Source organism: Secundilactobacillus hailunensis (assembly GCF_005405185.1).
In the GTDB taxonomy this organism is placed as follows: domain Bacteria; phylum Bacillota; class Bacilli; order Lactobacillales; family Lactobacillaceae; genus Secundilactobacillus; species Secundilactobacillus hailunensis.
This window is the reverse complement of record NZ_BJDO01000016.1, coordinates 1-50,843: the sequence shown is the minus strand read 5'-3', so window position 1 is coordinate 50,843 and position 50,843 is coordinate 1. Positions and strand designations below refer to the sequence as shown.

44 protein-coding genes and 1 tRNA gene are annotated in these 50,843 nt (G+C 44.8%); 13 read left to right on the top strand and 32 right to left on the bottom strand.

The window, feature by feature from the left end:
- Positions 1–194 precede the first annotated feature (194 nt).
- From FFM73_RS06020 to recX, 7 genes are all read right to left on the bottom strand, one after another.
- Positions 195–1,763 carry a peptide chain release factor 3 gene (locus tag FFM73_RS06020; RefSeq protein WP_137630880.1) on the bottom strand — a complete coding sequence of 523 codons (1,569 nt, stop codon included), beginning with the start codon at positions 1,761–1,763 and terminating at the stop codon, positions 195–197.
- Between the two features lie 26 nt (positions 1,764–1,789).
- Positions 1,790–3,814, bottom strand: coding sequence for a CDP-glycerol glycerophosphotransferase family protein (locus FFM73_RS06015; protein WP_137630879.1), 2,025 nt, complete (start codon positions 3,812–3,814; stop codon positions 1,790–1,792).
- Positions 3,815–3,829: 15 nt separating this feature from the next.
- Entirely contained in the window at positions 3,830–4,666 is an 837-nt protein-coding gene (locus FFM73_RS06010) for a hypothetical protein (protein ID WP_137630878.1), read from the bottom strand.
- Positions 4,667–4,745: 79 nt separating this feature from the next.
- Positions 4,746–5,156, bottom strand: a complete 411-nt coding sequence (gene tagD / locus FFM73_RS06005; RefSeq protein ID WP_089137219.1) for a glycerol-3-phosphate cytidylyltransferase — start codon at positions 5,154–5,156, stop codon at positions 4,746–4,748.
- 118 nt (positions 5,157–5,274) lie between these two features.
- Entirely contained in the window at positions 5,275–6,426 is a 1,152-nt protein-coding gene (locus tag FFM73_RS06000) for an AI-2E family transporter (RefSeq protein WP_137630877.1), read from the bottom strand.
- A 104-nt stretch (positions 6,427–6,530) separates the two neighbouring features.
- Positions 6,531–7,079, bottom strand: coding sequence for a nucleoside tri-diphosphate phosphatase (gene ntdP / locus FFM73_RS05995; protein ID WP_137630876.1), 549 nt, complete (start codon positions 7,077–7,079; stop codon positions 6,531–6,533).
- A gap of 93 nt (positions 7,080–7,172) precedes the next feature.
- Positions 7,173–7,997 (bottom strand): recombination regulator RecX, encoded by an 825-nt coding sequence (recX, locus tag FFM73_RS05990; protein WP_235874465.1) that lies wholly within the window; start codon positions 7,995–7,997, stop codon positions 7,173–7,175.
- A gap of 70 nt (positions 7,998–8,067) precedes the next feature.
- Between recX and FFM73_RS05985 the strand changes: the two genes are divergently transcribed.
- The gene (locus FFM73_RS05985) at positions 8,068–8,514 is read left to right on the top strand and encodes a flavodoxin (protein ID WP_137630875.1); all 447 of its coding nucleotides are present in this window, start codon (positions 8,068–8,070) and stop codon (positions 8,512–8,514) included.
- Here the strand turns inward: FFM73_RS05985 and FFM73_RS05980 are convergent, their stop codons facing one another.
- Together FFM73_RS05980 and wecB are read right to left on the bottom strand one after the other, a co-directional pair.
- Positions 8,515–9,465, bottom strand: a complete 951-nt coding sequence (locus FFM73_RS05980; RefSeq protein WP_137630874.1) for a YihY/virulence factor BrkB family protein — start codon at positions 9,463–9,465, stop codon at positions 8,515–8,517.
- Between the two features lie 9 nt (positions 9,466–9,474).
- Positions 9,475–10,596, bottom strand: a complete 1,122-nt coding sequence (wecB, locus tag FFM73_RS05975; RefSeq protein WP_137630873.1) for a non-hydrolyzing UDP-N-acetylglucosamine 2-epimerase — start codon at positions 10,594–10,596, stop codon at positions 9,475–9,477.
- A 224-nt stretch (positions 10,597–10,820) separates the two neighbouring features.
- Here wecB and FFM73_RS05970 point away from each other — a divergent pair, with 224 nt between their 5' ends.
- Both FFM73_RS05970 and FFM73_RS05965 read left to right on the top strand, forming a co-directional pair.
- Positions 10,821–11,762 carry a glycosyltransferase family 2 protein gene (locus tag FFM73_RS05970; protein WP_137630872.1) on the top strand — a complete coding sequence of 314 codons (942 nt, stop codon included), beginning with the start codon at positions 10,821–10,823 and terminating at the stop codon, positions 11,760–11,762.
- 15 nt (positions 11,763–11,777) lie between these two features.
- The gene (locus FFM73_RS05965; RefSeq protein ID WP_137630871.1) at positions 11,778–12,182 is read left to right on the top strand and encodes a GtrA family protein; all 405 of its coding nucleotides are present in this window, start codon (positions 11,778–11,780) and stop codon (positions 12,180–12,182) included.
- Between the two features lie 80 nt (positions 12,183–12,262).
- Here the strand turns inward: FFM73_RS05965 and FFM73_RS05960 are convergent, their stop codons facing one another.
- A complete protein-coding gene (locus FFM73_RS05960) occupies positions 12,263–12,736 on the bottom strand; it encodes a hypothetical protein (protein WP_137630870.1) in 474 nt (157 codons plus the stop codon).
- Between the two features lie 238 nt (positions 12,737–12,974).
- On the opposite strand from FFM73_RS05960, the gene FFM73_RS05955 reads away from it, so the two are divergent.
- Together FFM73_RS05955 and FFM73_RS05950 are read left to right on the top strand one after the other, a co-directional pair.
- Positions 12,975–13,427, top strand: a complete 453-nt coding sequence (locus FFM73_RS05955; protein ID WP_137630869.1) for a universal stress protein — start codon at positions 12,975–12,977, stop codon at positions 13,425–13,427.
- A 59-nt stretch (positions 13,428–13,486) separates the two neighbouring features.
- Positions 13,487–13,559 (top strand) — tRNA-Arg (locus FFM73_RS05950).
- Positions 13,560–13,720: 161 nt separating this feature from the next.
- Here the strand turns inward: FFM73_RS05950 and FFM73_RS05945 are convergent.
- The gene (locus tag FFM73_RS05945; RefSeq protein ID WP_137630868.1) at positions 13,721–15,055 is read right to left on the bottom strand and encodes a DEAD/DEAH box helicase; all 1,335 of its coding nucleotides are present in this window, start codon (positions 15,053–15,055) and stop codon (positions 13,721–13,723) included.
- A gap of 22 nt (positions 15,056–15,077) precedes the next feature.
- Positions 15,078–16,082: a Gfo/Idh/MocA family protein gene (locus FFM73_RS05940; protein ID WP_137630881.1), complete on the bottom strand. Its 1,005-nt coding sequence runs from the start codon at positions 16,080–16,082 to the stop codon at positions 15,078–15,080.
- 170 nt (positions 16,083–16,252) lie between these two features.
- On the opposite strand from FFM73_RS05940, the gene FFM73_RS05935 reads away from it, so the two are divergent.
- Positions 16,253–16,627 (top strand): DUF4828 domain-containing protein, encoded by a 375-nt coding sequence (locus tag FFM73_RS05935; protein WP_171001220.1) that lies wholly within the window; start codon positions 16,253–16,255, stop codon positions 16,625–16,627.
- A 90-nt stretch (positions 16,628–16,717) separates the two neighbouring features.
- Here FFM73_RS05935 and FFM73_RS05930 read toward each other — a convergent pair whose 3' ends face one another.
- Both FFM73_RS05930 and FFM73_RS05925 read right to left on the bottom strand, forming a co-directional pair.
- Positions 16,718–17,485 carry a GH25 family lysozyme gene (locus FFM73_RS05930; RefSeq protein ID WP_137630866.1) on the bottom strand — a complete coding sequence of 256 codons (768 nt, stop codon included), beginning with the start codon at positions 17,483–17,485 and terminating at the stop codon, positions 16,718–16,720.
- 75 nt (positions 17,486–17,560) lie between these two features.
- Positions 17,561–18,409: a MurR/RpiR family transcriptional regulator gene (locus FFM73_RS05925; protein WP_235874464.1), complete on the bottom strand. Its 849-nt coding sequence runs from the start codon at positions 18,407–18,409 to the stop codon at positions 17,561–17,563.
- Positions 18,410–18,763: 354 nt separating this feature from the next.
- Between FFM73_RS05925 and gntK the strand changes: the two genes are divergently transcribed.
- The 4 genes from gntK (at position 18,764) to FFM73_RS05905 (ending at position 23,954) form a co-directional block, all read left to right on the top strand.
- Complete coding sequence (gene gntK / locus FFM73_RS05920; RefSeq protein WP_137630865.1) at positions 18,764–20,326, top strand: gluconokinase; 1,563 nt, start codon at positions 18,764–18,766, stop codon at positions 20,324–20,326.
- 110 nt (positions 20,327–20,436) lie between these two features.
- Positions 20,437–21,795 (top strand): gluconate:H+ symporter, encoded by a 1,359-nt coding sequence (locus FFM73_RS05915; RefSeq protein ID WP_137630864.1) that lies wholly within the window; start codon positions 20,437–20,439, stop codon positions 21,793–21,795.
- Between the two features lie 106 nt (positions 21,796–21,901).
- Positions 21,902–23,224, top strand: a complete 1,323-nt coding sequence (locus FFM73_RS05910; protein WP_137630863.1) for an APC family permease — start codon at positions 21,902–21,904, stop codon at positions 23,222–23,224.
- 136 nt (positions 23,225–23,360) lie between these two features.
- Positions 23,361–23,954 carry a sugar O-acetyltransferase gene (locus FFM73_RS05905; RefSeq protein WP_137630862.1) on the top strand — a complete coding sequence of 198 codons (594 nt, stop codon included), beginning with the start codon at positions 23,361–23,363 and terminating at the stop codon, positions 23,952–23,954.
- Positions 23,955–24,023: 69 nt separating this feature from the next.
- Here the strand turns inward: FFM73_RS05905 and FFM73_RS05900 are convergent, their stop codons facing one another.
- From FFM73_RS05900 to FFM73_RS05835, 14 genes are all read right to left on the bottom strand, one after another.
- Positions 24,024–24,875, bottom strand: a complete 852-nt coding sequence (locus FFM73_RS05900) for an SDR family oxidoreductase (RefSeq protein ID WP_137630861.1) — start codon at positions 24,873–24,875, stop codon at positions 24,024–24,026.
- Positions 24,876–25,036: 161 nt separating this feature from the next.
- Positions 25,037–26,575: a gamma-glutamylcysteine synthetase gene (locus FFM73_RS05895; RefSeq protein WP_137630860.1), complete on the bottom strand. Its 1,539-nt coding sequence runs from the start codon at positions 26,573–26,575 to the stop codon at positions 25,037–25,039.
- A 130-nt stretch (positions 26,576–26,705) separates the two neighbouring features.
- The gene (gene rlmD, locus FFM73_RS05890) at positions 26,706–28,079 is read right to left on the bottom strand and encodes a 23S rRNA (uracil(1939)-C(5))-methyltransferase RlmD (protein WP_137630859.1); all 1,374 of its coding nucleotides are present in this window, start codon (positions 28,077–28,079) and stop codon (positions 26,706–26,708) included.
- An 85-nt stretch (positions 28,080–28,164) separates the two neighbouring features.
- Complete coding sequence (locus FFM73_RS05885) at positions 28,165–29,178, bottom strand: diacylglycerol kinase (protein WP_137630858.1); 1,014 nt, start codon at positions 29,176–29,178, stop codon at positions 28,165–28,167.
- Between the two features lie 35 nt (positions 29,179–29,213).
- Entirely contained in the window at positions 29,214–30,635 is a 1,422-nt protein-coding gene (gene gatB / locus FFM73_RS05880) for an Asp-tRNA(Asn)/Glu-tRNA(Gln) amidotransferase subunit GatB (RefSeq protein WP_137630857.1), read from the bottom strand.
- A complete protein-coding gene (gatA, locus tag FFM73_RS05875; protein ID WP_137630856.1) occupies positions 30,635–32,104 on the bottom strand; it encodes an Asp-tRNA(Asn)/Glu-tRNA(Gln) amidotransferase subunit GatA in 1,470 nt (489 codons plus the stop codon). The genes gatB and gatA overlap by 1 nt, the downstream gene beginning before the upstream one ends.
- Positions 32,105–32,113: 9 nt before the next feature.
- On the bottom strand, positions 32,114–32,419 hold the full coding sequence (gatC, locus tag FFM73_RS05870) for an Asp-tRNA(Asn)/Glu-tRNA(Gln) amidotransferase subunit GatC (protein WP_137630855.1): 306 nt from the start codon (positions 32,417–32,419) through the stop codon (positions 32,114–32,116).
- Between the two features lie 130 nt (positions 32,420–32,549).
- The gene (locus FFM73_RS05865) at positions 32,550–33,710 is read right to left on the bottom strand and encodes a CamS family sex pheromone protein (protein ID WP_137630854.1); all 1,161 of its coding nucleotides are present in this window, start codon (positions 33,708–33,710) and stop codon (positions 32,550–32,552) included.
- On the bottom strand, positions 33,710–35,755 hold the full coding sequence (gene ligA, locus FFM73_RS05860; RefSeq protein ID WP_137630853.1) for an NAD-dependent DNA ligase LigA: 2,046 nt from the start codon (positions 35,753–35,755) through the stop codon (positions 33,710–33,712). Before ligA ends, FFM73_RS05865 begins: the two co-directional genes overlap by 1 nt.
- Before the next feature lie 13 nt (positions 35,756–35,768).
- On the bottom strand, positions 35,769–38,021 hold the full coding sequence (gene pcrA, locus FFM73_RS05855; RefSeq protein WP_137630852.1) for a DNA helicase PcrA: 2,253 nt from the start codon (positions 38,019–38,021) through the stop codon (positions 35,769–35,771).
- 183 nt (positions 38,022–38,204) lie between these two features.
- Positions 38,205–39,362, bottom strand: a complete 1,158-nt coding sequence (locus FFM73_RS05850) for an ATP-grasp domain-containing protein (RefSeq protein ID WP_137630851.1) — start codon at positions 39,360–39,362, stop codon at positions 38,205–38,207.
- A 113-nt stretch (positions 39,363–39,475) separates the two neighbouring features.
- The gene (locus FFM73_RS05845; protein WP_137630850.1) at positions 39,476–40,003 is read right to left on the bottom strand and encodes a DUF2179 domain-containing protein; all 528 of its coding nucleotides are present in this window, start codon (positions 40,001–40,003) and stop codon (positions 39,476–39,478) included.
- Between the two features lie 61 nt (positions 40,004–40,064).
- Positions 40,065–40,649, bottom strand: a complete 585-nt coding sequence (locus FFM73_RS05840; RefSeq protein ID WP_137630849.1) for a xanthine phosphoribosyltransferase — start codon at positions 40,647–40,649, stop codon at positions 40,065–40,067.
- A 93-nt stretch (positions 40,650–40,742) separates the two neighbouring features.
- Positions 40,743–41,654, bottom strand: coding sequence for a 1,4-dihydroxy-2-naphthoate polyprenyltransferase (locus FFM73_RS05835; protein ID WP_137630848.1), 912 nt, complete (start codon positions 41,652–41,654; stop codon positions 40,743–40,745).
- 88 nt (positions 41,655–41,742) lie between these two features.
- Between FFM73_RS05835 and FFM73_RS05830 the strand changes: the two genes are divergently transcribed.
- A complete protein-coding gene (locus FFM73_RS05830; protein ID WP_137630847.1) occupies positions 41,743–42,675 on the top strand; it encodes a polyprenyl synthetase family protein in 933 nt (310 codons plus the stop codon).
- 64 nt (positions 42,676–42,739) lie between these two features.
- Here FFM73_RS05830 and cydC read toward each other — a convergent pair whose 3' ends face one another.
- The 4 genes from cydC to FFM73_RS05810 form a co-directional block, all read right to left on the bottom strand.
- Positions 42,740–44,485: a thiol reductant ABC exporter subunit CydC gene (gene cydC, locus FFM73_RS05825; protein ID WP_137630846.1), complete on the bottom strand. Its 1,746-nt coding sequence runs from the start codon at positions 44,483–44,485 to the stop codon at positions 42,740–42,742.
- On the bottom strand, positions 44,472–46,208 hold the full coding sequence (gene cydD, locus FFM73_RS05820; protein ID WP_137630845.1) for a thiol reductant ABC exporter subunit CydD: 1,737 nt from the start codon (positions 46,206–46,208) through the stop codon (positions 44,472–44,474). Before cydD ends, cydC begins: the two co-directional genes overlap by 14 nt.
- Before the next feature lie 95 nt (positions 46,209–46,303).
- Positions 46,304–47,311 (bottom strand): cytochrome d ubiquinol oxidase subunit II, encoded by a 1,008-nt coding sequence (gene cydB, locus FFM73_RS05815; RefSeq protein ID WP_137630844.1) that lies wholly within the window; start codon positions 47,309–47,311, stop codon positions 46,304–46,306.
- A complete protein-coding gene (locus FFM73_RS05810) occupies positions 47,304–48,764 on the bottom strand; it encodes a cytochrome ubiquinol oxidase subunit I (RefSeq protein ID WP_137630843.1) in 1,461 nt (486 codons plus the stop codon). Before FFM73_RS05810 ends, cydB begins: the two co-directional genes overlap by 8 nt.
- A 246-nt stretch (positions 48,765–49,010) precedes the next feature.
- On the opposite strand from FFM73_RS05810, the gene FFM73_RS05805 reads away from it, so the two are divergent.
- On the top strand, positions 49,011–49,232 hold the full coding sequence (locus FFM73_RS05805; RefSeq protein WP_137630842.1) for a DUF2187 family protein: 222 nt from the start codon (positions 49,011–49,013) through the stop codon (positions 49,230–49,232).
- 174 nt (positions 49,233–49,406) lie between these two features.
- On the top strand, positions 49,407–50,570 hold the full coding sequence (locus tag FFM73_RS05800; RefSeq protein WP_137630841.1) for a GGDEF domain-containing protein: 1,164 nt from the start codon (positions 49,407–49,409) through the stop codon (positions 50,568–50,570).
- The last annotated feature ends 273 nt before the right edge of the window (positions 50,571–50,843 follow it).

The window sequence follows — 50,843 nt, the reverse complement described above, 5'->3', positions numbered from 1 at the left end:
TTGAAGCTTAGTCATAAAAAATCACCTCATCATAATTGATAAGGTGATCATACTGCGCCGTTAGACGCATTCATAGACGTTCGGTTATAGTGTGCTTACGCTAAAGCTTAGGCAGTTATTAAAAATAAATAGTAATCTGCATCAAAAAGCCTAATGAACAGTCGTAATTGACGTGTTCATTAGGCTTTTTAGTTTTACAGTTTGGAAGCCAGCTTAACGTCAGGATACTTCTCAGTAAACCAGCGTTCAGCAAATTGATTTTCAAACAGGAACAATGGGTCGCCGGCTAAATCTTTAACCAGTAAGTTTCGGCTGGAAGACATCCGTTCATCCAGCTGATCTGAATCGATCCACCGGGCGATTTTATGTCCCATGGGTTCCATAATGACATCGGAATTATATTCGTTCTTCATTCGGAATTGGAAGACTTCAAATTGCAGTTGACCAACCGCACCCAAGATGTAATCCCCAGTCGTATACGAAGTGTACAGCTGAATGGCACCTTCTTGAACTAGTTGCTGGATACCCTTATGAAACGACTTTTGCTTCATAACGTTCTTCGCCGTTACCCGTACAAACAATTCTGGCGTAAACTGCGGCAACTTTTCGAACTGTAGTTTCTTCTTACCGGTATAAATGGTATCCCCGATTTGATAGTTCCCAGTATCGTAAAGGCCAATGATATCGCCAGCCACCGCCGTTTCCACATTTTCACGAGTATCGGCCATGAACTGCGTGACGTTTGATAACCGCATCGTGCGTCCCGTTCGGCCTAAAGTAACGTCCATACCACGCTGGAATAGGCCGGAACAGATCCGCACAAAGGCGATCCGGTCACGGTGCTTCGGATCCATGTTCGCCTGGATCTTAAACACAAAGCCAGAGAATTCGTTGTCCGTTGGCTCGATGTCATCATTTTCCTCAGTCCGGTGAGCAGCCGGCTGCGGTGCAAATTTCAAATAAGTTTCCAAAAAGGTTTTAACCCCAAAGTTTGCTAAGGCTGAGCCAAAGAAAACGGGAGTCTGATCCCCACTGGCAATCTTTGCTTCGCTAAATTGATTACCAGCGTCTTCGATCAATTCCATATTATCTCGGGCATCTTCATACCAGGAATCGGTCTTTAACGGCTGCGAGTCGTCAATGTCACCATTGTCGTCCAATGGTAAATAGGTGGTCCCGTCACTTTCTGGGCGAAATAAAGCTACTCGGTTATGGTAACGGTCATACAGACCCTTTAATTCTTTCCCCATACCAATCGGCCAGTTCATTGGATAACCTTCGATTCCCAGAACTTCTTCCAGTTCAGCAATCAAATCCATTGGGTCGCGACCATCCCGATCCAGCTTGTTCATGAAGGTAAAAATCGGGATTCCCCGCATTTTACAGATCTTAAACAGTTTTTTAGTTTGCGGTTCGATCCCCTTTGCAGAGTCGATCACCATGACCGCGGAATCCACCGCCATCAGGGTCCGATACGTATCTTCAGAAAAATCCTCATGGCCAGGGGTATCCAAAATATTGATTCGCTTACCTTCATAGTCAAACTGCATCACGGAACTAGTAACGGAGATTCCACGCTTTTGTTCAATTTCCATCCAGTCTGATTTAGCAAAATTACCGCTTTTTCTAGCCTTAACGGTTCCGGCTTGACGGACAACGCCACCAAACAGCAATAGTTGTTCGGTGATGGTCGTCTTACCGGCATCAGGGTGAGAAATGATAGCAAACGTGCGCCGGTTGGCCACGTCTTGTGATAATGTCATAGCACTATTCCTTTCCAGTATTGATATTAACCGTTCTTTTCGATCTGATGCACAACGTAGTTAACGACTTTAAGTGAACTCAAGCCGTCATCAATCGAGCAGAACCGGTTATAGAATTTCATAAATTTAGGGTCTCCGCTCATATCAGGCTGTTTGAGACAAGCCGTAATACCCGCGAGTAATTCCTTTTCGTTATTGGCAATTTGCCCCGGCAGATCCTTTTCGTAATCAAGATAGAAGCCACGCAGCTCATCTTTATACAAATGATAATCGTATGGGTAAAAGAGAATTGGCCGTTTCAAATAAGCGTAATCAAAGAAAACGGATGAGTAATCGGTGATCAGCATATCCGAAACTAGGTACAGGTCCGAAATATTAGGATAACTGGAGAAATCATACACAAAGTCAGTGTAGTCACTAATATCCATGGCATTAGCAATCAGATAGTGCATCCGTAAGATCAGCACGGTGTCATCACCGAACTGTTTTCTGAAATCATCTAAACTAAATGGCAATTCAAAAGTATACTTACCCTTTTCAGCGAATTGATTATCCCGATAAGTTGGGGCATACAAAACCACCTTTTTATCCAGTGGAATACCCATTTGTTCCTTCAATACCTTAATGTCATCGGAATGACTATTGATCAATTCATCATTTCGTGGATACCCGACTTTCAGAATCTGGTTGTTAAACCCAAAGGCCGACCGGAAAATCTGGGTTGAATAATCGTTGGGGGAGACCAAAGCATCCCAACGGTTCGCTTCCTTCACAAAATTTTCATGGTACTTAGTCGTAGTCGTCCCAGGCATTGACACGTTTTCAATATCTAGTCCTAATTTTTTCAGTGGCGTCCCATGCCATGTTTGAATATAGGTCACGTACCGGGGCTTTTTGACCCAGGCTGGGAAACGCGCATTACTGATCCAATATGAACTTTTCTCTAACGTCCGGACCCACTTAGAAGTTCGCCGCACCACATAGGGAATCTGATTTTGCTTACAGAACTTCTTGAGCGAGCGATCAATTGACCAGACAAAGGTAAAGCCGGGATAAAGTTCAGCAAATAAACGATAGATTGCGTATGGACTATCACTAACTTGCCGGCCACCAAAGCTTTCAAAAACGATGGTGGGCTGATCATACGGTCGATGACCAGATTTAAATAGCCAGCGCATCCGCTGCAGGTTGACTTTATCTTGCAGCGTTCGGCCAAGGTTGACCACTGCCTGCAATTTTTGTGGTAATGCAGCAACTTTTTCCCCAATGGAAGGCGCTGGAAATTCTTTGATCACGATACCATTATTGATATTTTTTTCAATCAAAATCATTCGCCCACCAGGCAGGACTGATTGCGTCATCTGCCCTTCAAGGGAACGCGCTAAAATAACGCGCTGTTCAACTTGTTGTGAGCCCACCGTATACTCAACAAATAGATCTTCAATCGAGTTAGACGGTAGGTCTGTCAACGGAATATCCGTCTTGAATAGCGTTTTAAGTGACCCATTTGAAGTTGGGTAAGCCAATTTAGCGCCAGATTCACGTGTTTTTAAAATGATTTTTTGATCTTTAATAGGCTGACCATTAATTCGGTTATACCCAGTGATGCTAAGTGCATCGTCCGTTAAGTTCACTGAATTGATCGTAAACTCATCTTGAGGCTGCTGCGTATGAATGTTAAAAGTCGCCATTCCTTCAGCATCCGAATTAACTTGATAATAGCTAGTTAATGATAATTGGTGACGATCACTTAGATATTCAGATTCAACTTGTAAAATAACCTGCTCATCCGTCGTATTAAAGGCTAAAAACAACTGCCAGCTAAATTCACTTTGACCAAAAGCTTGAAATTGTAACAAATCAGGACTGATTTGAATCCGAATCAAGTTATTATCAATAATTTTTCGAACCGGCACCGTCACAGAAGCTAGACTGCTTTTCTCTAAAAACATGACTCTTAAATTATCAAAAGAGCCAGGGACGTCGATCAATTCAAACTCTAATTCTTGTTTGTTCTTTTTTTGATGTAAACCTGATAATATTGCACGCACGAGTAACGACTCTCCTTAGTAATTAAAGATCAACTGTTGTGGTAAATATGGGGTCAATTGCGGGCCATCATTGAGATCAATAAATAAACCAGTATCAGCCACTACGACCTGTTGCAGTAAGTTAGCATAGAAAGCGTAAACGGTGTTAAACCGGTCATAGTTTTGATAGCCAACCACTTCGTAATAGGACTGCTCAGCTGACTCCTGGTAAACAACATGATGTTCTTCATCTTCAGTTGCAATCAGTTCTGTGAACGCCAATTTTGAAGAACGACCCATGGTGTAGGCAAAATTGACTTGGTGCGTGTGGCGAATGAAGCGATAAACTAATTGACCCTGCTGATTCAGCAATAAAGCCTGCGCCAATTCACCATCCTGATAGTTCAAAATACCAAACTGTTTGCCTGCTTCGTAAACCGCTGATTGGACGGGTTGATGATTGTCAAACCGGGTCTCTAAAAGAGGCACTTCATTACTATCCGTTTTCACTTCAGCGACAATTTCATCATTTTTAATGTACCGAATGGTCGTTCTTTCAAGTGCGTTAGTTGCTTCAAACCGGTGTGCGGGTAACGCTTTAAAATCATTTTTAAACTGCTCGGCAACGGCAATATCGATTCCGGGCTCATCTGCCATTAAAGTGGCCAGCGAGACCACATTAAGCTGTTTTAATTGATTAGCCTGAAAAAGTGATTGAATTAAGTGCCGAGCAACTTCATAATCGTCAAAACTAATCATTGCCAAAATAATGGTAACTTTAACTTGATCATTCATTAATGACGCCACTTTTTGTTTAAACGTCAGCTTCTTCACACCAGTTAAGGAAGTGACCAAAAAAATTGCTTTTTTCATGCTGATATTAACCTCACTTTAAATTACAATAAAATATCCCTAGTCGCAACTGGGGATATTTGTCGTTACATTCAACTGATTATTTTTTCCAGTCAACTCCGGCTTTAAGGCCGAGATCTTCCTTGATCTTGGTCGTTGAAATACCTTCCGTTCGAGGTAAGTAGATGACTTGGCAATAGTCCTTCAGAAAATCAAACTTGCCCTTCCAATCATCACCCATAACAAAGATATCGATGTCATTGTCTTGTACATCTTTGATCTTTTGATCCCAGTTCTTTTCAGGAATCACTTCATCGACGTACCGGATAGCTTCTAGAATATATTTACGGTCTTCATATGATGTATATGCCTTTTTACCTTTGACTGCGTTGAACTCATCTGATGACAGACAAACGGTCAGATGATCACCAAGAGCGGCAGCACGCTTCAAAAGCCGTACGTGTCCCTTGTGCAATAAATCAAAAGTGCCATACGTAATTACTTTTTTCATTGAAATCTCCTGCTTAATTATTAATTTAATACGCTTCTTACTATCCCGACTATAATATCATAAATTTTAACACAACCCAACAGTCCATCACTGAATTATCACTGGTTTTAACTAAAGGTTACGTTTCTGAGGGTGGCTTGGCTTGGGTTTCCTCTCGCCGTTCGCTTTGCAGCAGCCAAATGTGGTAAATATTTTCGACAATCACCTTGACCACGGCATACAGCGGTACTCCGAGAATCATCCCCATTAAGCCGGCGATATTTCCTGCCACCATTAAGATTACGATAATGGTCAGCGGATGAATCTTTAACGTTCTGCCGATTACGTTGGGATAGACAAAATTACCGTCGATCTGCTGAACGATAATGGTAACGATCAGCACCGAAATCACCTGAACCAAGCCTGAACCAATGGCAACGATGATAGCGGGTAGGACCCCAATGTAGGGCCCAACGTAGGGAATAATGTTGCACATCCCAGCAAAGATACCCAATAGCAGGCCATACTTTAAGCCCACCAGGGTAAAGCCAATTGAAGTAAATGTCATGACAAACAGACATTCGATCACTTGACCGCCAATGTAATGGGACAGCGTCTGACTCATTTGGGAAAGAATATTCATGGTCTGATCAGCGTGCTTGGTAGGCATCAGCCGCCGTAGTGCTGGCATTAATTTTTGACCATCCTTTAACATGTAAAACAGCATGACTGGCACGGTCACGGCCACGATGGTCACGCTTGTCGCCAGACCGATCACAGTCCCCACGCTGGTCGTTAACCCGGTCATAAAGGACTGTGCGTAATTTGAAAGGCCATGCTCTAATTGCGAAGCATAGGACTGAAAATCAACGTTTTTCAACCATTTATACTGACTTAAGTGCTGATTGAGGTCATTCAAAGTCCCCTGAATGATGTGCACGATATGGGGCACATTGTTGACCAACGTAGCCACTTGCTGAATGAGCCTGGGTACTAACCAGAACAGTCCACCGGCTAAGATACCAAAAAGTGCTAAGAACAAGATGGCGACTGACCAAGTCCGGTTCAACCGGAAGCGACCAATTTTGATTTTTTGTAATACTTTCACAATTGGATTCAGCATGTAAAAGAGAATCCCTGCTAGCAGGATCGGCATAAAAACCGTTCTAAAGAAAGTCCCAATGGGAGCAAACAGGAAGCCTAATTTTGTGCAGACCCAAATCAACGTTGCCACGATTAAGATTTCCAACGACCAAAAAAGCAGTTTAGACCGCCGTGCTTGATTAAACATTCAGATGCCCCCTTACGTTCCCATTAATTACCATTCTTTCACACACAAAAAGCGAGGTCAGTATGTTCCAGCCGGCCTCGCTTTTAATAACTAAAGCAACCCCATTACTTATGACGGGAGAGCTCGAGATAGCGTGAATACCATAAATCAACGTATTCCTTTGAAAACGGACCCTTCCGATTATTGATCCAGTCGACCAAAATCAAAACATTCGCTTTTAAAATCTTGTCGATCTCAGGTGGATACTGCCAACGGCGACTGAACACTTCATACTCGTCAACATCGAGCAATCGTTTTTCACCATCAGGAAAAACCTTAACGTCAAGATCATAATCTATATACTTTAATGCTTCCTTATCTAAAACATAAGGAGTTGCAAGGTTGCAGTAATAAGAAACCCCATTGTCCCGAATCATCGCGACAACATTAAACCAATAGTGTTTATGAAAATAAACAATTGCCGGTTCCCGAGTGACCCATCGCCGCCCATCGTCTTCAATCACCAGTGTATGGTCATTGCAGCCAATCAGGGCATTTTCGCTTGTTTTTAGTACCATTGTATCGCGCCAAGTTCGATGCAAACTGCCGTCGTGCTTATAGCTTTTGATCGTAATGAAGTCGCCTTCCTTAGGTCCTCTAGCTTCGCGCGCCATATTAAACCCTACTTTCCAAAGCATCGGGTATGATTAATTAAATTCGCCCTCCATTATAGCAAACCCAATTCAGCAACACAATGGTTAAACCCGTTAACTCTCCTCTTCAGCCTTGCGGTCCAGCCACTTAGAAATCAGATCGCCATTGAAGCCCTTCCGGTATAACGCCTGACGAATTTTTAACTGACGTTCCCGTTGCGGTTTAGCATGGTAACGGCGCCACAGTTTTTCCGCCAGCGCTGAAAGTAAGTCTAGTTCAGTCTCTTCATCCATCTCAAAGCTGGTTTCAGAAAGGGCCTGACCCACTGAATCAAAGGAAAAGCCCTTTGCTACCAATCGCTGTTGCACCTTTTGACGCTGAATCTTCGGTGTTAGTTTCTGGTATTGCCGTTGCAATTTTTTAACGAGTTCATTCAGGCGTGCTAACTGTTCATCTAATTGATAGTCTTCAGCCAGTGCATTATCGATCAGCTCATCTTTCACACCGCGCTGCTTCAGCTGACGGCGAATTACACTGGGACCCTTATCGCTGGTGCGTTTCATTGTCCGCACGTAACTATGGGCATAATGCTCATCATCCAGTAAGTTGTCATCGATCAAGCGGGCCATCACCGGTGCAATCGTTGTTTCAGGAATTTCTTTCTTAATCAGATAATCACTGATTTCCTTTTCGGTCCGCTGCTGATAAGACAAGTAATTTAAAGCCAGCTCATAAGCCTTAGATTGATCATCAGCTGAGGCCAATGTGGTAATCAGCTCCTGGGTCAGTTCCGTTCCCTTAAGTAGCCGGTAACGGATCAAAACGTCTTCACTGACCGGAAACGCATAGTGACCGTTCACGTAAACGTTGTACCGGCCAGCCCGTTTTTGCGCTTCAATTTTAGTAATTTGCAATTTAGTTGACGAATCTTCTGCCAAGTCATTTCACACTCCCTTGCTAGTTTGATATACTAAAGATGATTAATACTTAAGAATAGGGGCGACTTTAATGGCAACTGCACACGTTGTGTTTGCAACCATCACCGGGAATAACGAAGATATTGCCGATATTATTACTGAAAAATTAGAACAATTAGGTGTTGACGTCACGGAGTCAGAGATTTCTCAAACGGATGCCGATTCGCTTGAAAAAACTGATATTGCTGTGATCTGTCCATATACCTACGACGAAGGCCAACTGCCTGAAGAAGGCATGGACTTTTACGATGACCTTCAAGACGTGGATCTATCCGGTAAAGTTTATGGCGTGGCCGGTTCTGGTGACACCTTCTACGGAGATGATTTCTGCGTTGCCGTAGACGCCTTTGGTAAAGCACTGAAAGACGCTGGCGCAGCTCAGGGTGCTGATAACGTCAAGATCAATCTGGAACCTGAAGATGACGACATCAAGACGCTGGACGCTTTTGCTGAAAAACTCGTTAACAAAGCAAAATAATTACTTCTTCTGCCTTTTATTAGAAGGCCGCTTCCCTTTTTTTCGGGAAGCCGACCTTCTTTTTGTTTGCCGTTTATGGTGGCTGACCCTAGCCTGATCCACAATATTTTGCATGATATCCAGCTCTTCAATTTCACCCTGACGCCATTCTTGAACCGTAGCGTTGACTACTCCACCTGTCAGCAAAATGACACTTGAAATGTTCATCCAGATCAGCACAATAATTAACGTCCCAATTGTTTGATAACCAGTGATGTTATGGGCAAAATAACGAATATAAAGTGAAAACCCCTGCGCTAATAACAACCAGCCGACCGTGGTCACCAGTGCGCCGATCCAGACGTAACGTACCTTCACCTTAGCAGACGGGACCACACCGTATAAAAGCGCACTGAGCAGTAAAATAACTAGAAATGAAATTGGCCATCGCAAGCTGCCAATGAAATTCGTCAGCTGGTTGGAAAGGTTAAACCAAGGTTTAAGATACCGTCCCAGCCACTCACTTAAACTAAAGAACACCGCGATAAGCACAATTGAAACAATGATCAGCAGAATTAAGATAAACGAAAAGAAGCGACTAAAAATTGCGTTAGGCTGTTCAATGCCATAAGCTAAGTTAATACTGCGCTGGAAAGCCGCGATAGCGCGTCCTGCAGACCAGATTGTAACGATAATTCCTAATGACAAAGTTCCCGTACTGCCCTGCTCTAAAAACGAGCGAATAATTGGCGCCAACGTTTGAAAGACTGGTTCTGGCAGTACTGGTTCAACATAACTCAGCACATTATTAGTATTAAGATGCAAAAAAGCAATCAAGTTCCCAGCAATCAGCATAATTGGAAAAATCGACAGCAGCGTATAATACGACAATACCGCTGCCGAATCATTGACATTGGCATTGGCAAAGCGGTGTACAAGCTGCTTGACAAACCCTTTAAATCCCGTTTCCATAGTTTAACCTCATAATTGCTGCTGGTGGTCTTCGATAATCTTTAAAATTCGCTCTGATGCATGCCCATCGCCGTACGGATTTTTGGCATCCGCCATTTGCCGATAAGCGGTTTGATCTGTCAGCAACGTTTCCATTGCTTGCGTGACCACCTTTGAATCAGTCCCCACTAATTTTAACGTTCCGGCTTTGACCCCTTCTGGCCGTTCCGTATCATCACGTAACACTAAAACCGGTTTTCCAAGTGAAGGCGCTTCTTCCTGTACCCCACCGGAGTCCGTCATAATCAGATAGCTGCGCGCTGCTAGATTGTGAAAATCAACTACGTCCAGCGGCTCAATTAAATGAACCCGCTCAGCGCCGCCCAGTTCAGCCTTAGCTATTTTTTGAACGGTTGGACTCAGATGTACCGGGTAAACCAGTTCAACATCTGGGTGGTCAGCAACTACCTGACGAATTGCCCGAAAGACTCGTTTCATGGGTTCACCTTGGTTTTCCCGCCGGTGCATGGTCAGTAAAATGATGCGCTGCTGGTCATCAATTTGGTCCAATACGGCGTGATGATAATTTTCATCGACAGTCTGTGCCAGCGCATCAATTGCCGTATTGCCGGTGATAAAGATGCGACTGTCTGGATGATTTTGCTTCAGCAGATTTTCGCGGCTTAAAGACGTTGGCGCGAAGTAATAATCACTTAAAATATCCGTCAGCTGACGGTTCATTTCTTCTGGATAAGGTGAATACTTATCCCAGGTTCTCAGCCCTGCTTCAACGTGCCCCAGCGGTACTTGGTGATAAAAAGCACTAACACTAGCGGCAAAGGTCGTAGTCGTGTCACCATGAACCAGGATGATATCGGGGTTAACTTCATCGATCACGTTATCTAAATGAATCAAGACCCGGCTGGTGATCTGCGCTAACGTCTGATTAGGTTTCATAATATTCAGATCATAATCCGGTTTAATTTTAAAAATATCTAAAACTTGGTCTAACATTTCGCGGTGCTGGGCCGTGACCACGGTAATTGGTGTAAAATGATTAAGGTCCTGCTGCATCCGTAATACAATTGGTGCCATTTTAATGGCTTCTGGCCGGGTACCGAAAACGGTCATTACTTTAATTGGTTTCGTCATTTTAAAAACTCCCAGGTTATAAATTTACGTTTCAATCGCATTTATTTTGGATTGAATCAACGCTTATAATTGTACCAGAACCCTTGTTTTAGAGATACAATTCTAGCTGTTTTTTCACCTTTAACATTAGGCATTAATAAAACTTAATCAATTTTAACTTTTTTATCAATAATATTTGTCTTAATATAGAACTCAAGAGTATAAGAAAGGAAGGTTGGATATCTATGCGTACCCTCAGCCTGATCGTACCATGCTACAACGAGGAACAATCGATCACAATTTTTTATGACGCTGTAGCTAAAGTGTTTGATTCAATTAATAAAACATCCGACCGCTATCAGCCAGAATACTTGTTTGTTAACGATGGCTCTAGTGATAAAACATTGTCAATTCTAAAAGACTTACAAAAACAACATCCTGAAACCGTCCATTATCTATCATTTTCCCGTAATTTTGGAAAGGAATCGGCCCTTGCCTGCGGACTAGACGCCTCAACCGGCGACCTAGTTGCTGTAATGGATGTTGATTTACAAGATCCGCCAGAATTACTGCCTAAAATGATTGATTTAATTGAAAATGACGGCTACGACTGTGTTGGTACCATTCAAAAGGAACGCCGGGGTCAGGGACGCATTCGGGCTTTTCTATCGACCAAGTTTTACAACGTCATTGATGCTGTTTCACAGGTTCGTATCGAACCCAATGCCCGCGATTACCGGTTAATGACACGTGAAATGGTGAATACCATCACTTCATTACCTGAATATAACCGCTTTTCAAAGGGCATTTTTGCCTGGGTCGGCTATAAAACGACTTACCTAAAATACGAAAGTCAGCCCCGAGCTGCCGGAACTTCTCACTGGTCCTTCATGCAGTTGGTCAACTACGCTATTGATGGCATCATTGACTTTTCGGACGCACCGTTAAAGATTGCAACTTGGGTCGGTGGGATCTCCTGCGTACTGGCCGTCATTGCCTTTATTTTCGTGATCGTACGTGCCCTCACAATTGGTGGTGCCGTTGCTGGCTGGCCATCATTAGTTGCCATTATTCTCTTCTTAGGCGGCATTCAGCTCTTTAGCCTGGGAATCTTAGGGGAATACATTGGTAAGATTTATCTCGAAACCAAGCACCGGCCAAAATACATCGTTCAAGAAAAAAAGTAGGATCAGGTTACTAATATGCATACTTTATGGAACTTATTTAAAAAATACGAATCAGTCATCAGTTACCTGTTCTTCGGTGGTTTGACCACCCTGATCAACATTGGTGTTTTTGGCTGGCTCAACCTGCACATGAATTACCAAATTGCTAACGTCTTAGCATGGTTAGCCTCCGTCATCTTCGCCTTTATCACCAATAAACTTTGGGTATTTAATTCCAAGTCGCTAGCTTGGCGAACCTTTTTATGGGAGACACTGACTTTTTTCTTCTTCCGTGCCTTATCGTTAGCAGTTGATCAATTGATCATGTTTGTCGGGATCTCATTACTTTCCGGCAACCCACTAATCGTAAAGATTATTGACAACGTCATTGTTGTCGTTATCAACTATTTCTTTTCTAAGTGGATCATCTTTAAAAAATGAGCCTCACTTCAACCTTTTATTATAGATAGACAAATAAACACCCCCAACAGATCAGTGATCTATTGGGGGTGTTTTTCACATTAATGAGCATGCTGCAAATCCTGCAGAAACGCTGCAATCAAACTCAGTTGATCAGGTGTATAGCGATCGACCAGCTCAGTATGCTGCTTATCCAGCAATTTAGTCAACTGATTTTGAACGGTGACTACTTTAGTACCAATCTTAGTGGGCTGATAAATCGCTTTGCGCTGCTCCGGTGCCGATTTAGTGACAAAACCTAACCGGGACAATTTATTCATACTTTTAGCAATCACCCCAAAGCTGAGGTCCATGGCCTCCACTAGCTGATCTTCCGTCACTGGTGCTAACGCCACTACTTGCTGCAATAACTTTAGGCTGAGCGTCGATAATTGAGAAATGGCGTACTGCAGATCCCGGTTCGGAATATGCAGCTGCAGCCACTGACGTTCAAAATTATTATCCTGAGCCCGGGTATTCATGATATCAATCAGTGAATTTTCAATGTGCTGTTTATAAAAATCTAATTTATCCAAATTATATCCCTCATTTTCTATCAAAAAGACTATATCATAAATTACGGGACTGAGAAAGCCGTTTCGCTCTGTGTATCATTCTTATCACCCGTTATTTCAAGCCAAAACGGCCGTCAACTTGACCACCCTAATTTCAATTAAAAAGGTTTCATAGTTGACGGGATAAAAGTCTTGAAACCATTTTTAAAAAGTTTCACAATGTAGGTGAATCATAAATAATTCGAAAAGAGTTGATAGTATGTATAAGCACATTGTTGTTCCACTTGATGGTAGTCATAATTCCAAATTAGCACTGTCGGAAGCGTTAAAACTGGTTAACCAGTTCAATGCTGAATTGACCTTAGTTAACGTTGCTGATGATAAACGATTGATTTACGAGGTTACGGGAACTGGTATCGCTAATACTGGGGGCTACTATAAAGAACTTGACGAACACGCCACGGCCATTTTAGACGAAGGTAAAAAAATCGCTACAGACGCCGGCGTAACCGCCAAAACAGAAGTTCTCCATGGCAGCCCTAAACAGGTAATTGCCGTGGAATATCCGGAAAACCACGATGTCGACCTTATCGTGATGGGCAAATCAGGGACTGATGCAATTGACCGGTTACTGGTCGGATCAACTACAGCGGCCGTTGTCCGTAACGCTCTGACTAACGTTTTAGTCATCGCTGAACCCACTAGCAATTAAGCCTTAACTAACCTTTACAACAACCCCAATCCATGAGAAAATATGCAGTGTGCTTTTTTGGCCCCATAGCACAACTGGATAGGGCACCCGCCTCCTAAGCGGCTGATCCCGGTTCGAGTCCGGGTGGGGTCATTGATACTATTACGACGGTGTTTCTGGCTGTTTGATCTAGAAGTACCCTATATGATAACAAAAACTAGCATGGCTTTCAGTTTGTTTGATCACTGAAAACCATGCTAGTTTTTGTTCATAACTTGGAATAACACTAAATGAGCGTTATACCTAGTTACTTGTTAATTTGACTCTTCACGTTCTTCTTCGCGTTTATGCCGCATGCCCTTACGCTTAGAATGCTTATTGTGACCCTTTTTCTTCTTGATCGGTTCTGGCAGAGAAGCTTTAACTCTCGGCTTGCGACTAGCTGGTTGCATGGCCGTTGGATCAGTCTGAACTTCACCAGCCACTTTAGCCTCCGCCGTTGTGCTTTGATCATCATCAAATGACTGCTCCTGTTCAGGACGCCGTTTATAAGTGGTCCCCAATTGATGATCCTGATAATAGACGGGAACTAAGTCATAATTAGTATCCTTCAAAAGCCGTTTCAAGTCCCGTAAATCATGGTCGTCACCGAAGTTCACCACTTGTCCCGGCTCACCCATCCGGCCTGTCCGGCCAACCCGGTGAGTATAGATGATCGCAGTATCCGGCAAATCAAAGTTAACGACTGCTGGTAACTTGGCGATATCCAGTCCACGGGCTGCTACATCCGTTGACAGCAGCAACTTGACTCGTCCTAAACGAAAATCGGTGAGGGCTTTTTGCCGTTCCGTCTGTCGTTGATTAGCAGAGAGGGTTGCGACTGGTACGTGATGGTGTGTCAGCCAGCTCTTAGTTTGCTGCAGCGAACCCACGTGGTTGAAGAAGACTAAGGCTTTAAATTGCTTCACCGAAGTCAGTTTCCCCAACATCCCCGCTTTTTTCAAATTAGAAACTTGCAACAGGCCATGTCGAACGACTCCCTGTGTGTGGTCAATATCACGGACATCTACCCGGGTAACCGGCGTGCCAAACCACTTCTCCAGTTCTGATAGAATTGGCGTTTCGGTTGCTGAGAAGAACCCCTTTTGAACCTCGGCAGGAACGTCTTGCAAGATGGTGCGCACCGTATCAAATGTTTCGCCCTCAAGCAGATCATCGGCTTCATCCACGATCACCGTTTGCACATCATGGGTCTTAAGCTTACGGTCTTCAATCAAGTTCAAAATTCTGCCTGGTGTGCCGATCACGATCTCTGGGTGTTTTTTCAACTGTTCCAGTTGGCGTTTAACGTTAGCTCCGCCAGTGATGGAAACCACTTTAAGGTCAACTAATGTCGCAAAACTGCGCGTCACGTGGGTCAACTGCATCGCTAACTCTTGCGATGGGGCAATGATCACCGCCTGAATTCCTTGTCCTGGTGCTAACCGTTCCAGTACCGGCACCACAAACCCCAGCGTCTTCCCAGAACCAGTTGGTGCTAGGCCTAAGACACTGTCACCATTTTTTAGCGGGTCATAAACCGCTGACTGAATGGGTGATAACTCATCAAAGCCTAATTTTTCGAATCGATCTTTAAATTGTGGAATCATATTCAGACCCCCTCATTTCTTATTAGTTGTCGCGTTCATCGTAAAAAACAATTTTACCAGACTGTCGCAGATTAAACAGCATTTTATTAACTTGGACACTGAGGTTCAGCCAGTAACTGTAATCGGCTTGATTCCGTGGCTTAGTAGGATCGTTTAGGACCCGTGCAAAATCACGCACTTCTGGCAGCATCGGGTTGTCAGTCACTGGTTGACTGAGCAGTGTCTTTTTACCTGTTTCATCCAAATAGGTCACTTCACCAAGTTCACCCGCATCATCGATTTCAATGGTGTCTTTCAATCCATAAATTTCTGAAGCCATATACGAATTAGTCGTCTTACCAAAGTTCAAGGTAACGTTAAATTCCCCGTACTGCAGGATTGCGACCCCCTTACCATCAACACCGGTCTGAATAAATTCGGGGAAATAATTGAATTCATTCGGCATACCAAACAACGTTACAGCGTCATATAGCGGATACACCCCTAAATCCTGCAGGGCACCGCCCGCAAACTTTAAGGAAAACACGTTGGGTTCTTTACCCGCTAGTACCTGATCGTACCTAGAGCTGTACTTCATATACGTTAAGCTGGCACCCTGTACCACTGGCATTTTTTTCAACTGCTGTTCAATGGCATGGAAATTTGGCGTATGAATATTTCTCGCTGCTTCGAAATAATGCAGTTCGGGATGTTGCTTCAACAGTTCTTGGATACGTTCCATCTGCGCTTGATTTTCAAAAGCCGGCTTTTCAACAATAATATTTTTACCAGCTTGAAGCGCCTGTTGCGCCTGTTCAAAATGCAGACTGTTCGGTGAAGCAATGTAGACCGTGCTGAAAGCCCCCTGAGTAAAGAAATCATCAAGGTTGGTATAGGTCTGCGCGCCACCGTTTTTCTGACTAAATTCAGTTGCAGTATCCTGGTGTCTCGAATAGACTCCGGTTAACTGGTACAGCCCGGAAGTTTGGGCAGCCTCCACGAATTGCTGAGTGATCCAGTTGGTCCCGATAATGCCAAAGTTTATCATCAAAAACGCCCCTCTTTCTGCTTTTAACTCCATCATAGCAGTTCCAAACTCAAATGATAACCACTGACAATTAGAAGTCGACATTATTTTAAAAATTAAGTTAAAGAACGGGGAATTAGTTTATAAACATGTTAAAATTAGTGCAGAATATGTGCAAGGGGGACCACATTATGAAGGCAAAGGACTTTATTCATTCAAGCCGGACATTCTTCCAGCACTTTATGCGGTCTTCTCAACATCTGACTAAACATGATACCAGCACTGCTGACTCTTCCCCAATGATTTTTATTGGATCGTGGAAGTTACGCCACTCTGAAACCACGCGGATCCATTCGCTGGTAATCGGCCCTGATCTCACCATTAGTATCGATCACCGGACGATTCCCTGTAAAGTCGTTTCGTTAAGTGAAGACACCTTAGTGTTATTAGATCACTACGGTTATCATATAACCGTCACCGCTGACCATAACGTACCGGTTAAGCTGTTTGATGAAGCCGATAACGTGATTTACTACATCGTTGCTAGTATGAATAAACCAACTTAAAAAGCAGCCTGATTATCACCCACCCATCATGGGTTGCTGATAATCAGGCTGCTTTTTTTCTGGTTGACCATTCAATCTTTAAACTTGATTCTAATTAGTGACCCACGAATTCCACTGTCGCTGTGAACCATTAAAAACGGACCCGCCGACCGTTTGTGATTGACCATTTAACTTAACTGTTGCGTTTTTGTTATATTCAATAAAAACCGCTTTATTATCTTGATCAGCCACTCGCGACGTTTGCAACCAGCAATTATACCTAACAGGCTTAGACTGTTTTAATGCCTGCCAAACCGCTGGTGTACACCAAATAATGATCCGTTTATCATAGCGTTGCTGCAGCAGTGAAATAAACTGCTGCAGTTTTTCTTGCGCCTGCCGTTGTGTTAAGTAGTGCGTATCGTAATGACCGTACGTCCCCACCTGAACTGCAATTGGCAGCTGGCCTACTCGCTGGCTCACTTCTTGGATAAAGTTTTGCAACTGAGCTTTGGGGGAAGTCGTATAGCTGTAAACGTGATAGACCCCCAGCTCTAGATTGCTCCCCTGCGCGCGGTCATAGTTACTTTGAAATTGATCATCCGTATAGCTAGCACCGGAAGTCGCCCGTAGATAAGCGAACTGATAGCCTTGATGCTGAAGCTGCTGAAAATCAACAAACCCATTGGACTGAGTTAATGATACACCGCGTACAGTATAGTTACTGAGCTGCTGATTACGGTAGTGCTGGTAGCCCAGCCAGCCCCCAATAATGACGATCAAAACTAATAGAATTGAAAAAAAGCGTAATCGTCGTGAACGATTGCGCAGTTTTTTATACGTGTTGGCATAAATGGGTTCAATTCGCTGTCGTTTCACACCTGCTCATCCCTTGTCCCTTTTCAGACTATTTTACCACGCTTTCTATCAGTTACTGAAAACCGCTACCGATTCTTAAGTTCTGGTACGATCGATGGCTTTTTTGACCCGGTTCATGACCACTTCGGTCTTGTTTGACAGTTTGACAGCCACAATAGTGAATAAACTGTCGATCATGGCTAATTGGGCAATCAGGGTATACATACTGTCAGAAGTCGTCGACATTTGATCTGCCAGCGACAATAACACCATATCAGCCCGCTGCGCTAGTGAAGACCGCCCGTAACTGGTAATGGCAATCACCGGCACATGGTTGTTATGCAACTGCTTTAAAACGGTCAGTGTTTGCTGGTTTTCGCCAGAATGGGAGATCATGATGGCACAGTCGTTCTCATCCATTTTCGCCGCCTGCATTAACTGCACATCAAAATCTGGGTAATACTCACTGTTGATCGACGTTCTTAAAAATTTATGATAACCATCTAACGCTGCGACAGATGAGCCCCCCAGTCCAAAGAAAGCGAGTTGATTACACTTTAAAATATAGTTTGACATTTTTTCCAGCTCATCATTGCGCAATAATGACTGCGTTGAAATCAACGCATCGATCATCGCTTGAAAAGTCTTCTGCGCCATCTCTTTAGGCGTATCATCAGGTTTCACTTTTTTGAACATACTGCTGCGATTAACGTCCGAACTGACATTTGCCAGATCCAGACTGAATTCACGAAAATTAGAATAACCGACAGCCTTGGCAAATCGTGAGATTGAGGCAGTGGATACACCGACTTTCTCGGCCAACTCGTTAATCGTGAGTTCACTCACCATTTGAGGCTGAGCAAAAATGTAATCCGCAATTTTTTGATGTAACTTGCTTAAATTGGGATAGTAAGACCTGATGCTGCTGATTGCTGATTGTGTCAAATTACTGCCTCCTACGCTGGAAATCGCTGACTTAATTACTTAGTTTCCCTGCTGTAACGTTGTTTATACAATAGAGTATCTAAACCTAGATTTAATAACACGCTTATTCATTTTAACATTCCGTATTTATAATTGGTACGGTCATATCATAGGTTCTATACCGAGTATTCTAGCCACTATTTCCCGGTTTGTAAATAATTTTCTTATATTCACTTGAATTATGAAACCTTTTTTCATATAATAAACAGGTCAATAAATAAAGTTTCTTTACGGAATGTGAATTCTTGAAACCGTTTTAAATTTCCTTTACACTCACAATACGGGTTCGATTTAAAGAAAGGGAGTCATAGAAAAATGGACTATATGATTGGTGTCGATATCGGAACGACCAGTGTCAAAACGGTTCTGTTCGACAACGTTGGTAAAGTACAAGGTTATTCCAACAATTTGTATCCCCTTTACCAGGATGTTCCTGATATGGCTGAAGAAGATCCCGATGAGATCTTCTCCGCAATCGTTGATGGCTTAACCACCGTTTTACGCAAGGCCAACTTAAGCAAGGGTGAACTGAAGGGTGTCTCATTCTCCGCTGCTATGCACAGTCTGATCCTGCTGGATGAAAACCATAAGCCAATGACCCGGGCCATTACCTGGGCTGATAACCGGGCCGTTAAGTACGCTGACCAATTACGTGAAAACGGTGTCGGTAAACAAATTTACGAGAAGACCGGTACCCCAATTCATCCAATGACACCGTTTACCAAATTGATCTGGTTACGTAATGAACACAAAGATCTCTTTGACAAGGCGCGTTGGTTTGTTGGTATCAAGGAATACGTGATCTATAAACTATTTGGCGTCTTGAAGGAAGATTACTCCATCGCCAATGCCACCGGGATGTTTAACATCTTCAAGATGGATTGGGACGATCAAGCCCTTGAACTAGCCGGCGTTACCCGTGATAAATTACCAGAATTAGTGGATACCACTGATACGGTTTCTGGTATGAATGAAGACTATGCCCGCGTAATCGGCATTGATCCTGACACGCCATTTGTCATGGGTGCTTCAGACGGTCCCCTGGCCAACTTGGGCGTTAATGCCATCGATCCTGGCGTTGTAGCCGTTACTATCGGGACTTCTGGTGCCGTTCGTGTCGTTACTGATAAGCCCAAGATCGATCCTAAGGGCCGGGTATTTTGTTACTACCTTGCCCCAGGCAAATGGGTCGTTGGCGGACCTGTTAATAACGGTGGAATCGTCTTCCGCTGGGTTCGTGATCAACTATTCGCCCCGGAAAAGATTACAGCCGAACAAATGAAGATCGACAGCTATGATCTCTTAACTGAAATTGCATCTAAGATTCCTGCCGGATCAGACGGTCTGATCTTCCACCCATTCTTAGGTGGCGAACGGGCTCCAATCTGGGATGCTAATGCCCGTGGTTCCTTTTTCGGCTTGACCCGTAAGCACACTCGTGCCCACATGGTTCGGGCTGCGTTGGAAGGCATTGTCTACAACCTCTATACTGTGCTGATCGCACTGGAAGAAGTCGTTGGTAAACCAGTCAGCATTCAAGCAACTGGTGGTTTTGCCCGTTCGGCACTCTGGCGCCAAATGTTAGCTGACATCTTCGAACAAGATGTAACGATTCCTGAAAGTGTTGAAGGAACTGCTTTGGGTGCTGCTGTTCTTGGAATGTACAGTCTTGGCCTGATTGACGATCTCAGCGAAGTTAAAAAGTTCGTTGGGGTTACTAACGTCCATCATCCAAATCCTGACACCTATGAAGCCTACCGTACACTGGTACCGATCTACATTCGCTTAAGTCGGCAGTTACAAACCGAATATAAGGCCATTGCTGACTTTCAACGTAGTCAGGATGCGAAGAAGAAAGCTGCCGGTAAAGATCTTTAATTCATTATGGGTATCATAATTTAAACTTAAAAAGGGTTATTATTGTCCGTCACTGTGGAACGCCGCTTTGCGGTGATTCCATTGCCATCCTTTGAAAGGGTTTTCTAACTATGGAAATACTAGCGTTAGTTATCGGGATCCTGTTCCTGTTAGTCTTGATTATCAAATTCAAGATGAACACGTTCGTTTCTCTGATTTTAACCTCTGTTTTAACTGCTATTTTACTTGGCATGCCACTCACCAAAATTGCAACTAGTATCGAAACTGGCATTGGCAGTCAATTAGGTGAATTGTCACTGGTCTTTGGTTTTGGTGCCATGCTGGGTCGGTTAGTTGCCGATTCCGGCGGTGCTCACAAAATTGCCACAACTTTAATTGATAAATTCGGTCGCAAACGCCTTCAATTAGCTATTATGCTTGCGTCATTCATTATTGGTATCGCGCTATTCTTCGAAGTTGGGATGGTTCTGTTAGTTCCTATCGTCTTTGCCATTGCCGTTGAAGCTGAAGTGCCAATTCTTTACCTTGGGATTCCAATGGCAGCTGCCTTATCAGTTACCCACGGATTCTTACCACCTCACCCAGCACCAACTGCCATTGCGGCAGCCTTGGGCGCTAGTGATGGTAAAGTCTTACTCTTTGGTATCGTCGTTGCCATTCCAGCTGCCTACATTGCTGGTCCGCTATTTACTAAGTTAGCTGAAAAATTTGCCCCATCTGCTTTCAAACAAAAGGGTGACTTAAGCTCCCTTGGTGAAGTTAAGGAAATGGCCCCTGAAGACGAACCTAGCTTTGGCCTTTCCACTTTGACCTCACTATTCCCAGTTATCTTAATGGCCATCACGACCATTTATAAAATGACTGTCGATGGTGGTACAACACCAACCAAGAACCCAACGATGCTTGACCAAATCGTTGCTTTCATTGGTGATCCTGCGATTGCCATGCTGATTTCTTTGCTATTTGCAATGTGGTCAATGGGCTGGGCCCGTGGCCGTGCAACCAAAGATATCATGGAAACCGTTGAAAATGCCGTTAAGTCTATCGCCATGCTGCTGTTAGTTATTGGTGGTGGCGGTGCCTTCAAGCAAGTGCTGATCGATGGTGGTGTTGGTAAAGAAGTCGCTAAGATGTTCGCCAACTCAAGCATCAGCCCACTGATTCTTGGCTGGTTAGTTGCCGTTGTTCTGCGGATCGCATTAGGTTCTGCTACCGTGGCTGCTTTAACCGCTGCTGGTATCGTTGCCCCATTGATGTCCGCTGCCGGTGTTGATCCTGCCCTGATGGTTCTTGCCATTGGTGCCGGTTCATTAGCTGCTTCACACGTTAACGATGCTGGGTTCTGGATGTTTAGAGAATATTTTGATTTGACCGTGAAACAAACACTCTCAATTTGGACCGTGCTTGAAACCGTCATTTCAGTCGTCGGAATCTGCATGGTTATGATTCTGAACGCCCTGTTCCATTAATCATTATCATGAACTTCTAATATTAAACCCTTCCCCGGTGCGTTGTCACCGGGGTTTTTCTTTGCTATAATTGATTGCTACTGAATTCGGAAGGACGGAAATTATCTTGAGTGAACCAAAATTAAAACGCGAAATCGGTTTGTTTACCGCCCTGTCAACCGTGATGGGAACCGTTATTGGCGCAGGCGTCTTCTTTAAAGTCGCCAGTGTCGTCGAAGTGACTGGCTCGGCCAGCATGACCTTGGCAGCTTGGATCTTAGGCGGCCTGCTCACCATTTGTGCTGGCTTAACTGTCGCGGAACTCGCTGCAGCAATTCCGCGAACTGGTGGCGCCATTAAATACATTGAGTACACCTATGGCAAACTACCAGGCTTTTTAATGGGCTGGGCTTTGATCCTAGTTTATTACCCGGCTAACATTGCCGCGTTGTCAATCATCTTTTCTACCCAGGTTCTAAACCTATTTCACCTGCCGTTAATCTGGCACATTCCGATCGCCATCGCCTGCGGGCTTAGTATCACCCTCATCAACTTTTTGGGTGCGCGAGTCGGTGGTGCCTTACAATCAATTACGCTGATTTTTAAACTGATTCCGATCTTTATTATCGTGGTCTTTGGCCTGTTTTCAAAAGCGCAGGTCTCAGTTTCACTGTTACCGGTGACGGCAGGACCGCATTTAAATTTCTGGACCGCGTTTAGCAGCGGCCTGTTAGCCACGATGTTTGCTTATGATGGCTGGATCAGTATCGGCAATATTGCGGGGGAAATGAAACACCCTGAAAAAGACCTCCCGCGCGCTATCGTACTGGGGCTGGTCTTTATCACTGTCATCTATGCCATTATCAACTTTGTGTTTCTAAAGAGCCTGCCAGTTGATCACATTGCCGGCAATCTCAACACTGCCTCTGAAACTGCTGAAATGATCTTTGGCCCCATTGGCGGTAAACTCGTTACCGTTGGAATCTTGATCTCCGTGTATGGCGCCATCAACGGCTATACGTTAACTGGAATGCGGGTGCCCTTTGCGATGGCCAGTGAAAATTCACTGCCGTTCAGCAAACAACTACGAAAGATCTCCCGTAAGACTTACGTCCCCTACTATGCTGGCCTAGCTGAGTTTGGCATTGCTGTGATCATGATGTTCATGGGGTCCTTTGATACTTTAACCGATATGCTGGTCTTTGTGATGTGGATCTTCAACGTCTTACTGTTCATTGCATTGTTTATTCTACGTAAACGAGAACCGAAACTACAACGACCATACCGGGTGCCAGGCTATCCTGTGATCCCAATCATTGCGATTCTTGGTGGCCTGTTTATCTTAATCATCACCATCTTGACCCAGACTGCTTTAGCCGTCATTGGACTAGTCTTAACCGGTATCGGCATCCCAGTTTATTACTATCATCAACGTAAACAAGCTAAATAATGGTTTATCTAAAAGTTCTCCTCGAGAGAACTTTTTTTGTATCCCGTACCTGCCCAAGTTGCTGACCTTAATCACCAATGCTAGAATGGAAGCGGTTAATTAATACTAAACAATGATTGGTAGATGTGATGATAAGATGACAACGGAACTTGAAAAACAACAAAATGGTGATTTATACGATGCTCACGACCCGATTTTTAAACAATATAAGGACGAGGCCAACCACTTTTTAATGGTTTACAACCAAACGCCTTACGACCAGGCTGATAAGCGACGAACGCTTTTGGAACAGTCGCTGGGCAGTATCGGCAAAAACGTGACCGTGGGCACCCCATTTCTCTGCGATTTTGCCCGGAACATTCATTTGGGGGATAAGATTTCCATCAATATGAACTGCTCGCTAATGGACTCTGCTGAAATTCGTATTGATGGTGAAACCATGGTGGCGCCCAACGTTCAAATTTATACGGGGACGCATCCGGTACCCCTTTCAGATCGGCTAAATGACCAGTGGGCTAGCCATCCTGAACAGCACTTTGTCAGGACCCGTTCCTTACCCGTTCACATCAAACACGGCTGCTGGATCGGTGGCGGCGTGATTATCCTGCCCGGTGTAACTATCGGTGAAGGGACCGTCATTGGCGCGGGCAGCGTGGTCACTAAAGACATTCCCGACCACGTGGTTGCAGTGGGAAATCCCTGCCATGTGCTACGTAAAATTGAAGAGTGAATTGGTAACTAAAAGGGTGAAGCGGCCTTGATACTGGGTCGCTTCACCCTTTCTTTGTCTACAAATTTTTTAAAGTTTCAGTTCTCGCTTCAGATAGTCTCTGAAGCTTGTCGGTTTACGGCCTAATTGCCATTCCAGTACGCTGGTATTGCCATCAAGCCCCCACTTGGTATACGTATCAGCTAAATGGGTCAGCGCTACACGAGACGCAATATCAGTCACGTGCATTTCATCCAAGAAAGTCTTAATTGGCACATAAGTTGCTTTAGCGTGCTTGCCTGTCACTTCGTTAAAGATGTCAACACAGTCATCACAGGATAACCGTGGCGTGCCAACCAGCTCGTAATCTGCCTTATCATATTTTTGTGGGTCAGCAACAACTTTGGTGAGGACTTCAGCAACGTCTGCAGGATCGACCCAAGCCACTCGTTTCTGGTCAACTGGGAAAAACATTTGGTATTCGTTCGTTTTCATCACCAATTGAGGTGGAAAATTATACATATAATGAGTTGGCTGAAGAATAGTATAAGGCAGGTCTTCATTCATACTCGTGTAAATTAAATGCTCTTCAATTTTGCGCTTTGTAGTATGCTGCAATAACGTTGTTAAAATGGGATGAATGACAGAAATCAGCACGAACTGCTTAATTTTAGCCTGTACCGCCAAATCAATCATCGAATTGCCGACCATATCATCTTGCGCATTATAGACCGGTGGAATATAGACAATTTGATCACAGCTAGCAATTAACTTTTTCTGAAATTCAAGATCATCAATGTTACCCACTAACGCCTTTTTGATGCCTGGTAAATCTTTAACTTTCGGATCAATGTCAGTTGCGACAACGTCATAGCCCTTATCAACCAAACCCTTAACCATTGCTGAACCAGCATGCCCAGCAGCTGCAGTTACTAAAATCATTATGAAAGCCTCCCATTGTGTTAATTGACTACACTTTTATTGTAAAGCTTTCAGCAAAATAATGTTAGCGGTTACATTACAAACTTTAGTTACCTGAACCCAAAATGCCACTAAGCGCTTTCCCTCTTAGCAGCATCCTGAAAAACAATCACACTCGTTTTCTAAATTACCCGATCATTATTCACATCTGGCAATGGTAAATCTGGAAACATCCGTTTAAGATACTCCGTTGCTGGTTCATCCGAAACACGGTCAGCTTCGATCACTTGGGTAATTGAGTTAAACGTCAGCATCAGCATAATCGCGCCATGTTCATCGCGTACGGCATAGTATCTGATACCTAACTGCACAGCTCGAAAAATTAATTCCTGCGCGTTAGCTGACAATTGCGACATTCGGGGCAATAACTCTTCAGTACCGATGCGCTGTGCTTTCCACGCTGTCGCCTGCTGAATACCAAAGTCCATAAGACTGTTATGGTCATCCAGATGACTGACCAGCTTGGCCGCCGGTGTGAGCTCCGGATGAGTGATCACCTCAGCAAAATCGTCAATTGCGTTGATCAATTCGCTGTGCGCTTTAAGTTCAACTGCCAGATCATGTAACTGCTTAAAGAAGTGTTGCCCCTCAGTTGCTTTAAACGTTGGCTGAGTGGGTTCTTCCAGCGCTACTCGCTCGTTATCCTGTTCCGCTTGTTCCAGTTTGGCAACGATTCGTTCGTCATCCACCGGTGTGACTAACGCATAAATGAACAATAGTTTCATTAAGTAAAGCGCATGGCGGCTGATACCATTTGAACGAAACGGCATTAGGTCTAAACAACGAAATTCAAGGTACCGCACGCCCTTTGTTGATAGTTCTTTAAGTCTATCGACACCCCGCAGCCGAACGGGACCATAAAATTCTGCTTGACTGTATAATTTTTTGGTTGCCACTAAATCACTCAAGCGATCAATAAAATGCGGCAGTGACTGATAGATTGTCGCATCAACCCCATCGTCTGGCAGATTAGCATAACCGAAATGGCTGTTGCGGATACTTCTAACTGGATGTGAAAGTCCCTCAGGTACAGTATCAAAGAAACCCTTTTCGGCAACTGGCGACGCCCCAAATAAATAAGTAATCAGCCAGCGGTTCAGCACCAGGTTTTGTGCCATTCGAAAGTACAGTGCATTTCGAAAATCGGTGACCCGGCTAAACTCGTTTTCATAATGAGCATAAAGCCGATTGATCACGGGATCTGGAATACTGTAATTTAAATGCACCCCCGTCATGATCTTTGGGCAAACCCCATATTTTTTAGTCAAGTAGTTACGGTAGTCGGCATAGGCTGGCCGATTAAAGTGAGCTTTGATAAAATCAATATCCGAAGCGGTAACCCGTGGTGGCATACTCAACGGCCAGATGCGATCCTCTCCCTGCAACGAGCGGTACAACACCGTTTGCAGCGTATCCAACTGGTCTAAGACACCCCCGATATTGGGATTCGGATCCGTAATTAACTCCGCCTGTGTTTCAGCATAATCCGACTGTAAATAAGGGTGAAATGCCCGTGACCCCAGCATTTGCGGATGCGGTTCACGACTCAACTGCCCCTTTTTATCGACCCGATTCTCTTCGACTTCAACCCCTACCAAACCATGATAAAGTTGTTCACTGACGCCTTCTGCTTTAATGACGTTCAAAAGATTGTCTAACATCCGAGATCCCCCATTGTTTGTGGTTAACATTGAATAGATTATAGATTAAAACATGGTGAGTAATCAAGTTTTTGCTCTAATAAAAAGGCGCTACTAAGAGTCATCTTAGTCGTGCCTTTAATTTGCTTATTTAATCTTTTTCAAGTAATGTGACTGATTCAATATGTGGTGTCTGTGGGAATTGGTCAACGGGCTGAATGGGTTCAGTCACGTGGTAGCCTTCGTCCATAAAGCGTTGCACATCACGAATCAAAGTTGATGGGTTGCAGCTAACGTAAACGATCTTCTTCGGCTGCATGGCAGCAGCACTTTCAATCAACGTTTCGTCTAACCCTTTACGTGGTGGATCAACCACGATAACATCCGGCTTTAAGCCCTGTTTCTGCCATTCGGCCATCTGGTATTCAGCCTTGTTCGTTTCAAAATGCAGGTTGGTTAAGCCATTTAACTTAGCGTTCTTCTTAGCGTCTTCAACCGCGGTTGAAACCACTTCAACACCGTAAACTTCTTTGGCGTGACGCGCCATGGCTAAGGAAATCGTCCCAATCCCACAGTAAGCATCGATCACCGTTTCATTACCAGTTAAGCCGGCACGGTCAATAGCCAGTTTATACAGTTTTTCAGTTTGAACTGGGTTAACTTGGTAGAATGATTTGGCTGAAATTTCAAACCGGTTGCCCAGCAGTGAATCATGGATCACAGGTTCGCCATAGAGTACGTTAGTGATTGGTCCCATAATGACGTTAGTTGGCCGGTTATTGACGTTTTGAATGATACTCGTCACTTCTGGCAGTTCTTCTGAAATCTGGGTCACGATCTCCTTTGCCCGTGGCAAGGTGTGGCTGTTGGTGATCAAGCCGATCATCATTTCTTTTTCGTAATAGCTCTGACGGACCATGATGTTACGAATGATTCCTTTATGGGTGCGCTCATCATAAGCTGGGATATTTTCACCACGTAAAATATCGCGCACAATGACGATAGCCTTATCGATCCGGGGATCTTGAATGTAGAAATCAGTCAATGGCACTAGATCGTGTGAATGCTGACGGTAAAAACCAGTTTCCAGCTGACCCTTCACCATCCGCACTGGAATTTGGGCCTTATTACGGTAGTGATAAGGGGTCTCCATGCCAATGGTTTCAGAAACGCTGAGGTCAAGTTTGTTCTTGGCCAGCAGTGATTCGATCTGATGCTGTTTGAAACGCAGTTGAGCAGGATACACCATGTGCTGCAGCGGTGCAATGCCGGCTTGTGCGAGCTTACGGTCCTTAGCATCGATCTCTGCGCGGTCTGGTGAAGTCGTTAGATGTTCCAAAACCCGGCCGAAACCAAAGGACTTACCGACCTTAGTCACGACAAATTTAATCTTCTCACCTGGTAAGGCGTTGGTGATAAACAATGAATAATTGTCGATCTTAACCACGCCGTTACCTTCATAGGTCAGATCCATAACGGTACCCGTATAAGTTTCGTTTTTTGCTACTGGTGCTTGTATTTTCATGTAAATCTCCTTGTTTTAACTAAAAGAAAGGTTTTGCTGCCTTACGTATCATACAGCAAAACCCTCCTAATTCATACTATAAAAATTATTTCTTTGGTTCTTCGTCTTCTGGCAGTTCTTGAACTCCTGCTAAGAACTTACGCTCTGCTTCTAGGATTTCCGGTGTTTCGGTTTCCACAGCAGCATCTGGAATGTCATCCAGATTAGCATAAGTTTCAATGTGCTGCTTCAAATTAACGAAGGTCATTGGCGCATCGCCACCATATTCACCGTCCAAGTTGATCATGATCTTGGAATCGCCCCGGGGCTTGGCTTCAACCTTACGCACTTTACGATATATAATCCGTGAATCGTTGATGTGCCTGCCACCAGTCAACACTAACGTAATTAAGTGTAAGATTTCAGCCAAGTTGCTCGTCTTTACGATAATCATCGTGAACTTACCGTCATTCAGCGAAGCATCGGGAACAATTTGTTCAAAACCACCAACTGAGTTCGTCAGCGCTAAGAAAAACATGGAAGCTTCACCAATGTATTCTTCACCATCGTACTTTAGATCCACCTTAAATGGTCGAATTCGCGGTAATAGCTCGGCCCCTTTGACCAAGTATGCCAAGTAACCAAATAAGGTCTTTAAATTAGAGGGCACCTCATACGTTAATTCAGTCAAACGACCGCCACCAGCAATATTGACAAAGTAGGTTTTACCGGCCATGCCAATGTCCATTTTAATGGTTTGATTCTTTAAAACAACTTTAGCGGCGGCTAAGGGATCCTCCCGTGGAATACGCAGCGCTCGAGCATAATCATTAGTGGTCCCAGCCGGAATAATGGCCATTTTTGGCCGTTTCTTTAAGCCGGCAATTCCGTTGACAACTTCGTTAATGGTCCCATCACCACCAGCGGCAACGACTAATTCAAAGCCCTCACGCGCAACCCGTTCGGCTTCATCACGTGCCGAATTAGGAGCCGGGGTAGTTGCAAACGCACTGGTTTCATACCCCGCTTGTTCAAAGACTCCTAAAATATCGATCATATCCTTCTTCAAGGCCTCCCGGCCAGAAGAAGGATTATATATCACTCGCGCACGTTTCCGCATAAGTGTTTTTCCTCCCCAATTCAAATCACGTTTATCTACTTTTTAAGTGACGCCATCAACAGCTGGTTAACCACCTTAGGGTTAGCCTTACCGTGAGTCTGCTTCATAATTTGACCAACTAGGTAACCAACTGCCCGGTCTTTACCATTGTTGAAGTCATCAATTGATTGCTGGTTATCAGCCAAGACACCATCAATAATTGGCTGTAATTTTGCTGGATCAGATAACTGAATCAGACCCTTTTCTTCAACGAAAGTCTTAGGTTCTTTACCCTGCGTAATCGCCTTGAAGACCTTCTTAGCCATTTTGGTTGAAATGGTGCCATCGGTGATCAGATTGATCATGCCGGCCAAGTTAGCTGGCGTCAGTTTAGTATCCTGTAAATCCGCATGCTGCTCGTTCAAGAAGGCGTTAACGTCGCCTTGAAGATAGTTCGAAGCTGATTTCGGATCCGCACCAAGTTTAACGGTCTCATCAAAGAAGTCGGCCATTTCCTTAGTTTGGGTAACAACCATGGCGTCGTAATCCGTTAAGCCAAGTTCTTTGACGTAACGAGCACGGCGGCTACCAGGCATTTCGGGCATTTCACTGCCAATCTCATTGACCCAGTCATCACTAATGTTGATTGCAGGTAGATCAGGTTCTGGGAAGTAACGGTAATCGTCAGAACCTTCCTTAACACGCATCAAAATAGTTTCACCAGTATTCTCGTCAAAACGACGGGTTTCCTGTTGAATCTGGCCACCAGACATCAGCACACGCTGCTGCCGCTGTTCTTCAAAGGCCAGTCCTTTACGAACGTAGTTAAAGGAGTTCAGGTTCTTCAGCTCAGTCTTGGTCCCATATTCTTTTTGACCTTCAGGCCGAATCGAAATGTTGACATCGACACGCATGGAACCTTCTTCCATCTTCACATCAGAGATCCCGGTAAATTGAATCCGTTGACGCAGTGCTTCCAGATAAGCATAAGCTTCATCAGGTGAAGCAATCTCTGGCTTCGAGACGATTTCAATCAAGGGTGTTCCTTGACGGTTCAAATCAACGTAAGAAAAGTCACGGGCATGGGTGTTCTTACCAGCATCTTCTTCAATATGCATTTCGGCGATCCCAACCCGCTTCTTTTCGCCATCAACCTCAATTTCGATCCAGCCATCATGAGCGATTGGCTTATCAGATTGCGTAATTTGGTAAGCTTTCGGGTTATCAGGATAGAAGTAGTTCTTCCGGTCAAAATGCGTGTGTGGTTCAACTTGAGCATGCAGTGCTAAAGCAGCCATGATACCAGACTTGACAACACCCTTGTTGGTGGTTGGCAAAACCCCAGGATAGCCCCAATCGATCACGTTCGTATTGGCGTTAGGATCGTCCCCATATTCAACGGGCGATGGACTAAAGATCTTAGAATTGGTTTTTAATTCAACGTGGACTTCAAGTCCGATAGTTGTTTTAAAATTCATTAGTTATTGCCCCCTTGCTTAGGTGTTTGTTTGTGAAAATCGGTTGCCTGTTCAAAGACGTAACCCGCCTTGTAAAGCGTAGATTCGTCAAATGGCCGACCGATCAATTGCATTCCGACTGGCATGCCCTTAGCAAATCCAGCGGGAATTGACATTCCTGGCAAGCCAGCAAGGTTAACGGGAATGGTCAAAACATCATTCATGTACATGGTCATTGGATCAGAAATTTCGTCACCGATCTTGAAAGCAGGGGTTGGTGCAACTGGTCCCATGATAAAGTCATGATCCTTTAAGACAGCTTGGAAATCATTAATGATCAACGTCCGTACTTGAGCAGCCTTCTTGAAGTAAGCATCGTAGAAGCCAGCAGAAAGGGAGAACGTCCCCAGCATGATCCGACGCTTAACTTCATCGCCAAAACCTTCAGTCCGGGAGTTAACGTAAACGTCTTCCAGGTTTTTAACATCCTTAGAGCGGTGACCGTAACGAATCCCATCGAACCGTTGTAAGTTTGATGAAGCTTCGGAACTCGCAATAATGTAGTAAGCGGCAACACCGTACTTGTTGTGTGGTAACGATACTTCGTCAACCGTAGCACCTAGTTCACGGTACTTATCAGCAGCGGCTAAGATGGCATCTTTAACGTCTTGGTCGACCCCTTCACCTAAGTATTCCTTAGGCAGACCGATCTTCATGCCTTTCACGCTGGTCTGATCATTTAATTCAGCCGCAAAGTCAGGTACTTCTTTAGTGGAAGTGGTCATATCATGATCATCGTGACCAGCCACTGCGGATAACAGAATAGCGTTATCTTTAACTGTACGGGTCATTGGACCAATTTCATCCAAACTGGAAGCAAAGGCAATCAAGCCCCAACGAGAGATTCGACCGTACGTTGGCTTCATCCCAACGATCCCGTTAAATGATGATGGCTGACGAATCGAACCACCGGTATCGGAACCAAGAGCAGCGATAACTTCACCAGAGGCCACAGCAGCTGCTGAACCACCTGATGAACCACCAGGTACTCGAGTGTAGTCCCAAGCGTTTTTAGTGGTCTTAAAAGCTGAGTTTTCAGTTGAACCACCCATGGCAAATTCATCCATGTTGGTCTTACCGACGTTGATCACACCCTGCTCATTTAACTGCTTAACCACCGTTGCATCGTAGACTGGCACAAAGTTCTCCAGCATTTTAGAAGCAGCGGTCGTGGTTAAACCGTTGGTCACGATATTATCCTTAATGGCCAGTGGAATACCAGCTAAGATATTATCGGCATCAACGCCTTTTTCATCCATTTCAGCAGCTTTCTTTAAGGCTGCGTCTTGGTTAAGCGTCAAGAAGGCATTCAATTCAGGATCAGTAGCGGAAATGTTATCAAAAGTCGCTTTAACCAGATCAGTAACGCTGATTCGCTTAGCGACTAAATCATCATGAAGCGTTGTGAGATCTTTTTCGAAATAATTCATCGTTATCTACTAATCCTCACTTTCATCAATAATAGTTGGCACTTTAATGTAGCCCTTTTCGGCATCTGGTGCGTTTTTAAGCAAGGCTTTGCTTTGACCCCAGTTATCAGCGACATCCTCTCGCATGACGTTGATTTGGTCCGTCACGCTTGAAGTTGGCTCAATGCCCTCTGTATCGACTTCATTTAAGGTTTCAAATAACCCAATAATTTCATCTAATTGGGTGGTAAAGTACTTCAGCTGGTCGTCGTTCAAACTTAATTTCGCTAACGAGGCAACGTGTTGTACCTGTTCTTGATCAATTCGACTTGCCATCAAGTTTCCCTCTTTCACAAGTATTCTGCGTAAATTTACGCTACACATCAAATATACTACCACATTATAATACAAAATAGCACTGGTTTCTAAAACGGAACCAGTGCTATTTTAAGTCAAATCAATTTTATTAATAACTGTTAAAGACGTGCGAAGTAAACCGCTTAGCGCCATCATCACGGCTCAGGAAGCTTTGAACCCCTTCAGTTGAACTAACCGTAATATCAATTGGTGCATTAGAAGGTAAGTACTTTTGCGCTGCCTGCTGCAGATACTGCGTAAAGCTAATAATTTCTGTTTCACTGTAGAACTGCGTCGTAATATTAACGTTCATTCCCGTCAGCTGCTTATTCGTGTAGTGGGCCTGAGCGGTAACACCACTTAAATTAGGGAAGTAATTTTGAATCTGAGTCTTAAAGTTTTCAAAGGCGTTTTCATCGTTTGAATTACCGCCGCCTGAGTTACCATTTGTTGCTTTAGTGCTCGTTGTTGGATAAACATAATTTTGTTCATTGATTGCTTTCCATGAATTAACTTTAGTTGCACTCGCCTTATTAGTTGAATAAGAGAAGAAACTACCACCAACTAAACTATCCGTTGGCGCCTGCCGGTAAAGTGCGATGGTGATTGGTACGTTCTTCAACGCTGGTTTTTGCCGTAACCGTTGCAGCACTTGATTGGCAATCAATCGGCCTTCACGTTGAGATTCAGCTTTGCTGATCTTCGTTTGGTAAGTTGAACCGAAGTTTTGCTTTTCATAGTAGTCAACGGAGTTCATTCCTAAACCGATCGTAACGCCAGATAAGGTCAACTTTTTACCGTTTTGCTTCATAAAGTCCTGTTCTTCCATCTGTTGCAGATAGATGGGATTACGGGTGGTAGCACCGGTTTTACCATTATTAGCAGGGTTCAGGCCATCCGGATTAGACTTAGATTTACGGCCTAACCAGTTTTGAACAGTACTGGTGTTCAGGTTCTGTCCCTCTTCAAAGATGTATTTACTTGGTGAATAGACCCGCTTAGAAACGGTTAACAGACCACTTTCAAAGCTCTTCAGGTTAAATTGATTATCATTTTGGGACACGTTGACACCACGGGACTTACTGGTGACATACCGGCCGTTTTTAATGACACTTTGATAATCTCCCTGAGACGCTTGACCAGTGAGCTGAGTCCCTTTGTTATTGCTGGTACCACCAGCACTGGTACCGCTGGAACTGCCTAAATTACCACATGCACTTAAAAAAAGACCACAAATTGCCATCACAAATATGGCTTTAAATCGTTTCATTACTTCTTTCCTCCATCTACAGACTGGTTCGACATCTCGGCCGCAAACCGTTCTTCGTTCCAGACTGGTACGTCGAGAGCTTCTGCCTTAGTTAATTTACTGCCGGCATCCGTCCCCGCGATTACAAGATCCGTCTTTTTTGACACGCTGCTCGTCACATCTGCACCCTGGGCTTCAAGCCAATCACTGGCTTCACCACGCGTCAGCTGCGTTAATTTACCGGTTAAAACGACCCGTTTACCAGCAAAGAAACCACTGACTGGTGCTGCTTGCCCATCGCCAGATGCATAAGTCATGTTAACACCACGCGCTTCAAGTTCACTGATGAGCTGTCTGGCATTCTCATTACTAAAGTAGGTCACTAGACTGTCGGCAATCGTATCACCGACTGAATCGATCTCAGCAATTTCTTCTTGGCTTGCGGCCATGACGTTGGCCATGGTTTCAAAGTGAGCGGCAATCAAACGAGCGGCTTTATTGCCCACGTGACGAATCCCTAATCCAAATAATAAGCGTTCTAGCGAATTATTGCGACTATTATCCAGTGCATTTAATAAATTATTAGCAGATTTTTCACCAAACTTGTCTAAAGTAACCAATTGGTCGAAAGTGAGGTCATATAAATCGGCCACATCCGAGACATATTTTTTCTCAAATAGCTGGCTAATGATCCGTGGGCCCAGCCCATCGATATTCATGGCGTTTCGGGAAGCAAAATGAGTCATCTGTTCAGTCAGCTGCTTGGGACAGCGCGGATTGATGCAGCGTAGTGCAACTTCACCGTCTAAATGAACCAGGGTCGCACCGCAGGATGGACACTGTGTCGGAATCACATACGGCTCACTATCTGCCGGCCGTTTGCTGGCCACAAAGTTGGAGATTTCTGGAATGATATCACCAGCTTTATGCAGCATCACAGTATCGTTAATGCGAACGTCTTTTTCCTGCAGATAATCTGGGTTGTGCAACGTCGCCCGGACAACGGTGGTACCGGCTAATTGAACCGGATCCATGATAGCTGTTGGGGTAACCACGCCGGTTCGACCCACAGTCCATTCAATATCGTGGACCACCGTTTCAGCTTCCTCCGGTGGAAACTTATAAGCAATCGCCCACCGCGGTACTTTAACGGTGGCTCCCATTGACCGCTGGACGGGTAAAGCGTTGACCTTTACCACGATGCCATCGATGCCGTATGAGAGATCGTCACGTTGCTGCGTGTACTCGTCAATATAAGCATCGATCTCAGCCATATTATGTGCTACTCGGTACTGCGGATTAGTGGTGAATCCCAGTTCGGCTAATTCATCGATCAAGCCGCTTTGAGTCCGGGTATTCAACGGTTCATAATCGGCCACGTTATACATAAACGTGCTGAGTTTACGCTCCGCAGTCACCCGTGTATTTAGTTGCCGTAAACTCCCAGCCGCCGCATTTCGCGGATTAGCAAAGACTGATTTACCTTCAGCATCCCGCCGGTTATTCAGTTCAATAAACGACTGCTTAGGCATATAGCATTCCCCACGGACTTCGATCGTTAACGGCCGCGTTAATTCAGTGGGAATCGACGGAATAGTCTTCAGATTAGCAGTAATATCTTCACCAATCTGTCCGTTACCACGTGTCGATCCCTGAACTAACTTACCGTCAACGTAACGTAGGGAGATAGCCAAACCATCAATTTTAAGTTCGCAGTTGTAAGTTCCGGCTTCGTTTTCAGTAATGTGATCCACAAAATCAGCGAGCTCGTCTTCAGAGAAAACATCACCCAACGACAACATGGGAATTTCATGAGGGACCTTAGTGAAATCGGATGCCACGGTACCACCCACATTTTGCGTCGGTGAATCCGGCGTAATTAGATCCGGGTACTTTGTTTCAATTGCCACGAGCTGGGCGTATTGCTGATCGTAAACTGAGTCTTCAACGGTTGGGGCATCTTCACTGTAGTAGGCCTCGCCCCAAGTACGCAATTGCGGCCGCAGTTTGGCTGCTAACGCCTCTGCTTCTGGTTTTGTTAGAGAATCAAGTGATGATTCGCTCATTATACCACCCCTGTTATTGTTCTACCTTTGTGATCGGCGCAAAGGCAGCTAATAATCGTTTAACGCCTTCTTGTGGGAAGGCAATATCGAGTTCCATATCCTCGCCAGTCCCATTGATCTTAACAACGGTCCCAGTTCCCCATTTCTTATGGGTCACCTTATCACCCGTCTGCCAAGCTTGTTTATCGGCACCAGTACCGCTGTTAGCGGTAACTGAACTGGAACGCTTTTGATGATAAGTCGTGGACATGGCAGACGCGGTGCGCCGGTCAAAGGGTGTCCGCAGTGATGTCGCACTATTTTGACCCGGGTTGACCTGGTTATCCATCTGTAATAGATCTGGCTGAATCTCTTCAATAAAGCGGGACTGCGGATTACGTTGCGGTCGGCCATACAGCATCCGTGAAAACGCGTTGGTCAAAAACAAGCGCTGTTTGGCACGGGTGATCCCCACGTAAGCCAATCGCCGTTCTTCTTCTAACTGATCATGGTCTTCCATGGCCCGACTCAGTGGGAAGATTCCTTCTTCCATACCGATTAAAAAGACCACTGGAAATTCCAGACCCTTAGCCGCATGCAGCGTCATCAAGGTTACTTGTGCGGGTTCTTCTGCCACGTCATCCTGGTCAGAAACCAGTGCCAGATCGGCCAGAAAGTCAATGATCCGGTCACCTGAATCGCTCTCGTCAGCATCGTAGGATTCATCGAACTTCTGCGTCACTGAGAGAAATTCCTGAATGTTTTCCAGCCGAGTCTCAGCCTCCAAGCTTCTCGATGCCTGCAGTGCCGCTTTATAACCGGTGGTGTCCAAGATCTGTTCCGATAATTCAGTCACCGTACTAGTGCCAGCAATCGCCTGCAACTTTTGAATGGTCGTGGCAAAACCGCCGATGGCACTGCGGGCGCGACTGGAAATATCATTAGCCACATCAACGTTCACGGCAGCCTCTAGTTCTGACCAGCCGTTGTCTTGGGCAAACGTCCGCAGCTTCGCTAGTGAACCAGAGCCGATACCGCGCTTGGGTTCATTGATCACCCGTTCAAGGCTAATGGCATCCGAACCGTTCGCAACCAGCGTCAAAAACGCCAGCATATCCTTAATTTCTTTACGGTCGTAGAACTTGTGACCGCCAACGATGGTGTAGGGCACGTTCGCCTTAACCAGCGTTTCTTCCATGACCCGCGACTGCGCGTTGGTCCGGTAAAGAACGGCAAAATCACCATACTGATAATGGCTCTTATGCATCAAATCTTGAATCTGAGCCACCACGTAGCGGGCTTCGTCGTTTTCACTTTGACCGCGATAATAGTGAATTTTTTCACCCTGGTCATTTTCAGTCCAAAGGTTCTTGTCCTTGCGGTAACCGTTGTTTTTGATCACCTGATTAGCGGCTGCCAAAATGGTTTTGGTCGACCGGTAATTTTGCTCCAGCATGGTCACGTGCGCATCCGGATAATCCTTTTCAAAATTCATGATGTTTTCAATGTTAGCCCCACGCCAGCCATAGATACTTTGATCAGAATCACCTACGACGCAGAGGTTGTGGTGTTCCTTAGCTAACATGTTGACCAGCGTATACTGCGCATCGTTGGTATCTTGATATTCGTCCACGTGGATGTACTGAAACTTTTTCTGATACTCAGCCAGCACATCGGGATTTTCATTAAACAGGCGAATCGTCAGCATGATCAGGTCATCAAAATCCATCGCCTGATTACGCTGCAATCCCTTTTGATAAGCGTCGTAAGCCCGAGCGACAATCTCATCAATCGGATTACCAGCTTCTTTAGCTAATTGCTGCGGCGTTTTAAGTTCGTTTTTCGCATTGGAAATCTTTCCCAGAATCATCCGCGGATCGAACTTTTTCGGATCCACGTTCAATTCGGAGACAACTCGTTTCATTAACGTGCGCTGATCACTAGTATCGGCAATGGTAAACGCCCGGTTATAGCCGAGTTTATCAGCATACCGCCGTAAGATACGCACGCACAAAGCATGAAAAGTCGAGGCCCAGACATCGTTGCCTTCTGGTCCTAATAGGTTCACGATCCGTTCGCGCATCTCGCGGGCCGCTTTGTTGGTAAACGTAATTGCCAAAACGTGCCACGGCAGAACACCCTTTTCAATCAGGTATGCCACTCGATGTGTTAGTACCCGGGTCTTACCACTACCGGCACCGGCCATGATCAAAAGTGGCCCCTCAGTATGTTCAACAGCTTCTCGTTGTTCCTTATTCAGTTTTGCTAACAATGCAGATTCAGCCACGGTTTTTATTCCTCTCCTATTTGTACAGTAACTAACACGCTGACGGTTCTCCATCAGTGTGTATTTTAATCAGATCACTAGTAAAATTGTCGCCTATCTTGATTCATAAAGCAATACTTTTATCGGAAATCTTAAACGTCTGTTCGCAGTAAAAAAGGCACCCTGTAAGAGAGCACCCCGTTATTAGTTATTTTCTGAATCCGCTGAATCCTGTGACCAGATTTCAGTGTCTTCTAGTTGTTCCAGCAGCTTATTCACGTCATCGCCCTGAACCAGAATGTGGCCAGCTAATTTTTGACTGTCCAAATCTTGATGTCCTTGTCGGTAAAATGAGAAGTGCCAGTTAGGCTTCAAGGTCCACTGGGTCCGAATAGCGTTCGCTTGATCGTGCGTAAAGGCGGCCATTACGGTTGGCTTTACCACTTGAATATCGCTTAACGGCATACCGGCAATCGCCCGCAGATGCTGTTCAAACTGACTGACAGTCGTAGCACGGTCAAAGATCCGCCCAGCCTCACCAAAGGTCGGAATGATCTGTTTGACGTAGAGCGAGCCGTTATCATTAAGCATGAAATCGACTTCAAACACACCAACATACTTCACGTTGGCCACGATTTCGTGACAGATCCGGTCCATTTCAGTCTGCACATCCGGGTCAATTGACACTGGCAGATAAGCCCAGGTCATTTGCCCGTTTTGCCGTTTGATCTCAACCGGTGGGAATAGACTAGCTTCACCTGAAGCCGTCCGGACCACCGTCACTGTCAATTCCCGTGAATAATCCACGGTGGACTCCAGAATATAAGTTCCCCAGTCCATTAGACCAGCAGCCTGCGCAATATCGGTCTGCGTGCGAATCGTCATTTCCTGACCGTGTACCAGATCTTTTTGAATCGGTTTAAGCACACTGGGATAGCCAATCGAATTAATGGATTGGTAGACATCGTCAAGGCTGACGATTGTCGCGTACGGTAAAATATTGACGTTAAGCTGTTCGTAAAACGCCCGTTCCAGTAACCGGTCCTGCATCATCATTTGAAAATCAGAGCCCTGTGGTAACGTCGTCGACCCTTCGATTACGGATAGAACATCCGGACTAAGATGTTGAGAGTCATAAGTGACCAGATCGCACCGTTCCGCAAAATCAACTAGGCGGTCATGGTCCGACAGATCACCAACGATCTTAAAATCAGCCAATTGCAGCATTTCACTCGTTTCGTCAGAGCCATAAGCACCGACTTTAAAACCAGCTTGACGTGCTGCGGACACGATCATTGGTCCGTCTGTACTATCACCAATTACCCCAATAGTGCCTCCTGGGTACAAAACATGATTGTCCAAATTTGTTCACTACCTTCTTCTCAATAAAAGATGAGCTTTTATTTTTATTATAGCTTTACTTACCAATTGTACTAGTAATTTATTAAATCTTTAAAATATATTTAGTTCTCAGCTTATTGCCGAAATCGACGACGCACCCGTTTGACCCAGAAACCGCCAGAAATATATTTTGGCTCGTAGGTGATGATAAACGCTTTGGGTTCGGCATCGTTCACAATGGCGTATAGCCGCCGTTCCTGATTACGCGGCGTTAAGATATCCAGCACTAGCCGTGAACCCTCCAGACCTTGAGCTTCACTTTGAGTCACCCCAAAACCACTGGAACGAAGCGTTTTCGGCAGCTCACTATCAGTATCTGGCAAAATAACGGTCGCCATAATGTAGCCTAGGGCCAGTTTATCTTCAATGATAATGCCGACCCGAACGCCGACACCGTAACCCAGAGCGTAAGCAATAATGTTTAACACGTTATCCAGCCGGTTCAAAACCATTGCTAATCCCACGACGTAAACCGTAATTTCCACCACGCTTAAAATAGGTGCTAAGTTACGATAACCCTTCATGGTGAGCATAAATCGGAGTGTGTTCAACGTAATGTATACGAAACTAATGACAAAAATTAAAATCAGTGTCCATACCATGGTCTCGCCTCCAATCAAACGGTACCATCAGTCGACTAGAGAATAGAATGATTTAAACTGACTACTTATCGGTGTCACTAGCAAAAGTGACCTGGTTGTTAGCTAGTGACGCGATGCTTGCCAGTGCCTCCAAATGAATTCCGGCGTCCAAGACCAGTTGATGGCCCTTCTGGAACCGTTTTTCGATCACCACACCGACTCCAACGACGTCAACTTGAGCGGCTTTACAGATTTCTAACATCCCTTCTACCGCTTGGCCATTAGCTAAAAAGTCATCGATGATCAAAATCTTATCATCCGGGTCAATAAACCGCTTATCAATACTGATATCGTTATTGACCTGCTTGGTGTACGAATAGACCCGCGCCGTGTATAAATTATCGGTCAGCGTCAGTGAACGGTGCTTCCGGGCAAAGACCACCGGCACGTTCATTTTAAGCCCCGCCATTAGCGCTGGGGCAATGCCAGATGATTCAACGGTCAATATTCGAGTGACCCCTTCGTTTTCGAACAGGCGTTTAAACTCGCCACCCATTTCGTACATTAATTGGGGATCAACTTGATGATTCAAAAAGTTATCCACTTTCAAAACATCACCAGGTAAAACGGTGCCGTCGCGTTTGATTCGATCTTCAAGTAACTTCATCGATAACTCCTCCTAAATTATGTCCAGTAATCCGATTGAGACTTATGATTAGTGTACCCGATAAAACAAGGTTTTGCCAATCTGAAAGCCCCTTTACCAGCCTAAAATAGTTCCCAGACCGATCCAAACAATACAGAATAATGCCATAACCAAAGAATTTTGTACCGCGTACTTAAAGGTCTCTTTTTTGACTTGCTTTGCCATAAAGGCTTTGGTATTACGATAGATGATGGGAATACTGAACAAGACTAACAGACTCATCACTGGCAAATAGCCCAGCACCACGCTCGCAATTAAGCAGAGGTAACCGGCAACGATATCAAAAACGAACACCCGGAGCATGACGGGTTTGCCGAAATAAAACACGATTGTTTTCCGGTTAAGGGTCTTATCTTCATCGGCATCGCACAGGTTATTAGCCAGCATAATATTGCCAATTGCAAAAACGGCAATACCGGAAGTCAGTAACACTTTAAAAAAGAGCGCCCAAGTTAGTGGTTCAACCGGAAACGTATTGATATAAACTGAGATCAGCGTAATCACAAACCCCATAGTCAGACCAGAAAAGGCTTCTCCAAAGGGCGTGGTTGAAATTGGCCGTGGTCCAGCCGAGTAGCAGTAGCCGACCAGAAAGCAAAATATTCCCATGATAAGTAACGGCCAGCTGGTTTCAACGACCAGTAAAATACCCAGGATAGTCGCACTGCCAGCCATCACAATGATGAGATTACGGATCATTTTAACGGATAAATGGTGGACACCAATAATGTTGGTCTTTTGCTTCCACTCTGCGGCTTCCTTAGTGGCACCACGGTAGTCTGAGTAATTATCGTGGGCGTCCACCGCCATATTGAACAACAGCATGGCCACAAAGAAAGTAATGGCTAACGGCCAATTGACTTGACCAAAAACGTAGTATGAAAAGAACAGGCCCATGAAGAATGGCCAAACCGAGGCAATTTTTGCTTTTGCCTCCACGAGTTCCAAAAAAACATTTACAGACATATTAACCTCCAGAAAATAAGGATATCAGAATTGACAATGTGACGAGAGCTTTGTATCTTAAATGTAAGTCTTATAAAGGAGCAGCCAAATGAATTTAACCTTTTGGGCAGCATTACCGCAGGTTCAAAAACAGCTTCAGCAACTACAGCATTACCTGCTGAAAACGGTTGACCTGCCTAATCAACCCATACATACTAAAATATTAAAACTTCTGCAGTCTGGTGGCAAGTTTCTTCGGCCCGGGATCTTCTACCTTTTTTCAAGTCTGGGTCCAAATCCTGATGAGGATCAGTTACTGGCAGGTGCTAGTGCTCAAGAACTGCTGCACTTAGCAGTCCAAGGCCATAACCAAGTCTCAGATGATAAACTGCAAAGTCTCAATCTGGGGCAGGACAAGCATCAGCGCAATGCTATTTATGCCGGTGATTATTTGTTCACTCGCTACTTTGATGAGATTTTGAAAACTAAGCCATCATCAGCAGAATTTTCCGATTACTTGACCGCAATGCAGCGAATTCTGTCCGGTCATTTAACGCAGTTACAGCATCAGTTTGATTTGACGGAAACCGTTCCTGACTATTTTACCGAAATCAACCAGCGAACTGGTGACGCTTTTCGGTTTAGCGCTGAACAGGGCGCTAGGTTAGCCGGTGCAGCCCCTGAATTGATCGATCTTAGCGCTGCAATTGGGGCCAGCATCGGTACGGCCTATCAAGTACACCAAGATATTGTACTGACTTTTGGTCAGCCCCAGTCTCTATTAACGAGTTTGCAAAAAGGCCAATACCCGTTACCCATCATTTTAATTTTAAATCAAACAGAAATGCAACAAGTCCTAAAAAGACGGCAACAATTAACGATCAGTGACGTTAAGCTCATTCAAAAACAGCTCGACCAAAAAGCGGTTCAGCTACAATTAACCAAACTTACTGACCATATCAATGACTTACTAAACCAACTACCCGCTGGTACAGCTCAAAACGATCTACGTCAGTTTATCACTCGCCTATTTCAAGCTTAACGAACCGCACATCAAAGCCCATTAGTCATTTTTCATTTGAGAAATGACTAATGGGCTTTATTGGTTAATCGTTTCGACCTGCGTCTAGTGCATATAGTTTACGAAACCGTGGTTCATCACGGTATAGTGCCTGCGGAGTCCCCTGCAGATCAAAAACGCCATTTTCCAGAAAACGAACTTGATCCACATGATCAACACCAGCTAAATGGTGGGTGACCCAAATAATCGTCTTATCGTGCAAAACTTTAAATACCGTATCCAGTAAGTGCCGCTCCGTAATCGGATCCAGACTGACGGTGGGTTCATCCAAGATGATAATTGGTGCGTCCTGCAGTAAAATCCGCGCCAATGATAACCGCTGCCGTTCACCGCCAGAAAAACGCGTCCCTGACTCCTGAACCTCAGTCTCGTAACCAGCTGGTAAAGAGTCGATCAGCGGTTTAAGTTCAACTGCTTCAATGGCTGTCTTCACCTGCTCATCAGTGGCCTGCAGATTCCCCAGCCGGACGTTATTCATCACCGTTGTATTAAACAAGTATGGCTGCTGATCCAGCACGCCAAAGAGTTGGGCGCGTTGCTGCTGCAGTTCATTAATTGGCGTGCCGTTAATGGTGACAGTCCCTTTCGTTGGTGTTTGATCACCTAACAGTAATTTTAACAGCGTACTTTTTCCCGCGCCGCTGGGTCCCAGTAGCGCAATCTTTTCACCCTGCTTAATCTTTAACGAAACGTTCTTTAGAATCAGTCGATCATCATCTGGGTAACTAAACGTCACGTGATCAACGTTGATCTCAGTCACGGGTCCAGTTAACGTCGATTGCGGCGTTTGTTTAGGCTGATCATTAGACAGCGCATTGACCCGTTCAATCGACTGCCGGTAGACCGGCCATTCACTGGCACCCTGACTGATCTCTAGAAATGGCTCAATAATGGGAAAAAGTGCTAGTGCAAAAGCTGCCACCCAGTTAGCCATACCCTTCGTTGCCGTAAACGCGGTCCCAGACCAGACTAAAAGCGTAACAACGGCCAGTAAAAAGCAGCCTTGAACCGCAAAGCCGCGCCACCACTGAAAGTAATGATCCTGCCGGCGCAGTGTGGCGATTCGCTTAATCGGCTTTTTTTGCAGCGCCATAAAATCGGCATAACGACCAGAGATCACCCAGTCAGTTAGCCCGAGGACTTCATCGGTCAAATTAGTATAAAACTGAGACTGAATCTGTTTTTGCTTAAACTCCCGCGCACCATTGACGGCCACGGATAGTAAGGGCATGACAACCACGATCACCCCTAATAGGAGTGCCATCAATAAAGCGGTCGGCCAGCTAAAAACGCCGATACCGATAATAATAAATAGATACAGTAGCCAGCCGATCACGATTGGAAAAACGGTTCGCAGGTACAGATTTTCAATGTGGTCGATGTCATTGGCTAAGATGCTGAGAATATCGCCGGTCTGGTGGGTCTGCTTAATAGCGGAAGCCTTCACTTCCACGGCCTGATACAGCTTCTTACGAAAATCAGAGACAATCCGCAGCACCCAGTTATGCGACGTCAGCCGTTCCGAGTAGCGAAAAACTGGCCGAGCAATCCCGAAGGCCCGTGCTAACACTACTGGCACGTAAATATAAATGATTGAATCCGGTCTGCGGGCGGCCTCACTGATCAGATAACCCGAGTTAAACATTAACGCAGCCGCGGAAAGAAACGTCATCGTACCAAGAAATAACACCAGCATCAACAGCCATTTATATTTACGCAAATAGGGCATGACCCAAGTATCGTGAGCAAATGTCTGTCTAATTGAGTGCATGTAATCCCCCCATTTCCGCGCGTAATTTCGTATACGGCCCATCGTGGCTGGCTAATTCAGTTGGCGTTCCCTGTTCAACTAACCGGCCGTGATCCATCACCAATACATAATCCATCTGATTGATCCAATGCAACCGGTGAGTAGCAAAGAAGACTAGCCGATTAGCCATTAATGGCAGCATATCCTGCTTCAAAGCCGCCTCCGTTTCAATGTCTAGATGAGCAGTGGGCTCGTCAAAGAGCAGTATCTTCCGGCTGTCATCCAAGAAGGCCCGTGCTAAGGCGATTCGTTGCGCCTGTCCCCCACTAACGCCACGGGAGCCTTCACCAATCATGGTGGCTAGTCCCTGCGGTAATTCAGCAATCCAGTCAGTGAGGCCAGCCTTGTCACAAGCCGCTTTAACCGTGGCTTCATCAGCATTGGGTTTATAAAAACTAACATTTTCACGCAACGTAGCGTGAAACAGATACGGTGATTGGGGAATGTAAAGACTGTTGCGCTGCCAAACTTCCTGACTCAAGTGCGGCAGCTGCTGCCCATTCAAACTGATATGACCGGTTTGGTCAGGCGTTAAAAAGCCACCGATCAGATTGATCAGGGTTGATTTTCCAGAACCAGAAGCACCAATAATGCCCACTTTTTGGAAACCGTGAATCGCAAATGAAATGTGGGTCAGCGTTGGTGTTTTCACATCTTCATACGTGAATGCGACATCATTAAATTTGATTTCAGAATCAGCGTGCCATGTCAACTGTTTCAAAACCTTACGATTATTCGTTTCCGGCGTTTCTAACACGTCTAAAACAGCCTTCAGCGCGTTTTTACCATTTAGCGTTGCGTGGTAGTCATTGGCAAAGTTGCGAACTGGCAGAAAATAGTCTGGTGCCAGCGTCAAAATCGTGAGGGCTGGCAGCAACATAATTTTGCCAGCCAGCAGGTCAAACCCCAGAAAAACCGCCACGACAGCCACTGAAAGCGTGGTAAAGAAGTCCAGCGCAAAAGTCGATGTCATCGCGATCCGTAACGTAGCCATGGTTTCCTTCCGGTAATCTTCACTTACGGAATAGACGTTGCCGGCATACCGTTTGGATAAACCGAGTTGTTTGAGTGTCCCCAGCCCTCTTAAGGTATCCACGAAATTGTTCGACAATCGCTGATAGCCAGCGTACTGCCGGTCAGCCTTACTCTTCGCCGCCAAACCGAGAATGATCATAAATAAAATAATAACAGGATAGATCAGCAGCAAAAAGACGGCTTCTTTCCATTGCATAAACGCAATGTAGAGCAAAATGACCCACGGCGTGATTCCCATGTCCATAATTTTGATCACGATCAGCATCAGGTAGGTCTGAACCTTATCGATGCCTTCAAGCGCCATGGTCACCATATTACCGGTTCCAGTTCTTTCAACTAGGCTTGGTCCCAGCCGAAACAGTTTCGTCATCAAACGTTCGCGCATTTTACCAGAAGTTTTCTCAACGAACGGGTAGAAGGCTCGGTTTTGGGCGACCGTCAGCAGATGACGAGCTAAAAAACTCACGGCAAAAACTAGGGTCGGCGTCACAATCGTTGTCAACGGTTTCAGTCGCCACAACTGTACGACGGCAATTGCCAGCGCCCGTGCCTGAATGACGATCATCACTGCTTGAATTAGGGTCAAAAACGCAATCATCACGATTCGGGGCATGATCCCCGGAATTTTAAATAAACGCCTATCTATCAATTAACTCCCCCCTAATCCTTGATCAAGCGATTAATTCAAAAAATTCCTCCAAATTTGCGGACTCGGAGGAATTAAAATTCATTTACATCTAAATATTAAGCAGCCTTAGGACTCTTAAGTCGTTTGTAGAAGACCCAGTAGCTCCAAATGAAGTAGATCAAGACGATCGGCAAAACTGAAAAGGCGACGATCGTCATAATGTGCAGCGTATAGGGTGAACTGGAGGCATCTTTGATTAAAATAGAGTGCGCACTGTTAGTAGCAATCATCACTCGTGGGAATAACCCATTAAAGATCAAGACCACGATACTGATCAGTGATAGACCACTGGCGATAAAGGCTGTCCAGTTATGGGCTTTCAACACACCCCACCAAGCAATCAAGGTCAATAAGACCAGCACGATCAAGATCGACCAGGTCGACACTGGTTTGCGGTCAAAGAAGTCAGTGCTTAAGTACAGCAAGACCACAAACAGTACTTCGCCAACGATCAAGACGGGGTATAATACTTTGTTCCAAGACTGCGCCCGATCGCGTAACGTGCCTAACGTTTTGAGCTGTAAAAAGTTCAATCCGTGAATCAGGCACATCAAGGTGACGGCTACACCACCAACCAACGAGAACCAGTTAACGTACGTGGTAAAGGACCCAAAGATATTGCCCTTGGCGTCCATGGGCACCCCTTCGATCATACTGGTAAACATCATGCCAAATAGAAACGCGGCACAGAAACTGCCAATGGTAGCAGCCCATTCCCAAAAATTCCGCCAAGTTTCCGTCTTCATATTGGCACGGAATTCAAACGACACTCCACGGAAGATCAGCGCCACTAATATCAGGAACAACACGATATAATAACCGGAAAACAATGACGCATACCACATTGGAAATGAAGCAAACATGGCGCCACCGGCTGTAATCAACCAAACTTCATTGCCATCCCAGTGGGGACCAATCGTTTGAATAATGGTGTCCCGTTCGGCCGTGTTACGACCAAAAAACTTAATCGCCATGCCGATACCAAAATCAAAACCGTCCAGAAAGAAGAAACCGCTAAACAGCACTCCAATCAGTATAAACCAGAGAATTTGCGCACTAGTCATGGTTAAACGCCTCCGTTCCGTAAGGATCTTCGACTTTACCGGTGGTATCATCCGACGAGTAGCCGTTCATTTCAACACCATCCGGCCCCGCCTTTAGCGTTCGGTGAGATAACACGATCATAACCAGTCCCAATCCCGCAAACAGCATGAAGTAAACGATGTTCGTAAACAGCAATGACCCCACCGTCGACGTTGGTGAAACCGCGTCAGCAATGGTCAGTAAACCGTAGACGACCCACGGATAACGGCCTAATTCAGTAATGAACCACCCAGCCGTATTGACCAAAAATGGTAACCACAGCATCAGCCCCATAATGTACAGGAACCAGCGCTGCCGCATGATCAGCTGGGATTTCCTGCGGTTAAAGAATAGGCCAACAATGGCTACTAACGCGAATAAGCCGCCAGAAACCGCCATTAAACGAAAACTCCAGAACAGTGTCTTAGTTGGTACATAGTAGTTCATATCCTTACCAAACTTTTTATCATAAGTTGCGTGCATTTCTTTGTTAATGGCATTTTGACCCTTAACCGTTCCTGACAGTCTGTGATAGCTTAAAATATTCAGCACGTATGGGACGTCCAATGATGCTGTCGTCTTATGCTGTTTCGTATTAAAACTGCTGTAGACTGCCCAGTTGCCCTTATTAGTCGAATTCTTGTATAACCCTTCCATAGCAGCAAACTTCATCGGCTGCTGATTAATGAGGTACCGTGTCTGAAAATCACCAGCGGCCATGGAACCCAAACTAGCAATTAAACCGATAACCAAAGCAACGTTCAACGACTTCCGGTAGAAAGTGACGTGATCCTTCTTCAATAATCGCCAAGCACAGCAGCCAGCAATCACGAAGGACGCAGTAATACCAGCACCCATCAAAACGTGAGGCAGCTCCAGCCATAGCTGTGGGTTCTTAATTACGGCGCTGAAGCTAGTCATAACGACCCGGCCAGTGGTTTTATTGATGGCAAAGCCAACCGAATTTTGCATAAAACTGTTAGCGGCCAAAATCCAAACTGCGGACAGCGATGAACCAAGTGCCACCAGCCAAATAAACAGCGCGTGAATCCACGGTTTGAACCGTTCCCAAGTAAACATCCAAAGACCGATAAACGTTGACTCCAAGAAGAACGCAGCTAAGGCTTCAATGGCTAATGGCGCACCAAAGATATCCCCCATAAACCGTGAATACTCAGACCAGTTCATGCCAAATTGAAATTCTTGAATGATCCCGGTCACAACGCCAACCGCGAAACTGTATAAGAAAATCTTACCCCAGAACTGCGCCATCTTTTTATAGGTGACCTCTTTTTTGATCACGTACATGGTCTCCATAATGGCGACAATAACGGCTAACCCAATTGAAAATGGGACGAAGAAAAAATGAAAAACAGTTGTCATGGCGAACTGAAAACGCGATAAACCTAATACGGTTAAACCAGCATTTAACATATTACCCTCCCCTGACATTAATCAATGATTCGTTATCAAATTAAATCTAAATGATTGCTAAAACACACCAAAATTATTATAGAAAGATTCTAAACTTATAGTTTTATTATATCGAGTGCTTAATCAATCTTCAACCGTAAGCCCTTACAAAAGATTAAAGTCTCAATTAAAAAGGAGGGTATTCATTGACAAATCACTAAATTTCGAGTACCTTATATAAATGTTTAATTTTGGGAGATGAGTTCAATGAAAATTGGCGATCAAGTTAGTTTTAAACTAGAAGGCCAAGACTTTACCGGGTTCATTGATAAAGCATACCAAAATTCCTTTATGGTCACTTTTAAGAGCGATGATACAGAAATTCTGGATAAGTATCACGATCGCGTTGTGATCAACAAGAAGAAATTGAAATTAATCAAGGCAGCACCGGAAACTACGGATACTGAAGCTACTGATGATGAGGCTTAATTAAGCCGATTTAATAAAAACGCCTGAGCATGGTCAAACACTGACCGGTGCTCAGGTGTTTTTATTTGGCAGCATAATATGACATCTTATTGAGACTGTTTCTTTTCACTCACCAGACAAGTTTGTTATGATAGTCATAAAGATTACAGACTTATTGACGGGGAAGTATAAGCTATGAAGCCATTTGATATTTGGGTCTCCTTTATCGTTTCTTTGATCACCAACATGATTGTTCTCAGCGGTACGATCGCATTTTTATACTGGCTAGAGGAACTGCCTAATCCGCGAGTTAAACGGGTTAAGCCACTAATCGAAATTGCGTTAAGCACCCTTTATTTTATCTATCTCTGGGGTCAATCATGGCTTAGTTCTGGCATTGCAGCGAACGCTTTTGGCCTTCACTGGACCTTTTTAAATATGATCATCGTCAGTATGTTTCTCATTGACGTCTACCTTGATATCTGGCTAGAGGTCATCATTGAAGCCACTTTAATGTTACTGTACGTGTTGTTTTTCACACCCGCTCTCCCACTTTACACGGCCATCTATTACGTAGCCTTTGTGGCCGTCCTCGTTGCTTGTTATCACCGGGGTAAGCTGTTACTCAGGCATACAGCCTTAATGTACCTCGCTTTAGGGGTACTAGGATTTATCACCCTGGCACTCATATCCTGTTTGTTTGGCGTCCCAACCGACCCTTACTTTTGGATCCGCCAGATCACAGCGCTGGTTATCCTCAGTATCGTTGGCATTGAATATACATTGTCTTCCAGTCGGCTCCTAAAGCGCAACGCACAAGCTAATAAAATGGCTAACCGCGATGGTCTGACTTTACTTGATAACTTCAGCAAATTCGATAAGGACCTCGCTGAAGCTCACGAACAATTTCGGGTCGACCGGAAACCATACGCCATTTTTGAGTTGGATATTGATTTGTTTAAACAGGTCAACGATAACTATGGCCACCTAGTAGGCAACACCGTGCTCAAAGCGATTGCTCAAGAATTAGCCCAGTTTGCTGTCAGTTCTCCTTATCCGGCAAACGCCTATCGCATTGGTGGCGAAGAGTTCTGTTTAATCATTCATGCCGATTTCTCAGATAGTGACGCGGCCTTCAAAGTCGCTGACCAAATTCGCCAGCGAATCAGCCAGCTGTCCTTTTCCATTGGCACTTCAACGATCAACGTCACCGCTTCGGTCGGTCAGGCCAATAGCCGGCTAGATCACTATGACGCGCACGACGTCTATAAAATGGCCGACCGCAGCCTCTACCTTTCAAAGCAACATGGTCGTAACCGCGTGACGTTGGAAGGCAATACGATTATGGGAGCCAACTAAAAAAAAGAGGCTGTGCCATAAGTCTCTGTTAGTAAGTATCCTAATTGACTTCTTAACTGAAAATAGTAATAAATGGCCATTTGTTCAATACTTCGATATGGTCTAACAGTGCGCCAAAACTCAGCTTCCGGCCATTTAACCCAAATAAGACCTATTTCGATGAACTTTATCGGATGCACTATGCCCTGTCAAGTTGACAAATGAAATAATATAAAGTTTTATGTGTTCCTAAGCGGCTTCACTCCAGTATTCGTCTGGAGTGAGGCCGTTTCT

What these genes read in the sequence shown, in the direction of transcription:
- FFM73_RS06020 (WP_137630880.1), bottom strand. Translation starts at nt 1,763, where the DNA reads ATGACATTATCACAAGACGTGGCCAACCGGCGCACGTTTGCTATCATT.
- FFM73_RS06010 (WP_137630878.1), bottom strand. Translation starts at nt 4,666, where the DNA reads ATGAAAAAAGCAATTTTTTTGGTCACTTCCTTAACTGGTGTGAAGAAG.
- tagD (WP_089137219.1), bottom strand. Translation starts at nt 5,156, where the DNA reads ATGAAAAAAGTAATTACGTATGGCACTTTTGATTTATTGCACAAGGGA.
- FFM73_RS06000 (WP_137630877.1), bottom strand. Translation starts at nt 6,426, where the DNA reads ATGTTTAATCAAGCACGGCGGTCTAAACTGCTTTTTTGGTCGTTGGAA.
- ntdP (WP_137630876.1), bottom strand. Translation starts at nt 7,079, where the DNA reads ATGGCGCGCGAAGCTAGAGGACCTAAGGAAGGCGACTTCATTACGATC.
- FFM73_RS05985 (WP_137630875.1), top strand. Translation starts at nt 8,068, where the DNA reads ATGGCAACTGCACACGTTGTGTTTGCAACCATCACCGGGAATAACGAA.
- FFM73_RS05980 (WP_137630874.1), bottom strand. Translation starts at nt 9,465, where the DNA reads ATGGAAACGGGATTTAAAGGGTTTGTCAAGCAGCTTGTACACCGCTTT.
- wecB (WP_137630873.1), bottom strand. Translation starts at nt 10,596, where the DNA reads ATGACGAAACCAATTAAAGTAATGACCGTTTTCGGTACCCGGCCAGAA.
- FFM73_RS05970 (WP_137630872.1), top strand. Translation starts at nt 10,821, where the DNA reads ATGCGTACCCTCAGCCTGATCGTACCATGCTACAACGAGGAACAATCG.
- FFM73_RS05965 (WP_137630871.1), top strand. Translation starts at nt 11,778, where the DNA reads ATGCATACTTTATGGAACTTATTTAAAAAATACGAATCAGTCATCAGT.
- FFM73_RS05955 (WP_137630869.1), top strand. Translation starts at nt 12,975, where the DNA reads ATGTATAAGCACATTGTTGTTCCACTTGATGGTAGTCATAATTCCAAA.
- FFM73_RS05945 (WP_137630868.1), bottom strand. Translation starts at nt 15,055, where the DNA reads ATGATTCCACAATTTAAAGATCGATTCGAAAAATTAGGCTTTGATGAG.
- FFM73_RS05940 (WP_137630881.1), bottom strand. Translation starts at nt 16,082, where the DNA reads ATGATAAACTTTGGCATTATCGGGACCAACTGGATCACTCAGCAATTC.
- FFM73_RS05935 (WP_171001220.1), top strand. Translation starts at nt 16,253, where the DNA reads ATGAAGGCAAAGGACTTTATTCATTCAAGCCGGACATTCTTCCAGCAC.
- gntK (WP_137630865.1), top strand. Translation starts at nt 18,764, where the DNA reads ATGGACTATATGATTGGTGTCGATATCGGAACGACCAGTGTCAAAACG.
- FFM73_RS05915 (WP_137630864.1), top strand. Translation starts at nt 20,437, where the DNA reads ATGGAAATACTAGCGTTAGTTATCGGGATCCTGTTCCTGTTAGTCTTG.
- FFM73_RS05905 (WP_137630862.1), top strand. Translation starts at nt 23,361, where the DNA reads ATGACAACGGAACTTGAAAAACAACAAAATGGTGATTTATACGATGCT.
- FFM73_RS05900 (WP_137630861.1), bottom strand. Translation starts at nt 24,875, where the DNA reads ATGATTTTAGTAACTGCAGCTGCTGGGCATGCTGGTTCAGCAATGGTT.
- FFM73_RS05895 (WP_137630860.1), bottom strand. Translation starts at nt 26,575, where the DNA reads ATGTTAGACAATCTTTTGAACGTCATTAAAGCAGAAGGCGTCAGTGAA.
- rlmD (WP_137630859.1), bottom strand. Translation starts at nt 28,079, where the DNA reads ATGAAAATACAAGCACCAGTAGCAAAAAACGAAACTTATACGGGTACC.
- FFM73_RS05885 (WP_137630858.1), bottom strand. Translation starts at nt 29,178, where the DNA reads ATGCGGAAACGTGCGCGAGTGATATATAATCCTTCTTCTGGCCGGGAG.
- gatB (WP_137630857.1), bottom strand. Translation starts at nt 30,635, where the DNA reads ATGAATTTTAAAACAACTATCGGACTTGAAGTCCACGTTGAATTAAAA.
- gatA (WP_137630856.1), bottom strand. Translation starts at nt 32,104, where the DNA reads ATGAATTATTTCGAAAAAGATCTCACAACGCTTCATGATGATTTAGTC.
- gatC (WP_137630855.1), bottom strand. Translation starts at nt 32,419, where the DNA reads ATGGCAAGTCGAATTGATCAAGAACAGGTACAACACGTTGCCTCGTTA.
- FFM73_RS05865 (WP_137630854.1), bottom strand. Translation starts at nt 33,710, where the DNA reads ATGAAACGATTTAAAGCCATATTTGTGATGGCAATTTGTGGTCTTTTT.
- ligA (WP_137630853.1), bottom strand. Translation starts at nt 35,755, where the DNA reads ATGAGCGAATCATCACTTGATTCTCTAACAAAACCAGAAGCAGAGGCG.
- FFM73_RS05845 (WP_137630850.1), bottom strand. Translation starts at nt 40,003, where the DNA reads ATGGTATGGACACTGATTTTAATTTTTGTCATTAGTTTCGTATACATT.
- FFM73_RS05840 (WP_137630849.1), bottom strand. Translation starts at nt 40,649, where the DNA reads ATGAAGTTACTTGAAGATCGAATCAAACGCGACGGCACCGTTTTACCT.
- FFM73_RS05835 (WP_137630848.1), bottom strand. Translation starts at nt 41,654, where the DNA reads ATGTCTGTAAATGTTTTTTTGGAACTCGTGGAGGCAAAAGCAAAAATT.
- FFM73_RS05830 (WP_137630847.1), top strand. Translation starts at nt 41,743, where the DNA reads ATGAATTTAACCTTTTGGGCAGCATTACCGCAGGTTCAAAAACAGCTT.
- cydC (WP_137630846.1), bottom strand. Translation starts at nt 44,485, where the DNA reads ATGCACTCAATTAGACAGACATTTGCTCACGATACTTGGGTCATGCCC.
- cydB (WP_137630844.1), bottom strand. Translation starts at nt 47,311, where the DNA reads ATGACTAGTGCGCAAATTCTCTGGTTTATACTGATTGGAGTGCTGTTT.
- FFM73_RS05810 (WP_137630843.1), bottom strand. Translation starts at nt 48,764, where the DNA reads ATGTTAAATGCTGGTTTAACCGTATTAGGTTTATCGCGTTTTCAGTTC.
- FFM73_RS05805 (WP_137630842.1), top strand. Translation starts at nt 49,011, where the DNA reads ATGAAAATTGGCGATCAAGTTAGTTTTAAACTAGAAGGCCAAGACTTT.
- FFM73_RS05800 (WP_137630841.1), top strand. Translation starts at nt 49,407, where the DNA reads ATGAAGCCATTTGATATTTGGGTCTCCTTTATCGTTTCTTTGATCACC.